At 69.0% G+C, this 55725-nt stretch carries 54 protein-coding genes (2 of these 54 only partly in view); 18 read left to right on the top strand and 36 right to left on the bottom strand.

Translation table 11 applies throughout. The features are described from left to right. The 3 genes from CS1GBM4_RS19695 to CS1GBM4_RS19685 form a co-directional block, all read left to right on the top strand. The coding region annotated (locus tag CS1GBM4_RS19695; protein WP_186420447.1) for a tetratricopeptide repeat protein crosses the window boundary (this coding region is incomplete at its 5' end): on the top strand, positions 1-261 show 261 of its 1316 nt. Its footprint begins 1055 nt before the window's first position. A gap of 234 nt (positions 262-495) precedes the next feature. Continuing rightward, positions 496-1428 carry a sulfite exporter TauE/SafE family protein gene (locus CS1GBM4_RS19690; RefSeq protein ID WP_186420446.1) on the top strand — a complete coding sequence of 311 codons (933 nt, stop codon included), beginning with the start codon at positions 496-498 and terminating at the stop codon, positions 1426-1428. Then, a complete protein-coding gene (locus tag CS1GBM4_RS19685; RefSeq protein WP_186420445.1) occupies positions 1425-2195 on the top strand; it encodes a TIGR02186 family protein in 771 nt (256 codons plus the stop codon). The genes CS1GBM4_RS19690 and CS1GBM4_RS19685 overlap by 4 nt, the downstream gene beginning before the upstream one ends. Before the next feature lie 3 nt (positions 2196-2198). Here CS1GBM4_RS19685 and glp read toward each other — a convergent pair whose 3' ends face one another. The 12 genes from glp to CS1GBM4_RS19625 form a co-directional block, all read right to left on the bottom strand. Continuing rightward, on the bottom strand, positions 2199-3452 hold the full coding sequence (gene glp / locus CS1GBM4_RS19680; protein WP_186420444.1) for a gephyrin-like molybdotransferase Glp: 1254 nt from the start codon (positions 3450-3452) through the stop codon (positions 2199-2201). A gap of 1 nt (position 3453) precedes the next feature. After that, positions 3454-3984: a molybdopterin-guanine dinucleotide biosynthesis protein B gene (mobB, locus tag CS1GBM4_RS19675; protein ID WP_186420443.1), complete on the bottom strand. Its 531-nt coding sequence runs from the start codon at positions 3982-3984 to the stop codon at positions 3454-3456. Between the two features lie 177 nt (positions 3985-4161). Beyond that, a complete protein-coding gene (locus CS1GBM4_RS19670) occupies positions 4162-5166 on the bottom strand; it encodes a formate dehydrogenase subunit gamma (RefSeq protein ID WP_186420442.1) in 1005 nt (334 codons plus the stop codon). 85 nt (positions 5167-5251) lie between these two features. Then, positions 5252-5848 carry a formate dehydrogenase FDH3 subunit beta gene (fdh3B, locus tag CS1GBM4_RS19665; RefSeq protein ID WP_186420441.1) on the bottom strand — a complete coding sequence of 199 codons (597 nt, stop codon included), beginning with the start codon at positions 5846-5848 and terminating at the stop codon, positions 5252-5254. 14 nt (positions 5849-5862) lie between these two features. Continuing rightward, positions 5863-8841, bottom strand: coding sequence for a formate dehydrogenase subunit alpha (locus tag CS1GBM4_RS19660; RefSeq protein ID WP_186420440.1), 2979 nt, complete (start codon positions 8839-8841; stop codon positions 5863-5865). Between the two features lie 13 nt (positions 8842-8854). Further along, a complete protein-coding gene (locus CS1GBM4_RS19655; RefSeq protein WP_186420439.1) occupies positions 8855-9049 on the bottom strand; it encodes a formate dehydrogenase in 195 nt (64 codons plus the stop codon). 23 nt (positions 9050-9072) lie between these two features. Further along, positions 9073-9867, bottom strand: a complete 795-nt coding sequence (locus CS1GBM4_RS19650) for a Cro/CI family transcriptional regulator (RefSeq protein WP_186420438.1) — start codon at positions 9865-9867, stop codon at positions 9073-9075. Between the two features lie 106 nt (positions 9868-9973). Continuing rightward, positions 9974-10771, bottom strand: a complete 798-nt coding sequence (locus tag CS1GBM4_RS19645; RefSeq protein ID WP_186420437.1) for a DUF3306 domain-containing protein — start codon at positions 10769-10771, stop codon at positions 9974-9976. After that, the gene (locus CS1GBM4_RS19640; protein WP_186420436.1) at positions 10771-11280 is read right to left on the bottom strand and encodes a DUF3305 domain-containing protein; all 510 of its coding nucleotides are present in this window, start codon (positions 11278-11280) and stop codon (positions 10771-10773) included. Before CS1GBM4_RS19640 ends, CS1GBM4_RS19645 begins: the two co-directional genes overlap by 1 nt. 11 nt (positions 11281-11291) lie before the next feature. Then, positions 11292-12302, bottom strand: coding sequence for a DUF6352 family protein (locus CS1GBM4_RS19635; protein ID WP_186420435.1), 1011 nt, complete (start codon positions 12300-12302; stop codon positions 11292-11294). After that, a complete protein-coding gene (locus CS1GBM4_RS19630; RefSeq protein WP_186420434.1) occupies positions 12299-12850 on the bottom strand; it encodes a DUF6505 family protein in 552 nt (183 codons plus the stop codon). The genes CS1GBM4_RS19635 and CS1GBM4_RS19630 overlap by 4 nt, the downstream gene beginning before the upstream one ends. A 118-nt stretch (positions 12851-12968) precedes the next feature. After that, complete coding sequence (locus CS1GBM4_RS19625; protein ID WP_186420433.1) at positions 12969-13712, bottom strand: biotin/lipoate--protein ligase family protein; 744 nt, start codon at positions 13710-13712, stop codon at positions 12969-12971. A 143-nt stretch (positions 13713-13855) separates the two neighbouring features. Here CS1GBM4_RS19625 and CS1GBM4_RS19620 point away from each other — a divergent pair, with 143 nt between their 5' ends. Beyond that, positions 13856-15895: a 4Fe-4S binding protein gene (locus CS1GBM4_RS19620; protein ID WP_186420432.1), complete on the top strand. Its 2040-nt coding sequence runs from the start codon at positions 13856-13858 to the stop codon at positions 15893-15895. A gap of 111 nt (positions 15896-16006) precedes the next feature. Here the strand turns inward: CS1GBM4_RS19620 and CS1GBM4_RS19615 are convergent, their stop codons facing one another. Beyond that, positions 16007-17275, bottom strand: a complete 1269-nt coding sequence (locus CS1GBM4_RS19615; protein ID WP_244607311.1) for a c-type cytochrome — start codon at positions 17273-17275, stop codon at positions 16007-16009. Positions 17276-17379: 104 nt separating this feature from the next. On the opposite strand from CS1GBM4_RS19615, the gene CS1GBM4_RS19610 reads away from it, so the two are divergent. Further along, entirely contained in the window at positions 17380-17610 is a 231-nt protein-coding gene (locus tag CS1GBM4_RS19610) for a sulfurtransferase TusA family protein (protein ID WP_244607310.1), read from the top strand. Between the two features lie 24 nt (positions 17611-17634). Then, complete coding sequence (locus tag CS1GBM4_RS19605; protein ID WP_186420429.1) at positions 17635-18762, top strand: Mrp/NBP35 family ATP-binding protein; 1128 nt, start codon at positions 17635-17637, stop codon at positions 18760-18762. Between the two features lie 14 nt (positions 18763-18776). On the opposite strand, the gene CS1GBM4_RS19600 is transcribed toward CS1GBM4_RS19605, so the two are convergent. Then, positions 18777-19265 carry a VOC family protein gene (locus CS1GBM4_RS19600; RefSeq protein WP_186420428.1) on the bottom strand — a complete coding sequence of 163 codons (489 nt, stop codon included), beginning with the start codon at positions 19263-19265 and terminating at the stop codon, positions 18777-18779. A gap of 163 nt (positions 19266-19428) precedes the next feature. Here CS1GBM4_RS19600 and CS1GBM4_RS19595 point away from each other — a divergent pair, with 163 nt between their 5' ends. Next, positions 19429-19839 (top strand): SRPBCC family protein, encoded by a 411-nt coding sequence (locus CS1GBM4_RS19595; RefSeq protein ID WP_186420427.1) that lies wholly within the window; start codon positions 19429-19431, stop codon positions 19837-19839. A 146-nt stretch (positions 19840-19985) separates the two neighbouring features. Here CS1GBM4_RS19595 and CS1GBM4_RS24795 read toward each other — a convergent pair whose 3' ends face one another. The 4 genes from CS1GBM4_RS24795 to CS1GBM4_RS19580 form a co-directional block, all read right to left on the bottom strand. Beyond that, positions 19986-20108: a hypothetical protein gene (locus tag CS1GBM4_RS24795; RefSeq protein ID WP_280177737.1), complete on the bottom strand. Its 123-nt coding sequence runs from the start codon at positions 20106-20108 to the stop codon at positions 19986-19988. Between the two features lie 67 nt (positions 20109-20175). Continuing rightward, on the bottom strand, positions 20176-20808 hold the full coding sequence (gene mobA / locus CS1GBM4_RS19590; protein WP_186420426.1) for a molybdenum cofactor guanylyltransferase MobA: 633 nt from the start codon (positions 20806-20808) through the stop codon (positions 20176-20178). Beyond that, a complete protein-coding gene (locus tag CS1GBM4_RS19585; RefSeq protein WP_186420425.1) occupies positions 20801-21694 on the bottom strand; it encodes a formate dehydrogenase accessory sulfurtransferase FdhD in 894 nt (297 codons plus the stop codon). Before CS1GBM4_RS19585 ends, mobA begins: the two co-directional genes overlap by 8 nt. Positions 21695-21714: 20 nt before the next feature. After that, positions 21715-22233, bottom strand: coding sequence for a DUF2478 domain-containing protein (locus tag CS1GBM4_RS19580; RefSeq protein WP_186420424.1), 519 nt, complete (start codon positions 22231-22233; stop codon positions 21715-21717). A 290-nt stretch (positions 22234-22523) separates the two neighbouring features. Here CS1GBM4_RS19580 and CS1GBM4_RS19575 point away from each other — a divergent pair, with 290 nt between their 5' ends. Both CS1GBM4_RS19575 and CS1GBM4_RS19570 read left to right on the top strand, forming a co-directional pair. Next, positions 22524-23777: a peptide ABC transporter permease gene (locus CS1GBM4_RS19575; protein WP_186420423.1), complete on the top strand. Its 1254-nt coding sequence runs from the start codon at positions 22524-22526 to the stop codon at positions 23775-23777. 108 nt (positions 23778-23885) lie between these two features. Further along, positions 23886-24125, top strand: a complete 240-nt coding sequence (locus CS1GBM4_RS19570; RefSeq protein ID WP_186420422.1) for a hypothetical protein — start codon at positions 23886-23888, stop codon at positions 24123-24125. A 176-nt stretch (positions 24126-24301) separates the two neighbouring features. Here CS1GBM4_RS19570 and CS1GBM4_RS19565 read toward each other — a convergent pair whose 3' ends face one another. The 6 genes from CS1GBM4_RS19565 to argE form a co-directional block, all read right to left on the bottom strand. Continuing rightward, the gene (locus tag CS1GBM4_RS19565) at positions 24302-25294 is read right to left on the bottom strand and encodes an oligopeptide/dipeptide ABC transporter ATP-binding protein (RefSeq protein ID WP_186420421.1); all 993 of its coding nucleotides are present in this window, start codon (positions 25292-25294) and stop codon (positions 24302-24304) included. After that, positions 25291-26292, bottom strand: coding sequence for an ABC transporter ATP-binding protein (locus CS1GBM4_RS19560; protein WP_186420420.1), 1002 nt, complete (start codon positions 26290-26292; stop codon positions 25291-25293). The genes CS1GBM4_RS19565 and CS1GBM4_RS19560 overlap by 4 nt, the downstream gene beginning before the upstream one ends. Before the next feature lie 4 nt (positions 26293-26296). Then, the gene (locus CS1GBM4_RS19555) at positions 26297-27244 is read right to left on the bottom strand and encodes an ABC transporter permease (protein WP_186420419.1); all 948 of its coding nucleotides are present in this window, start codon (positions 27242-27244) and stop codon (positions 26297-26299) included. A gap of 7 nt (positions 27245-27251) precedes the next feature. Then, the gene (locus CS1GBM4_RS19550) at positions 27252-28232 is read right to left on the bottom strand and encodes an ABC transporter permease (protein ID WP_186420418.1); all 981 of its coding nucleotides are present in this window, start codon (positions 28230-28232) and stop codon (positions 27252-27254) included. Positions 28233-28422: 190 nt separating this feature from the next. After that, positions 28423-29964, bottom strand: coding sequence for an ABC transporter substrate-binding protein (locus CS1GBM4_RS19545; protein WP_244607315.1), 1542 nt, complete (start codon positions 29962-29964; stop codon positions 28423-28425). Positions 29965-30249: 285 nt separating this feature from the next. Next, complete coding sequence (gene argE / locus CS1GBM4_RS19540) at positions 30250-31398, bottom strand: acetylornithine deacetylase (protein ID WP_244607309.1); 1149 nt, start codon at positions 31396-31398, stop codon at positions 30250-30252. A gap of 365 nt (positions 31399-31763) precedes the next feature. Here argE and CS1GBM4_RS19535 point away from each other — a divergent pair, with 365 nt between their 5' ends. Next, positions 31764-32732, top strand: a complete 969-nt coding sequence (locus CS1GBM4_RS19535; protein ID WP_186420416.1) for a pyridoxal-phosphate dependent enzyme — start codon at positions 31764-31766, stop codon at positions 32730-32732. 165 nt (positions 32733-32897) lie between these two features. On the opposite strand, the gene CS1GBM4_RS19530 is transcribed toward CS1GBM4_RS19535, so the two are convergent. Together CS1GBM4_RS19530 and CS1GBM4_RS19525 are read right to left on the bottom strand one after the other, a co-directional pair. Further along, complete coding sequence (locus CS1GBM4_RS19530) at positions 32898-33491, bottom strand: hypothetical protein (protein ID WP_186420415.1); 594 nt, start codon at positions 33489-33491, stop codon at positions 32898-32900. A gap of 86 nt (positions 33492-33577) precedes the next feature. After that, complete coding sequence (locus CS1GBM4_RS19525) at positions 33578-34474, bottom strand: LysR family transcriptional regulator (protein WP_186420414.1); 897 nt, start codon at positions 34472-34474, stop codon at positions 33578-33580. An 81-nt stretch (positions 34475-34555) separates the two neighbouring features. On the opposite strand from CS1GBM4_RS19525, the gene CS1GBM4_RS19520 reads away from it, so the two are divergent. Genes CS1GBM4_RS19520 through CS1GBM4_RS19510 form a run of 3 tightly spaced genes read left to right on the top strand, consistent with a single transcriptional unit; the run spans position 34556 to position 37229 of the window. Next, positions 34556-35899: an acyclic terpene utilization AtuA family protein gene (locus CS1GBM4_RS19520; RefSeq protein WP_186420413.1), complete on the top strand. Its 1344-nt coding sequence runs from the start codon at positions 34556-34558 to the stop codon at positions 35897-35899. A 1-nt stretch (position 35900) separates the two neighbouring features. Further along, on the top strand, positions 35901-36209 hold the full coding sequence (locus CS1GBM4_RS19515) for a hypothetical protein (protein ID WP_186420412.1): 309 nt from the start codon (positions 35901-35903) through the stop codon (positions 36207-36209). 51 nt (positions 36210-36260) lie between these two features. Further along, positions 36261-37229, top strand: a complete 969-nt coding sequence (locus CS1GBM4_RS19510; protein WP_210201602.1) for a tripartite tricarboxylate transporter substrate binding protein — start codon at positions 36261-36263, stop codon at positions 37227-37229. Between the two features lie 16 nt (positions 37230-37245). On the opposite strand, the gene CS1GBM4_RS19505 is transcribed toward CS1GBM4_RS19510, so the two are convergent. After that, positions 37246-38196 (bottom strand): phosphoribosylaminoimidazolesuccinocarboxamide synthase, encoded by a 951-nt coding sequence (locus CS1GBM4_RS19505; RefSeq protein ID WP_186420410.1) that lies wholly within the window; start codon positions 38194-38196, stop codon positions 37246-37248. A 210-nt stretch (positions 38197-38406) separates the two neighbouring features. On the opposite strand from CS1GBM4_RS19505, the gene CS1GBM4_RS19500 reads away from it, so the two are divergent. Together CS1GBM4_RS19500 and CS1GBM4_RS19495 are read left to right on the top strand one after the other, a co-directional pair. Beyond that, a complete protein-coding gene (locus tag CS1GBM4_RS19500; RefSeq protein WP_186420409.1) occupies positions 38407-39582 on the top strand; it encodes a M20 aminoacylase family protein in 1176 nt (391 codons plus the stop codon). Next, on the top strand, positions 39579-40685 hold the full coding sequence (locus tag CS1GBM4_RS19495; RefSeq protein WP_186420408.1) for an NAD(P)/FAD-dependent oxidoreductase: 1107 nt from the start codon (positions 39579-39581) through the stop codon (positions 40683-40685). The genes CS1GBM4_RS19500 and CS1GBM4_RS19495 overlap by 4 nt, the downstream gene beginning before the upstream one ends. 71 nt (positions 40686-40756) lie before the next feature. Here the strand turns inward: CS1GBM4_RS19495 and CS1GBM4_RS19490 are convergent, their stop codons facing one another. Continuing rightward, positions 40757-41092 (bottom strand): GIY-YIG nuclease family protein, encoded by a 336-nt coding sequence (locus tag CS1GBM4_RS19490; protein WP_186420407.1) that lies wholly within the window; start codon positions 41090-41092, stop codon positions 40757-40759. 99 nt (positions 41093-41191) lie between these two features. Between CS1GBM4_RS19490 and CS1GBM4_RS19485 the strand changes: the two genes are divergently transcribed. Continuing rightward, complete coding sequence (locus CS1GBM4_RS19485) at positions 41192-41755, top strand: DUF2239 family protein (protein ID WP_186420406.1); 564 nt, start codon at positions 41192-41194, stop codon at positions 41753-41755. 159 nt (positions 41756-41914) lie between these two features. On the opposite strand, the gene eda is transcribed toward CS1GBM4_RS19485, so the two are convergent. From eda to CS1GBM4_RS19445, 8 genes are all read right to left on the bottom strand, one after another. Further along, positions 41915-42559 carry a bifunctional 4-hydroxy-2-oxoglutarate aldolase/2-dehydro-3-deoxy-phosphogluconate aldolase gene (gene eda, locus CS1GBM4_RS19480; protein ID WP_186420405.1) on the bottom strand — a complete coding sequence of 215 codons (645 nt, stop codon included), beginning with the start codon at positions 42557-42559 and terminating at the stop codon, positions 41915-41917. A 189-nt stretch (positions 42560-42748) separates the two neighbouring features. Continuing rightward, entirely contained in the window at positions 42749-43438 is a 690-nt protein-coding gene (gene pgl / locus CS1GBM4_RS19475) for a 6-phosphogluconolactonase (RefSeq protein ID WP_186420404.1), read from the bottom strand. Then, positions 43435-44943 (bottom strand): glucose-6-phosphate dehydrogenase, encoded by a 1509-nt coding sequence (zwf, locus tag CS1GBM4_RS19470; protein WP_186420403.1) that lies wholly within the window; start codon positions 44941-44943, stop codon positions 43435-43437. The genes pgl and zwf overlap by 4 nt, the downstream gene beginning before the upstream one ends. Before the next feature lie 216 nt (positions 44944-45159). Further along, positions 45160-45915, bottom strand: coding sequence for an ABC transporter ATP-binding protein (locus tag CS1GBM4_RS19465; protein ID WP_186420402.1), 756 nt, complete (start codon positions 45913-45915; stop codon positions 45160-45162). Positions 45916-46081: 166 nt separating this feature from the next. Beyond that, the gene (locus CS1GBM4_RS19460; RefSeq protein ID WP_186420401.1) at positions 46082-46921 is read right to left on the bottom strand and encodes an ABC transporter ATP-binding protein; all 840 of its coding nucleotides are present in this window, start codon (positions 46919-46921) and stop codon (positions 46082-46084) included. Between the two features lie 5 nt (positions 46922-46926). After that, positions 46927-47841, bottom strand: a complete 915-nt coding sequence (gene nikC, locus CS1GBM4_RS19455) for a nickel transporter permease (RefSeq protein ID WP_186420400.1) — start codon at positions 47839-47841, stop codon at positions 46927-46929. Positions 47842-47852: 11 nt separating this feature from the next. Then, on the bottom strand, positions 47853-48920 hold the full coding sequence (locus tag CS1GBM4_RS19450) for an ABC transporter permease (protein ID WP_186420399.1): 1068 nt from the start codon (positions 48918-48920) through the stop codon (positions 47853-47855). A 226-nt stretch (positions 48921-49146) separates the two neighbouring features. After that, a complete protein-coding gene (locus tag CS1GBM4_RS19445) occupies positions 49147-50736 on the bottom strand; it encodes an ABC transporter substrate-binding protein (RefSeq protein WP_186420398.1) in 1590 nt (529 codons plus the stop codon). Between the two features lie 281 nt (positions 50737-51017). Between CS1GBM4_RS19445 and CS1GBM4_RS19440 the strand changes: the two genes are divergently transcribed. Both CS1GBM4_RS19440 and CS1GBM4_RS19435 read left to right on the top strand, forming a co-directional pair. Continuing rightward, positions 51018-54401 (top strand): transglutaminase family protein, encoded by a 3384-nt coding sequence (locus tag CS1GBM4_RS19440; RefSeq protein ID WP_186420397.1) that lies wholly within the window; start codon positions 51018-51020, stop codon positions 54399-54401. Positions 54402-54409: 8 nt separating this feature from the next. After that, positions 54410-55725, top strand: the 5' portion of a protein-coding gene (locus CS1GBM4_RS19435) for a circularly permuted type 2 ATP-grasp protein (protein ID WP_186420396.1). It continues 1204 nt past the right edge of the window; 1316 of the gene's 2520 nt are visible here — the first part of the coding sequence; the start codon lies at positions 54410-54412; the stop codon falls past the right edge of the window.

Raw genomic sequence — 55725 nt, 5'->3', positions numbered from 1 at the left:
CTCGGCGCGCCGGCCGATCTCGGCCAGTCCTATCGCTGGTTCGCCGTCGCCGCCGCCCAGGGCGACGACGATGCCGCGCGCAAGCGCGACGAGGTGGCGGGCCGGCTCTCGGCCAGCGATCTCGCCGCCGCCAAGGCTGCCGCCGAGAGCTGGAAGCCGAAGCCGCTGGAGGCCAACGCCAACGAGGTCACGCCCCCGGCGAAAGGCTGGGACGAGGCACCCGTCGCCGCCAAGAAGCCGGCGAAGCCCGGCCGTGGCTGAGCTCCCGGGGACGCGCCGAAAGCGGTTCAGAGCGGCACAAATTGAAAAGGTTTCGGCCGTAGTGTCTGCGCTTCGACGCTACGGAGCGCCTTCCGTTTCGCTGGAACCGGCTGAACGACAGGGATTCGCGACGGTCCGACATTCCAGGCATGTTCTCGTCGCAAAAGTGCTATTCACTTCTGCGGATCATGCCAGGCGTGGGACGGCGCCGACGACCGGCGAGGTTTTGGAAGGGTGCAGATCTATCTCCCGATCGCGGAACTGCCGATCAGCATTTTCCTCGTCCTTGGTCTGAGCGGCGCGGTCGGCTTCATCTCGGGTCTGTTCGGCGTCGGCGGCGGCTTCCTGCTGACGCCCCTGCTGATCTTCCTCGACATCCCGCCTGCCGTCGCCGTCGCGACCGTCGCCGCCCAGGTCGCCGGCTCGTCGATGACCGGGGTGCTGACCTATTGGCGGCGCAACGCACTCGACTTCAAGCTCGGCGGCATCCTGGTCGGGGGCGGCATCGTCGGCACGATCATGGGCGTGCTGTTCTTCAACTCGATGCGGCGCCTCGGCCAGCTCGAGCTGGTGATCACCCTGTCCTATGTCACGCTCTTCACCTGCATCGGCGGGCTGATGCTGTTCGACGCGGTGCGCGCCGCGATGCGCGACCGGGCGGGCAAGCCGGTCCGCCTGCGCCGCGAGGCCGGCTCGCACCCGGCCTGGATGGGCCTGCCGCTTCGCATGCGCTTCCCGCGCTCGCAGCTCTACGCCAGCGTGATCCCGATCGCGGGGCTCGCCGTCATCATCGGCTTCATCGGCGCCGTGCTCGGCGTCGGCGGCGGCTTCATGCTCGTGCCGGCGCTGATCTATTTCTTCCGGATTCCGCCGGCGGTCGTGGTCGGCACGTCACTGTTCCAGATCCTCGTCACCATGACCGGTGCCACCGTGCTGCACGCCGTCACCAACCAGTCGGTCGACATCATCCTCGCGATGCTGTTGCTGGTCGGCGGCGTCATCGGCGCGCAATTCGGCGGCCGGGCGGCGCGCAACCTCAATGTCTCGTCGTTCCGGCTGCTGCTGGCGCTGCTGATCCTCTCGGTCGGCCTGCGCTTCGCGGTCGAGCTCTTCCTGCCACCGAGCGAGCCCTATTCGGTGATCGTGCCGGAGGGGGTGCAGCGATGAGGCGCGGCATCCGCCTCCTGCTCGCCGCCCTGCTCTCGGCGGTCCCCCTCGCCCCCGCGGGAGCGGAGACGCTGATCGCCGCGCTCTCGACGCACCGGATCGCGATCGCCTCCAACTACACCGGCGACCAGCTCACCGTGTTCGGGTTGGTCGAGCGCGACGGCCGCTCGGTGGCGCGCGGCGACCCCTACGCCATCGTCGTGACCGTGCGCGGCCCGCAACGCATGCTGATCGTGCGCGAGAAGGAGCGCGTCGGCCCGATCTGGATCAACCGCAGCCAGCGCCGCTTCCCCGACCGCTCGGTCTATCTCTCGGTCTCGACCAGCCGGCCGATCAACGAGATCCTCTCGGAGGTCGCCGCCCGGCGCGACCGTATCGGCCTCGCCAACGCACAGCGCTCGCAGGCCGGCTTCGATTTCGACTTCGACCTCGGCCGCTACCGCGAAGCCCTGATCCGGATCCTGGAGGGCAAGCAGCTCTATTCGCTCGATGAGCGCGGCGTCACCTTCCTCTCGCCCGCCCTGTTCAGCGCCCCGATCAAGGTCCCCGCCACCGCCCCCACCGGGCCCTACGAGGTCGAGATCCTGTTGTATTCGGGCGGCGTCGTGCTGGCGCGCCAGACCACCAATTTCGAGGTTGTGAAGACCGGAATCGAGCAGAGCCTGGCCTCCGCCGCGCATGACCGGCCATTCGTCTACGGGCTGGCGACGGCAGCGCTGGCGCTGCTGTTCGGCTGGCTGGCGACAGTGATCTTCCGGCGCGATTGAGACTCAGCCCGTCAGCATCTCATAGGCGAGGAAGGGCGCGATCGAGCCCTCGGTAACGCTCGTCAGCTCGTCCGCGAGCTCGACGAGACCATCGGTCTCGGTCAGCGAGCTGAGCACGCCGGCGCCGTCGCGCGGATGCTTGCGGGCAATGGCGATGCCGTCGGCTCCCGGCGCCAGCGCGACCCTGACATATTCACGCCGCCCGGCCTTCTTCTTGTAGGAAAAGCCGAGCCGCACCGGCAGGGCGCGCGGACGCGCCGGCTGCGTGCCCGCGAGCAGCGCGATCACCGTGCGGGCGACGAAGGCGAAGGTGACGAAGACCGCGACGGGGTTGCCCGGCAGGCCGATGAACGGCTTGCCGGCGACGAGCCCCATCGCCACCGGCCGGCCGGGCTTGATCGCCACGCGCCAGAAGGCGAGCTCGCCGACCTGCTCCACCGCCGCCTTGACGTGGTCCTCCTCGCCGGTCGACACCCCGCCGGAGGTGAGGATGAGGTCGCAGTCCTCCGCCGCCTGACGGAGCCGTCTGGCGAGGCTCGCCGGCTCGTCGCGCAGGATGCCGAGATCGACGACCTCCGCCCCGGCGCGGGCGACGAGCGCCCGCAGCAAGCTGCGATTGGCATCGTAGATGCCGGCGGGCGGCAGGCTGGTGCCGGGCTCGTTGAGCTCGTCGCCGGTCGAGAAGAGCGCGACCCGAACACGGCGGCGCACCGCGACCTCGGTCAGGCCGAGCGCGGCGAGCAGCGCCAGGTCCTGCGGGCGTAGCCGGCGGCCGGCGGCGAGCGCCGGGGCGCCGCGCGCAAGGTCCTCGCCGGCCGGGCGGGCATTGGCTCCCGGCTTCAGCCCGGGCGGCAGAACGACCGCGCCATCCTCCAGCGCGACATCCTCCTGCATGAAGACCGTCTCCGCGCCGGGCGGCAGCGGCGCGCCGGTGAAGACCCGGACCGCGACCCGCTCCGTCGCGACGCCGGCGGCGTCGGCACCGGCGGCGACCCGGCCGGCGAGCGGCAGCCGCGTCACCGTCGCCGCCGCGAGGTCGGCGAAGCGGACCGCGTAGCCGTCGACCGCCGAATTGGCGAAGGGCGGCAGATCGACCGCCGCGACGACCTCATGCGCGAGCACACGCCCGTCCGCCGCGGCGAGCGGGACGGTCTCGACGCCCGCGACCGTCGTGATCCGGCCGGTCGCACGCTCGGCGGCCTGCTCGACCGTCAGCATCGGCCCGAAGGCGTCGGCATCCGCGCTGAGCTGCGCCATCTCAGACCTCTCCCCTCGCCCGCGCCAGCACCTGGTCCAGGGGCTGCGCCTCGGCGAGGAGACAATCGGCGATGGCCGGCAGTTCGTCGAGCCCGATCACCGGGCGGCCGGCGCCCGGAAAGGCGGTATCGCTGGCGATCGCGACGATGCTGGCATCGCCGGGATGCAGGGGCGGCTTGCCGTTGGCGGCACGATAGACCTCAAGCTTGGCATGTGGATCGCGCTTGAAGCCCTCGACGATGACGAGATCGACGGGAGACAGCCTGGACAGCAGCTCCGGGAGCGCGGGTTCCGGCTCGTCGCGCAATTCGTGCAGCAGCGCCCAGCGCTTCGCCGACGAGATCAGCACCTCGGCCGCACCAGCCTGACGGTGGGCCCATGAATCCTTGCCGGACGTATCGAGGTCGAAGGCGTGATGCGCGTGCTTGATCGTCGAGACCCGGATGCCCCGCCGCTCGAATTCCGGGATCAGCCCGGTCAGCAAGGTCGTCTTGCCGGCTCCGCTCCAACCGGCCAGCCCGATCACGCGCATCGACAAGGGCATCCCTCAAGAAACGAAGCCGGGCGCGAAGAGCGCCCGGCTGTCATCGTGCAAATGACCTCGGCGGGTCAAGGGTCGCCGCCGTTGCGAGCAGTGGCGACGAAGCGTTCCCGGAGCGGGCGAATTTCCGCCCGGACTGCTTCGCCGCGCCGGCGGCGAAGTATCGCTCTACTCCGCCGGCTGCAGCTTGCCGCCGTGGACGTCGCCCTTGCGCATCTCGTCGGCGACCCAGAGCGAGTGATGCGCCTTGGCCCAGTTTAGATCGACCTCTCCCGACCCCATCGCGTCGAAGGCTCCCTCCATGCCGATCGTGCCGATATAGATGTGGCCGAGGATGGTGGCGACCATCAGCACGCCGACGATGCCGTGGAGCATGTTCCAGAATTGCAGGTTGAGCACGCCGCCGGCCTCGGCGGGGAAGAGCAGGTTGATGCCCGAGACGGCGAGCGCGGCGCCGCCGACCACGACGATCCAGAAGAGCGCCTTCTGGCCGCCATTGAAACGCTTCGCCGCCGGATGGCCCTTGCCGACGATGCCGCCGCCGGCCAGGAACCAGCGGATGTCGACCATGCCGGGGATGTTGTCCTTGATCCAGACGAGGAACATCAGCGCGACGCCGAGCATGAACGGCCAGGCGAGATAGTTGTGAGCCCATTTCGCCACGGTGGAGACGGCGGTGAAGGCCTCGGGCCCGACCAGCGGCAGCAGCAGCGACTTGCCGAAGGTGACGTTGAGCCCCGACAGCGCGAGCACGATGAAGCAGGCGGCGGTGAGCCAGTGGACGAAGCGCTCGAAACCGTTGAAGCGCGTCAGCCTCTGCCCGGACGGGCCGCTCTCGAGCCGGATGCGCCCGCGGAAGAGGTAGAAGGCGACGACCGCGATCAGCGTGCCGAGCACGGCGACCGCACCGACCTTGGTCATCGTGCCCTGATGGAAGGCACGCCATTCGCGTCCCGCCGGCCGCTCCAGCGTCGCCGACTTGGCGTCGGGGATCGTGACCCTGCCCCTGAGCTCGGCCGAAGGGTTGGCCTTCAGAGCGTCGAGGAACTGCTGCTCCTTGACCGAATCCGCGGTCGGATTGACCTGCTGGGCCTCCCCCGGCTGGGCGAAGCCGACCGCGACGGCCAGCAGCAGCGCCGTGACGAGGAAGCGGAGATGAGCGCCGAGCGACATTGCGGCATCCTTTCGCGAAGGCGGGGTCGACCTGGGGAGGAACGCACCCGGCCTTTCCGGCCGTGATGCGCCCCCCTCCCCCAGCTCAGATTGCGATGGTTTCCCGGTAGGCCGTCTGCCAGCCCCAGGCGCCGGAGCCGTAGCCGCGCTTGACCACGCGCTCCTTGTAGATCTGCGCGATCATCTCGCCGTCGCCGGCGAGCAGCGACTTGGTCGAGCACATCTCGGCGCAGAGCGGCAGCTTGCCCTCTGCGAGGCGGTTCGATCCGTATTTCTGGAATTCGGCGGGCGAGAGGTCGGCCTCCGGGCCGCCGGAGCAGTAGGTGCACTTGTCCATCTTGCCGCGCGAGCCGAAATTGCTGACCTTCGGATATTGCGGGGCGCCGAACGGGCAGGCGTAGAAGCAATAGCCGCAGCCGATGCAGAGATCCTTGTTGTGCAGCACGACGGCATCGGCCGTGGTGTAGAAGCAGTCGACCGGGCAGACGGCGGCACAGGGCGCGTCGGTGCAGTGCATGCAGGCCATTGAGACCGAGCGCTCGCCCGGCTTGCCGTCATTGATGGTGACGACGCGCCGGCGGTTGATGCCCCAGGGCACGTCGTTCTCGTTCTTGCAGGCGGTGACGCAGGCGTTGCACTCGATGCAGCGATCGGCGTCGCAGAGGAATTTCATCCGGGCCATGGTTCAGTTCCTCCTCACGCCGCCGCGATCTGGCACAGCGTGACCTTGCCTTCGTGCATGGCGGTCACGGGGTCGTAGCCATAGGTGGTGACGGTGTTCACGGATTCGCCGAGCACGATTGGGTCGGCGCCCTTCGGGTAGTTGCCGCGCTGATCGACGCCCTGGAAGAAGCCGCCGAAATGGAAGGGCATGAAGGCCGCGCCCTTGCCGACGCGCTCGGTGACCAGCGCCTTGACCCTGGCCTTGGAGTTGTTCTCCGGCCCGGTCACCCAGACGAAGGCGCCGTCCCTGATGCCGCGCTCGGCCGCGTCCGCCGGATTGATCTCGACGAACATGTCCTGCTGCAGCTCGGCCAGCCATTTGTTCGAGCGCGTCTCCTCGCCGCCGCCTTCGTATTCGACGAGGCGGCCGGAGGTCAGCACGATCGGGAAGGATTTCGCGATGCCCTTCTCGACGGCCGCCTTCTGCACCGAGGTGTGCAGGTTGGGGATGCGCAGCGTGCGCTCGTCCGGCCGCGCCGGCCACTTCGCCACGAGGTCGACGCGCGGCGAATAGATCGGCTCGCGATGGACCGGCACCGGATCAGGCAGGTTCCAGGCATTGGCCCTGGCCTTGCCGTTGCCATAGGGCACGCAGCCATGCTCCAGCGCGACACGCTGGATGCCGCCGGAAAGGTCGGTGGTCCAGGAGACGGCGTCGATGTTGTTGCCGCCGATCCAGGCGATGGTGGCGGCCTCCGCCGGCGTCAGGTCCTTGTCCCAGCCGAGCTTCTTCAGCACGCCCATGGTGAACTCGGGATAGCCGTCCTTGATCTCCGAGTTCAGCGAGTAGGAGCCGCCCTCGGCGAGCAGCGTGTCGTTGACCTTGCTGCCGTCGGCGAGCGTGCGCTCGCGGGTGAGCCCGAAGCGCGGACGGAAGGTGCCGCCGCCATTCTTGGCCTCGAGCGAGGTGTTGTAGAGGATATGGGTGCCCGGATGCTTGTATTCGGGCGTGCCCCAGCACGGCCAGGGCAGGCCGTAGAAATCGTTCTCGACCGGCGAGCCCTTGGCACCGCGCAACGTCACCACGTCGAACTTGTCCTGGTTCGCCATGTGCAGCTTCAGGCGCTCCGGGGACTGGCCGGTGTAGCCGGTCGACCAGCCGCCGCGGTTGATCTCCTTAAGGATCGATTCCGCCGTCGGCTCCAGGCCGATCTTGCCCTGGACCATCTGGTAGTTCTTGAACATCGGCGCGGCGAAGCCGAGCTTCTGCGAGAGCTTGTAGATGACGGCGTAGTCGCTGGCGGATTCGAAGATCGGCTCGACGACCTTCTCGCCCCATTGCACCGAGCGGTTCGAGCAGGTGCGCGAACCCGAGGTCTCGAACTGCGTGCAGATCGGGAGGAGATAGGTGCCGTTCTTGCGGCCGCCCAGCGAGACGAAATTGGTCGGATGCGGGTCGCAGACGACGAGCAGGTCGAGCTTCTCGAGCCCCTTCACCGCGTCGGGCATGCGCGGGATGGTGTTGCCGCCATGGCCCATGACGAACATGGCCTTGAGGTTGTCTTTCTGGTCGACCTGCTCGGCCGGCAGGTTCGCGGCGTCGAACCAGCGGGTCGAGGTGTGGCCCGAGGTCTCCATGTTCTGCTTGCGGGTGCGGGCCGGGCGGCCGCCCTTGGCCGGAACCTCGTCGAAGCGCGAGACGAAGTAGTCGTAGTCGACGCCCCAGACGCGGGCCCAGTGGCGCCAGGCGCCCTCGACCAGGCCGTAGTAGCAAGGCAGGTTCGAGATATCGAGGCCGAAATCGGTCGCGCCCTGGACGTTGCAGTGGCCGCGGAAGATGTTGGCGCCGGTGCCGGTCGAGCCGACATTGCCGGTCGCCAGCAGCAGCGTGCAGATGGCGCGGACATTCGCCGTTCCGACCGAATGCTGCGTCACGCCCATGCACCAGATGAAGGTCGCCGGCTTCACCGTGGCGAAGGTCTGGGCGACACGCTTCATCTGCTCGCCGGGAACGCCGGTGATGTCCTCCACCGTCTTGGGATCGTATTTCTCGACCTCCTTGCGGACGTCGTCCATGCCGTGGACGCGCGCGGCGATGAAGGCCTTGTCCTCCCAGCCGTTCTGGAAGATGTGCCACAGCAGGCCCCAGATCACCGCGATGTCGGTACCGGAGCGGAAGCGGACATAGTCGGTGGCGTGCGCCGCCGTGCGGGTGAGGCGCGGATCGAAGACGATGACGTTGGCGCGCTGCGTCTCCTTGCCGGTCAGGATGTGCTGCATCGCCACCGGATGCGCCTCGGCCGCGTTCGAGCCCATGAACAGCACGGTCTTCGAATTGCGGATGTCGTTATAGGAATTGGTCATGGCGCCGTAGCCCCAGACGTTCGCGACGCCCGCGACCGTGGTCGAGTGGCAGATGCGCGCCTGGTGGTCGACATTGTTGGTGCCCCAGAAGGCCGCGAACTTGCGGAACAGATAGGAGCCTTCGTTGGAGAACTTGGCCGAGCCGAGCAGATAGACGGAGTCGGCGCCGGACTTGGCCCGGATCTCCATCATCTTGTCGCCGATCTCGCTGACCGCCTGGTCCCAGGACAGGCGCTGCCACTGCCCGTCGACGAGCTTCATCGGATACTTGATGCGGCGGTCGCCATGGACCAGCTCGCGCACCGAGGCGCCCTTGGCGCAATGGCTGCCGCGATTGATCGGGCTTTCCCAGGCCGGCTCCTGACCGACCCAGACGCCGTTGGCGACCTCGGCCTTGACCGTACAGCCGACCGAGCAATGCGTGCAGATGTTCTTGACGACCTTGGTGCCGGTCGCCGGGCCGTAGCCGGCGGCCTCCGCCTTGCGGACGGCGCCGATCTGCAGCGCCGAGGCAGCGGCGACGCCGCCGGCGACGAGACCGGAGCGGCGCAGGAAGGAACGGCGGTCCATCACGCCGGAAGCGAGGCCCCCGAGGGCGCTCTGCAGGCGGCCGCGCTGGACGTCGGCGGATTTGCGCTTGATCAGCATGACGCCGGCCTCCTCAGTAGCGATTGACGCGGTAGAAGTCTTTGACGTGATCGCTCTCGCGATAGCGCGCCTTCGTCTCGTCCTTGCCGGGGTCGACGGCGGCGGCGGGCGTCACCGCGACGGGCGCGACGGCCACGGTCGCGCCGGCGCCGAGCGCCTTGAAGAAGTTGCGGCGGTCGAGCCGCGCGTCCTTGTTGTCCTGCGACATCGTCGTTCCCTCCGTGCCGGGCATCATGCGGGCAGGCCCGCAGCCTGCGTCTCGATCGATAGGTAGAGGCTGCCGACCCGGCCGACGGCGCGATAGAAGCGCGCCGCCTCGGCGGTCTCGAGATCGGCGAAGAAGCGGTCGGCCCAGGGCCGGATATGGCGGGCGAAGAAGCCGCCCTCGTCGACGCCTTCCCCGGAGACCTCGCCGCGGATCAGCCTGGCTTGGATGTCCATCAGCACGGCGATGTGGTCTTCCGGCTCGCTGACGCGCTCGGCCCGGGCGAGGCCGAGCTTGCCCATGTCCTCGCGCACCTGGGCGAGCGGGCGCTCGTGCAGGAAGCCGGTCAGGTAATAGGAGGCGTAGGGCAGGAGCTCGCCGCGACCGACGCCGATGAAGAGCCGAAAGAACTCGTCCCGCACCTGGTCGGGCGTCGCTTCGGCCGCCGCCTCGGCCAGCGCCAGATGGGCCATGCCCAGCGGCGAGGCGTCGCCGCGCAGGCTTTCCAGGGCAGAGAGTGTTTCGACCGTCGGCGCGCGCCAGAGCAGCGCGCCGATCAGCTCGAACTCGTCAGCGCGGGCGGCGTCGAGCTCGTCCGTCCCGGACGCGGCGGCTGGCGGCAGGACGATGGATTCGGCCGGGTAGAGGTCGGGGCGCAGTTCACTGCGCGGAATGCCGGTCGAGGCCTCGACGGAGAGCACGCGATCGGCCGGGACGCGCTTCCAGCTCGAGATCGCCGGCTGCGAGACGCCGACCGCCCGAGCCAGCGCACGCACGCCGCCGGCCGCTCCGATCGCCCGTTCCAGAGCCTGGTCACGCATAGACTGACGTCGTCTCCCAATCCGCCGCGGCACTCTCGGACGTGCCGGAACGCGCGGTGATAATGAGACCTTATCGCCCTAGATTGCAATTGTTCTCAACTGAAGCTCAGAGCGGAGTGGCGCCGCCGCCGCGCCGCCTCTGACGCGGCAGGGCCGACCCGGTTCCGGCCGGATTTTGCGGCGCAACAGATTCGCCGCTTGGCAGAGATTCGAATTTCGCCGGGTTTTCGCCGGTATTTCGAGATTCCCTTGCGCCCTCGATCAGGGGCGATTCCGCCGCCTCGTCAGGCGCACCCGGCTTATGTTGCAACGCAACAGAATCGACTGTCTCGGGCTCATTAGACGAAGGTCGAATATCTGCGGCATCGTTACGCACCGCCTCGCCCGCCGAAGCGGGCTCGGCCTTCGGGTTTTCGGCCGGCTTGCCGAAGATGTTGGCCAGCATCTCCTCGACATTGTCCGACTCGCTGAGCGGCCCGTAGCCCGGCGCGCCGCCCGGTATGTTCCAGTCGAGCGCATAATCGCGCGCCGGATCCTGATAGCCCGCGATCGCGGGATCGCTCTCCCAGGCGCGGCGCAGCGCCTTGAGCTTCCAGTCCTCCGGCACGTTCTGCTTCAGCCAGTGCGCGAGGTCGAAATCCTTGTCGACGAGATCGAGCGAAGGCGGCTCGACCATCTCGGGTTCGGGGTCGGCGTGGGAGCCCTCCTCCCTTGTGAGGGAGGGGTGCGAGGGAGGTATCGCGGACAGTTCGGCCGAGCCAGGGTGGACATTCGTCGAGGGCGGCATACCCCCCTCCCCCCACAAGGGGGGAGAGGGCTGGTCGCGATTCTGCGCCTCGCGCTTGCGGCGCGCCCAGCGGCCGAGGAAGCCTTCGTCCCGCTTGTCGTCATCCCCCCGCGCCATCAGTCGCCCCCGCGATCGATGCCCGGACGCGGCCGTGGCCCGCCCTTGCGCGGGTCGTGCTCGGTGCGCTGGCGCTTGACGAATTCGCGCTCGACATGGTGCGCCCCGAAGAAGGCGAGCACGGCCTCGGCGATCGCGGCCGGCATCGGCACGGCCTCGACGATGTCGTCGACATTCTCGAGGAAGACCTCGCCCTCGGACGGGTCGGCAGTGACCCCGACCAGTTCCAGCGCCGGCTCGATCCCGGTCGGGCGGACCGAGACCCAGAGCCTGGCCTGGCCCGTCGCAAAATTCTCGCGGAAATGGGCGGTGTCGACCGAATGCAGCGTCAGCACGGTGGAGCCGAGATAGAATTGCGCCCGCTCGTCGTCGCCGGCGAGCCGGCTCCAGGGCGCCAGCGGTGGCGGCTCCGGCAGCACCGCGATCGGCGTCCAGGCATGGTCGGCCCAGGGCGAGTCGAGCTTGCGCCGCTCGACCACCACGCCGACCTCGTGATGCTGCTGGGCCATGCGGACCTCCTTCAGTTCGCCATCTCGTGCGCGGCGAGCGGCAGGCCCGTCACCAGGTTCTGCGGCTTCATCCTGACGATCCGGTCGCCGTCCATCGCCAGCATGAGATAGATAGGGGCTCCCTTGGCCGCCGGCAGCACCGGCACCTCCCGCGGCAGGGTCAGCCGGTAGAGCGCGATCAGGCGCGAGGCCTGGTCCGCGTCGAGCGTCTCGCCGCGCCAGAGCGCGTTGCCGAGCGCGGTCGCCTGCGCATCGAGGCCGACGAACCAGCGCCAGTCGGCGTCGCGCACATTCTCGACGGCTTCGATCTCGGCGGAGATGCCGTGGATCTGCCGGATCCAATGCGCGATCGCCCTGCCGAGCGCCGCCCGCCCCGAGGGCTTGCCGCCGAGGTCGAGCACCATGTCGAAAGCGTCGGAGCGCTGCCAGTAGCGCTCGGCATCGGCCGGCTTGAGGATGTCGAGCGACGTCACCGCCGGGCCGCCCAGCATGGCGAGCAGGGGCGAAGCGTGCCGGTCGGCCTCGTGGCCTTCGATCATCTCGGCGTCGGCGAGCAGGATCGTGTTGTCATGGAGGGTGGCGCGCTGCGGCCGGAACAGGCATTCGGCGGCGCGGACCACGAAGGGGTCGCTCTCCTCGTCGAGCGCAGCACGCAGGATGACGTGGACGAGCTGGTCGAGGAAGACCGGCGGGATGCCGGCCGCGCCGCCGCGGACGATGCCGGCATAGGCGCCCTGCAGGGTCGGCGCCGCCAGCAGCCGCTCACGCCAGCCGAGCAGGAAGCGCCAGTTCTCGCGGGCATCGGCGTCGGCGATGGCGGCGATCTCGCGCTCGGCGACTTCGGCCTGCGGCTCCGCCATCAGCCTGGCATGCAGCGCCCGCTCGGCCGGACAGGCCTCCTCCGGCGGCAGCAGCTCCGGCCGCGCCAGATAGGCCTTGAGGAACTCGTCGGTGACGACGAGGCCGCCGCCCGGCTCGCGATCGAGCAGGAGATGGCCGGAACTCGCCCAGAAATGGGTCATCGCGGCGCGCTCCTCATCAGTTGCATCAGATCGACATGCTCGTGCGGCTCGTCTTCGCCCTCGACCTCGAGGAAGTCGAAGGCGCGGAAAGCATCCGGGGGCTGCTCGCCGCGCGGCATCAGAGTCCGGAAGCGCTCGCGGATCTCACCCTCTTCGACCGTGCGGTGCAAAGCGAGCAGGGTCTGCGGCGGATGATCGCAGAGCGAGGCGGCGAAGGCGATCTCCTCCTGCGCGGCGGCATGGGCGGCAGCGCGATCGGGCGCGCCGAGCTTCGCGAGGAATTGCGTCGCCAGTTGCTCCACCGCCTGCTCGCGCTCCTCCGCAGTGGCTTCGGTGACGACCGCGAGCGTGCTCCAGCCGAAGCTCGCGACGCCGAGGAAACCGGAGCGGAAGGCGACGCGCCCCTTGGGGTCGAGTTCGGCGACGCGCTCCGGAGGGAACAGGAAGGAGCCGGGGACGAGCCATTCGCCGGGCTCCGCCGCCCTGCGGAACACGAAAGTGTCCGACGGGTCGAGCCGAATGGCGCGCGGGAGCTTGAGGGTGCTCATGCAACAGCACCTCCGCATTGCCCGTCATTGCGAGCGCAGCGAAGCGATCCAGGGGGACGTAGAGCGCTGCCGCCTCTGGATTGCTTCGTCGCTTCACCCCTCGCAATGACGATGGCGCTCACAGCTTCGGCGCTCCGCTGTCGCGGTCTAGCCAGTCGACCCTGGCCAGCGCCTCGACCAGGCCCCGGCGCTCGGTTCCGTGCTGCGAGGTCGCGACCAGATCGCCGTTCGGCTCGATGCCGTGGCGCACGCCCACGACCTTCTCGAGCCGGTCGAGCCAGCGCCGCACAGCCGCGCGGGCGCCCTCCTCCTGCCAGCGGCTGACGCCCAGCATGAGATGGCGGCAGAAGGCCTCGATCAGGTCGACGGCGTCGACCTCCTCGAACCCTTCCTCCGCCATGCCGACGCCGGTCTGGCCGAGCTCGAACGGCGACATCGTCGTCGCCCGCACCATCGCGCCGAAGACGAGCCAGTCGGGCACCTGGTTCTCCGGACATCCCGCCGGCCATGCGAGGCGGCCGCCGCCGATCAGACCGAGATCGTAGGTCAGCGCATCCGGCCAGCGGAACAGCACCGGGCGCTCCGGCGGCGAGTGGACCGCGAGCGCATCCGCCAGCGCGTTCATGGCGAGGTAATGGGCGAGTCTCGCCTCGGCGAGGATGGCGTCCGGCTCGAGCACCACCGCGAACTCGACGATGTCGAAACGTCGCACCCAGACCAGGGTCGCCGCGCCGGCTTGCGCCGCGATCGCCTGCGCATGGGCGAAGGCATCGCCGGATTCGCGCAGGGTGACGAGCGAAAACCCGGGCGGCAGCACCGGCCCGCGCCTGAGATCGTCCCGACCGACCGGTCCTGCCGTCATCATCCGCGCCCGCCGTCTCATTCCAAGGGAGAGGCTTGCCAAGGGAGAGGCTTGCTTCCTTGGAGCCATTCCAATTCCATATAAGAAGGAAGTATCGCAAGCGCGATGAGAGACGCTGCGGCGATCGTTAGGACGGATGCAAGATGACCGATGTCGCCCGCACGCTGATGATCTGCTCGTGCGAGGACACGATGCCGCTGGACGGCTCGGCGATCCGGCGCGGCTGCGGCGGTGCCGAGGTCAGTGAGCATCGACATCTCTGCCGCAGCCAGATCGACCGCTTCCGCGCCATGCTCGGCCAGAGCGAGGCCATCACCGTCGCCTGCACGCAGGAAGCGCCGCTCTTTGAAGAGATTGCTGCAGACCTCGATTACGCCGGCGATCTCAGCTTCGCGAACATCCGCGAACATGCCGGCTGGTCGGACGAGGCGCGGGCGGCCGGGCCGAAGATGGCGGCCCTGCTCGCCGCCGCGAGCGAGCCGATGCCGCCGGCCTCCTTCACCACCCTGGCGAGCAAGGGCGTCGCGCTGATCTATGGCCGTGACGAGGTCGCGATTTCCCTCGCCCGGCGCCTCGCCGACCATCTCGACGTCACCGTGCTGCTGTCGCGGCCGGACGAGATCGCGCCGCCGCGTACCGACGACTTCCCGGTGCTGAAGGGCACGGTCGCGCAGGCGAGCGGCTGGCTCGGCGCCTTCGAGCTCACCGTCAACGACTATGCCGCCCCGAGCCCTTCCTCGCGCGGCAAGCTCGCCTTCGAGGCGCCGCGCGACGGCGCGGTCTCGCAATGCGACCTCGTCATCGACGTCTCCGGCGGCACCCCGCTCTTCCCGGCGGGCGAGCTGCGCGCCGGCTATCTGCGCGCCGATCCGCGCGATCCGGCCGCGATCGAGCGGCTCGCCTTCCAGGCGAGCGGGCTGGTCGGGGAGTTCGACAAACCGGCCTATGTCGCCCTGAACGAAGGGCTCTGCGCCCATGCGCGCTCGCAGAAGACGGGCTGCACACGCTGCCTCGAGCTCTGCCCCACCGGCGCGATCACCCCGGCGGGTGACCATGTCGCGATCTCGGCCGAGGTCTGCGCCGGCTGCGGCGCCTGCGCCGCCGTCTGCCCGACCGGCGCGGTCACCTATGCGCTGCCGTCGGCCGACGCTCTGCTGCGCAAGCTGCGGACGCTGCTCGTGACCTATGCCGAGGCAGGCGGGCGCGAGGCTGTCTTGCTGCTGCATGACGGCGACCATGGCGAGCCGCTGATCGACGCGCTCGCCCGCCACGGCGCCGGCCTGCCGGCGCGCGTCCTGCCCCTGCGCGTCAACGAGATCACGCAGCTCGGTCTGGAGAGCTTCGCCGCGGCGCTCGCCTTCGGCGCCTCCGCCATCCGTGTGCTCGGCCGGGCGAAGCCGAAGCACGACCTGTCCGGCCTGCAGCGCAATCTCGACTATGCCAATGCGCTGGCCGGCGCGCTCGGTTTCGGCGAAGCCCGCGCCGCCTTGATCGAAACCGACGATCCCGACCTGCTGGCCGCCGCCCTCGCGAAGGTCTCACCCGGGGCGAGCGCCATGCGGCCCGCCCGCTTCCGGCCGATGGGAACGGGACGGCCGCTGCTGCGCCAGACCATCGCCGAACTGCACGCCGCCGCCCCGGCGCCGGTCGCGAGCATGGCTATGCCGCCGCGGGCGCCGTTCGGCACGGTCCATGTCGACACGGAGGGCTGCACGCTCTGCCTCGCCTGCGTCTCGGCCTGCCCGGTGAGCGCGCTCGGCGACGATCCGGAGCGCCCGACGCTGAGCTTCCAGGAGGATCTCTGCGTGCAATGTGGGCTCTGCGCCGCGACCTGCCCGGAGAAGGTGATCACGCTGGAGCCGCGCGTCGATTTCGACGCCTGGAAAGGCGGCCGCCGGATCGTCAAGCAGGAGGAGCCGTTCCACTGCATCGCCTGCGCCAGGCCCTTCGGCGTCCGCAGCACGATCGAGAAGATCGCGGCCAGGCTCGAGAACAAGCACTGGATGTTCGCCGGCGAAGGGGCGAAGCGGGCATCGATCCTGCGCATGTGCGAGGATTGCCGCGTCGAGGCCGTGGTCAATGAGAGCTTCGACCCGCATCTCTCGCCGCAGCGCCCGCCGGTGCGCACCACCGAGGACTATCTGCGCGAGCGGGCGGAGCGGGGCGAGGACCCGCTGGGATAAGCGTCGCCCCGTCATGCCTTGTGGCGGGCATCCGCCTCTTGAACAGCGCGAGCGACGAGCAAAGGCGTGGATGGTCGGGACAAGCCCGACCATGACGGAAAGGGCTGCCCTCTACCGCGTCACCTTCTCCAGCCAGTCGACCAGCGCCTGTCGGTCCTCGGCCGAGCCGATCGTCTGCTCCGGCATCCTGGTGCCGGGGGTGTAGGCGCTCGGGCCGATCTCGAACAGCTTCGCGACCGTGTCCTTGCTCCAGACGAGGTCCATGCCCTTGAGCGCCTCGGAATAGGCATAGCCCGGCGCCGTGGCGATGCGGCGGCCGAAGAGGCCGTGCAGGGTCGGGCCGGCGCGGTTGCCATCCGCCGGCGTCAGCGTGTGGCAGGCCGCGCAGGCGCGGAAGACCTGCGCCCCGCGCTCGCCCTGGAAGGCCGCGAGCGCATCCTCGCCGGCACGCGGCACCACAGCTCCGACATGCTCCCCGGTGACAGCGTTCCAGCGCCGGACCAGCCGGTCGGCTCCGCCGGAGAGCAATTGCCTGCCATCCGGCAGGAAGGCGAGCGACCAGACCGGCAGCCCCGGCCCGACCAGGGTGGCGCGGATGGTGCGTGTCCTGCGGTCGATCAGCGCGACCTGGCCACGCAGGCCGCCGGCTGCGATGGTCGCGCCGTCGGGCGAGATGGCGAGCGCGATCAGCGGCGTCTCGCCGATCGCGATCTCGGCGCGCTGGCTTCCATCCGGCCCGAACAGGCGCAGGCGCCCATCGGCGGCGGCGACCGCGATCTCCCCATCGGGCGCGGCGACGACGCCGTTGAGCGGTGCAGGTGTGCTGACGATCAATGGCGCGCCGCCATCGGCCGGCCAGAACCGCAAGGTCGCGTCATAGCCTGAAGAGACGACCGCGCCGCCCGGCACGAAGGCGACGCCGTTGACCGGGCCGTGATGGCCCTCGAGCACGCGCGCCGTGCCGTCAGCCAGCGCGGTGACGCGCACGGTCCCGTCCCAGGAGGCGGAAGCGAGATGGCCGCCCTCGGGCGAGACTGCCAGCGCCGCGACCGGCCCCTTGTGGCCATCGACAACCTTCGGCGGCTCAGTGGCATCGCCGCGCCAGAGCGCGATCCGGCCATCCTCGCCGCCGGTGGCGAAGCCGATGCCGTTGACCGCGACAGCGGCGTTGACCGCGCCCTGGTGGACGCGCAGCACCCTGATCGCGCTGCCGCGGGAAAGGTCCCAGAGGATCGCCGACTGGTCGAAGGAACCGGTCAGCGCCGTCGCGCCATCGGCCGAGACAGCCGCTGCCCGCACCGGTCCGCCATGGCCGCGCAATTCCTGGGCGGAGGCGCCGCTCACGGCGAGCACCAGCAGGGCAAGGACGATCCTGATCATGCGCCGATCATGTCCCAGCATGCGGCCTTGGCAAGGCAAGCCTCTGTTGCTCCGCCGAGAAAAGCCATCATATGAAGCGCAACATTGTTCGATCGGCTTCGCTCATGACGTCCACCCCGCTCAATCTGCGCGGCCTGAAATGCCCCCTCCCGGCCCTGCGCGTGCGCAAGGCGCTCAGAGGGGCGGAGCCGGGCGCGCTGTTCGTGGTCGAATGCACCGACCCGATGGCGGCGATCGACATCCCGAACCTGATGCGCGAGACCGGCGACGCCATCGAAGCGAGCCGCAGCGAGGGCGAGCTGCTGGTCTTCCACATCCGCAAGGCCGCGGCCTAGCGCCGCAACAACCGGAGCCCCATCGTGGCCCTATCGCAAAACGACATCCTGCGCGCGCTCGAACTGGTGAAGCTGCCGGCGAGCGGGCAATCGCTCGCCGCCTCCGGCCGCGTCGGCGACATCCTGATCGACGGCGGCAAGGTGATCTTCGCGATCGCGATCGACGCGACCGAGGCCGGTGCGATGGAGCCGGTGCGCAAGGCGGCCGAGAGCGCGGTCGGCGGAATTCCCGGCGTGACGCAGGTGCTGGTCGGCCTCACCGGCGAAAGGGCGCCCTCGCGCGCCGCCGCCCCCTCCCCGGCCATGCAGGCGCGCCAGCAGGCGCACGGCCCCGGCGGCGCCGTGCCGAAGCCGGCCGGCATCCCCGGCGTGAAGCAGATCATCGCGGTGGCGAGCGGCAAGGGCGGCGTCGGCAAGTCGACGACCACGGCCAACCTCGCCGTCGGCCTGGCGACGCTCGGCCTCAAGGTCGGCGTGCTCGACGCCGACATCTATGGACCGTCTGTCCCGAAGATCTTCGGCGTCACCGGAAAGCCGCGGCTGGTCTCGGGCCGAACGCTGGCGCCGATGGAGGCATACGGCCTCAAGATCATGTCGATCGGCTTCCTGATCGACGAAGAGACGCCGATGATCTGGCGCGGGCCGATGGTGATCTCGGCGATCACCCAGATGCTGCGCGAGGTCGCCTGGGGCGAGCTCGACGTACTGGTCGTCGACATGCCGCCCGGCACGGGCGACGCCCAGCTCACGATGGCGCAGCAGACGCCGCTCGCCGGCGCGGTGATCGTCTCGACGCCGCAGGACCTCGCCTTGCTCGATGCCCGCCGCGGCGTCGCCATGTTCAGACGAGTCGAGGTGCCGATCCTCGGCATCGTCGAGAACATGAGCTATTTCGTCTGCCCGGCCTGCGGCCACCGCTCCGACATCTTCGCCCATGGCGGGGCGCGGCACGAGGCGGAGCGGCTCGGCGTGCCCTTCCTCGGCGAGATCCCGCTCGCGATGCCGATTCGCGAGACGTCGGATGGCGGCCGCCCGATCGTGGCGAGCGACCCGGACAGCGCCCATGCCAAGGCCTATGTCGCGCTGGCGCGGCAGGTGAAGGCCGGCCTTTCCGGGCCGGCCCGGGCAGCGCCGCGGATCGTGATCGAATAAGAGCAAGGCATGCTTCAGGCCTGCAGGTCGAGGCCACTCGGGCGGTCAGCCTGCAGCACAAGCCGATCCGAGCCGACGCCGGCGATCTCCGCCTGCCGCTCGATCAACACCCAGATGTGCCCGAACGGGTCGAACAGCGAGGCGACGCGCCGACCCTCGACATCCGTCTGGACCCGGTCGCGCAGCGTGGCGCCGGCGACGATCGCATGGGCGAAGCAGGCCTCGATGTCCGGCACCGTCAGCTGGATGATCATGCTGACCGCTCCGGCCGCCCTGGGGAAGAATGGGCCGCCATAGGCCGGCTCCTCCTCGCGCCGCGGATTCGCCCCGGCCACGGAGAGGCGCGTTCCACCGATGAGCATCTCCACTCCGGCGAGCTCGCCGTCGACCCTGTACGCCTTGAGCTGCCGCGCTTCGAACGCCTCGCTGTAGAAATCCGCGGCCTCCTGCTCGCGGCCGTGCTGAACCAGGATCGTCAGGCCGACGCCGATACTGTGCTCCATCGCGAATCTCCTCTTCCGTCGCCGCCGCGAAAAAGGCTGCCGAAGCCGGCGGATTCTTGGTCGATCCGCGGCGAGCTCGGGCATGCCGTCACCGAAACGCGATGACAGATGATTTTGTTCATGTTATGTTCCAACATCCGAGTGTCACCATGGAGACGCGCTCATGCCAGTCCTGCCGACGCGCCATCTCAGCATCGCGATCGACCGGCCGATCGAGGAGGTCTACGGCTTCCTCGCCGAGCCCATGAACTTCCCGAAATGGGCGGACGGGCTCGGCGACGAACTCCACCATGTCGAAGGAATGACCTATCGCGCCAGGACGCCGATGGGCCCGATGCGCGTGATGTTCAGCGAGCCCAATCGCTACGGCGTCCTCGACCATGCCGTCCTGCCCGACAGCGGCGCACCGATGCACAATCCGATGCGTGCATTCGCCAATGGCAGCGGCAGCGAGGTGGTGTTCACGCTGCTCAGGCGCCCCGAGATGTCGGATGACGAGTTCGCCCGCGACGCCGAATGGGTCGCGGCCGATCTGGCACGGCTGAAGAAACTGCTGGAGGCCAGAGCGCGCTGACTTCACATCGACTCGCCCTCGTCATCCCGGGCGAGCGAAGCCCGGAGCCGTCGCAGAGCTTCGGAGGCTTGCGACGGTCTGGAATCTACGCGGCTTCGCCGTTTGTCCAGGATGACGGAGTGGTTCCGCGCGAAGATCCGCGCGCCTCAGAGCCGCACGCTATTGGTCGTGTAGGCGACGTCGACGGGCCGCTGATAGGTCGCCAGCACCAAGCTGGCGCCATAGGCGGCAATGGCGGCAAAGGCGACGGCGATGATGAAAGGCTTCATGCGGATTCCCCCAGATGGCGAATAAGCTTCGCTCATGGGTTGAATCTAGGGGCCGTATTTGCGGCGATCAAGCATCACCAAGCGCGGCATGGAGCCGCTCGCCCTCGGCGAGATCGTCGGGCCGGTTGGCGTTGAAGAACGGATCGACCGGCGCCGCCGGCCATTCGACCGCGACGACGCCATGACGCGCCGTCCAGCGGTCGATCTTGCGTTCATCCTCGACGATGAGCGCGTGTCGCAACGCCTCGCGCAGCGCGACCGGCCAGAGCCCGATCACCGGATGGGTCCAGCCGCCCGAGGCGGCGCAGGCGAGCGGGACGCCGGCGGCTTCGCGCGCCGCATGCAGCCGCGCCACCAGATCGCGCGGGATGAAGGGCGTGTCGGCGGCGACGCTGACCAGCCATTGCGTGTCGGGCCGGTTCGCGGCGAGCCAGTCGAGACCGGCGAGGACGCCGGCGAGCGGCCCGGCGAAATCCGGCACGCTGTCGGCGGCCACCGGCAGGCCATACTCAGCGAAACGCGCGGGGTCGCCGTTGGCATTGAGCAGGAGCCCGCCGCATTGCGGACCGAGCCGCGCGACGACATGGGCGAGGATGGGGCGGCCGGCGATGGTGCGCAGCGGCTTGTCGCCGCCGCCCATGCGCCGGGCGAGCCCGCCGGCGAGCAGGAGACCGAGGGTCGCGGGCGCGGTATCAGTCATCGCCGCCCGCCCCCTTGCGGCGATGCTTCCCGCCTTCCTCCTCGACGCTGTCGGGATCCTGGTCGAAGACGATGCGGTCCTCGCCGGCGAGCGCGAGGAAGCGCTTGCCGCGGGCGCGGCCGATCAGGGTCAGGCCGGCCTTGCGGGCGAGCTCGACGCCCCATTCGGTGAAGCCTGAGCGCGAGACCAGGATGGGAATGCCCATACGCACGGTCTTGATCACCATCTCCGAGGTCAGCCGGCCGGTGGTGTAGAAGATCATCCGGCCAGGATCGACATCGTGGCGAAAGAGCCAGCCGGCGACCTTGTCGACGGCGTTGTGGCGGCCGACATCCTCCATGTAGACCAGCGGCCGGTCGCGCTCGCAGAGCACGCAGCCATGGATCGCGCCGGCCTCCAGATAGAGCGAGGGCGTGGTGTTGATCTTGCGGGTCAGCGCATAGAGCCAGCTCGTGCGCAATTCCGCCTTGGGCAGGACGATCTCGTCGATCGCCTCCATCAGGTCGCCGAAGGCAGTGCCCTGCGCGCAGCCCGAGGTCAGCGTCTTCTTCTTCAGCTTCTGCTCGAAATCGGTACGCTGCGGCGTGCGCACCACGACGACCTCGAGCTCCTCGTCGTAATCGACCGCCTCGACGCGGTCGCCACGCTTCAGCATGTTCTGGTTGAGCAGATAGCCGAGCGCCAGATACTCGGGATGATCGCCGATCGTCATCATCGTGACGATCTCCTGGCTGTTCAGATAGAGCGTCAGCGCCCGCTCGGTCACGACGCGGGTCTCGACGCGGGCGCCGGTATGGTCGATGCCGGCGACGTCCGCACCCAGCCGCGCGGCCGAAGGGTCGGGCCTGATCAGATAATCGTCGAGAAAATCGCTGCCGAGCGGCACGGAATGCTTCCTTGCGGGCTTCAGGCCGGCAGGCGCAACGCTGCCGTCGCCCAGTCCGTCACCGCGGCCGGCTCGGACGGCAGGCGCTGCCAATCCTCGCCGGCGAAGTCGGACCAGGCGGCGAGCATGTCGTCCCGCACCGCCGTCAGCAAAGGCAGGCCGGCGAGAACACCGGCGGCGATCTCGGCCCGCAGGCCCTGGCCGAGCACCTCCTGCTTGCCGAACTTGTTGACGATGACGAGGTCGACCGGGCCGGAGAGCGCGTCCGAGACGGCGGCGCCGGCGGCGGCGAGGCCGGCCGCGTCGAGCCGGCAGCCGGTCGAGCCCGCGCCGCGATCCTCGCTGATCGGAAAGCGACGGCCGGAGGCGAGATCCTCGAGCGCCATGCTGGCACAGCCGCTGGCGCAGTCGCCGCTGTTGTGCTGGACGACGCCACCGAGCCGCACGCCCGCGCGCCTGAGGGCGTCGGCGACCTCCGCCATCAACTCGTCGATGGCGAAGCCGGCGGAGTAGACGATCGCGGCGAGTGGAGCAGTCATCGTCCTCCTTCATCCCACGGAACGGCCGGCGCAGCTAGAGCCCGTTCCGATCAGCCTGCACTGAAGCCGATCGGAAAACGGGCCTCGCGCCAAGGGTGAGAGGCGGATTCGATCAGGTTCTTCCAACCCCATCGGATCCGGCTCTCGCGAACTTCCGGTGTCCGCCGGACACGAGAATGCCGGCGCAGTGTTGCAGCGCACCTACAGTCGAAGGCGCGTGCGGGCGCTAGGGTGAGCCGGGCTGATCCCGGCATTCCGATCGGGCGCGGCTCGCCGAGTACCGCTGGCCCATGATCCGCCCGAACGCCCAGACGCCTCTCGACCCTGCCGCCGACGCCGCGCTGCTGCTGCGCCGTATCGGTTTCGCGACGCTGGCGCTCGCCCTGCCGCTGGCGTCGCTGGTCTCGCGTCGCGCCGCCGTCGTGCTGGTGCCGATCGGGGTGATCTTGCTGGCCATAGCCGCGTTGATCGAGGCGCCGCGCTGGTTCGCCGGCAATATCAGGGCGTCGATCTTCAGCCGCGCCGGCTTGACATTGTGGGCGCTGGTCGGCTGGGCCGTGCTCTCGCTGGTCTGGAGTCCCTATACCGGCTCGGCCACCGAGAAGGCGGCCAATCTCTTCCTCGCCGTGGCGCTCGGCTTCGCCGGCGCGGCCGCGCTGCCGGAGCGCATGCGCGCCTCGAACCTCAACCTCGCGGCGCTCGGCGCCGGCACGGCGGCGATCTTCGCGCTCGGCCTGTTGCTGACCGAGGCGCTGAGTCCGATCGACTCGCGCGCGGCCAATGCCGCCGGCAGCGTCGAGCGCGGCGTCAGCGTCGTGCTGATCATGGCCTGGCCGGCGCTCGCCTGGCTGCTGTCGCGCGAGCGCGGGCTGACGGCGCTCGGGCTGGCGCTGGTCGTCGGACTGCTCGCCCTGTCGCGCATCGAGGATGGCGAGGCGATGGCGATGCTGTGCGGCGCGGTCGCGTTCGGCGCAGTCAGCGCCGACCGCATCGTCGGCGCTAGGCTGATGGGCGCGGTCATGGCCGGGCTGATGCTGCTGGCCCCGCTCCTCCCCTTCCTGCTGCTGCCGTTCTTCCGCCTTTCTCCGGCGGTGTTCAGCACGGTCGGCACCAGCCTCGACATCTGGGCCGACATCATCTCGAGCCGCCCGGTGCAGCTCATCACCGGCCATGGCCTGGACACGGTGCTGCGCGGGCGCACCACCGGAGCGCTGCCGCTCGAAGTCCCGACGACGATCCTGTTCGAGACCTGGTACGAGCTCGGCCTGGTCGGCGCGGCGACGGGAGCGCTCTGCCTGTATTTCGCGGTCAGCGCCGCAGGGCGCATGCCCGGCGCGCTCGCGGCCGGCGGTGTCGCGGCCTATGTCACGGCCTTCGCGCTGGCGGCGCTCGGCTTCGCCTCGTTCCAGACCTGGTGGCTGATGACGCTGACCGCCGTCGCGCTGCTGTTCACCGCGATCGCGCGCGGCCAATACCGCACCGAGCGGCCGGTGGCGCCGCTCGGCCGGCGGCCGAAGGCGCCGGTTGTGCCGTCGGACACCTGACGAGACCAGGCGGTGCGCGACGGGGGCAGCGGCCCGCCGCAGGCAAGGATTTCCTCCGGCGCGGGCCGGCTCTATCATCCTCCTGCCTCAGTTTGCGGGAGGGAACGCATGCCCGACCATGACGACCCGCTGGTCCTCGACCTCGTCGAATGGGTTTCTCGTGGCCCCCGAAGCCATGCCGAGGTGATCGAAACCTGGCGGACGTCCTGCCCGCGCCTGACGATATGGGAGGATGCCGTCGATCGCGGCTATCTGGCGCGCGGAGACGGCAACCTGGTCTCGATCACGTCGGAAGGCCGCGACCTGCTCGCCGCGCATGGCAGGCTGCCGCAGCCGGCAGGCGGTTAGAGCAGTTCCGCCAGAACCGCGCCGTCATTCCGACAGCGCAGCAGCGCGCCCGGATTTCGTGAACACCGGCCTTCCCAGACCGAGCGCTGCCTACGCGGGAGCGTGCTCCAACCGCGTCGTGTTCATGGGTTCCGGGCTCAGGCCTTCGGCCTGCCCCGGAATGACGAGGCAGGCGCTCAAGCCGCCTCGCGGCCCGCATTCACCGCATGGCAGGCGACGCCGTCGATCACCGGCGGATTCTCGACGCGGCAGCGGTCGAAGACCAGCGGGCAGCGCGGATGGAAGGTGCAGCCGGAAGGCGGGTTGATCGGATTCGGAATCTCGCCCTTCACGCCCTCGCGCGGCTTGCCGACCATGGCGAGGTCCGGCACGGCGTCAAGCAGCATCCTGGTGTAGGGATGGCGCGGGGCGGCGAAAAGCTGCCTGCCGTCGGAGACCTCGACGAGGCGGCCGAGATACATCACGCCGATACGGGTCGCCATATGGCGGACGACCGCGAGATTGTGGCTGATGAAGAGATAGGTCAGCCCGAACTTCTCCTGCAGATCGCGCATCAGGTTGAGGATCTGCGCCTGAACGGAGACGTCGAGCGCCGAGGTTGGCTCGTCACAGACGATGAACTCGGCATTGGAGGCGAGCGCGCGGGCGATGGCGATGCGCTGGCGCTGGCCGCCGGAGAACTCGTGCGGGAACTTCTTGCCGTCGTCGGGATGCAGCCCGACCAGCGAGAGCAGTTCGCCGACGCGCGCCTCGATCGCGGCCTCACCCTGGAGCAGGTCGAAGGCGCGGATCGGCTCGGCGATGATCCGGCCCACGCGCCAGCGCGGATTGAGCGAGGCGTAGGGATCCTGGAAGATCATCTGGATGCGCCGGCGCAGGCGCTGGCGCTCCTGCGCGGCCCTGGCGTCGAACATCGAGACGCCGTCGATCGCGACGGTGCCGCCCGAGGGCTGCAGCAGGCCGACGACCATGCGGGCCACGGTCGACTTGCCCGAGCCGGATTCGCCGACGAGCGCGAAGGTCTCGCCCTTGCGGATGTCGAAGGAGACGCCGTCGACCGCCTTGAGATACTGCCTGGGCGCATTTTCCAGCACCCGGTTGAGCCAGGGCTTGGAGACGTCGAAGACGCGCCTGAGGTCACGGACCTGGACGAAGGCTCTGTCGCTCACGCCGCGATCTCCGTCTTGCCGGCGGGCGCCTTCGCCGGATCATAGAGGTGGCAGGCGACCTGGTGTCCGCCGACATCGATCAGCTCCGGCCGGTCGATCCGGCAGCGGTCGAACACCCTGGAGCAACGCGGGTTGAAAGGGCAGCCCGCCGGAATGGCGGAGAGGCGCGGCATGGCGCCGGGAATCTGCACGAGCCGCTCGGCGTCGCCCTCGATCGAGGGGATCGCGCCCATCAACCCCTGCGTATAGGGGTGGAGCGGCTGCTTGATCACCTCGCGCACCGGCCCGATCTCGGCGACGCGCCCGGCATACATCACCGCGACCCGGTCGGCCGTCTCGGCGATGACGCCCATATCGTGGGTGACAAGCATCACCGAGGTGCCGCGTTCCTTGCAGAGTCGCTTGATCAGGCTGATGATCTGCGCCTGCACGGAGACATCGAGTGCCGTGGTCGGCTCGTCGGCGATAATGAATTCCGGCTTGGCGCAGAGCGCGAGCGCGATGACGACGCGCTGGCGCATGCCGCCGGAGAATTCGTGCGGGTAGCCGTCGATGCGCTTGTCGGGCGCGGGGATGCCGACCTCGTCGAGCAGGGCGATGGCGCGCTTGCGGGCCTCCGCCGCGTTGAGATCGGTATGGGTGCGGATCGTCTCGATCAGCTGCTCGCCGACCCGGTAGAGCGGGTTCAGGCTGGTCAGCGGGTCCTGGAAGATCATGCCGATGCGCTTGCCGCGGACGCGGCGCATCTGCTCCGACGGCAGATGGTCGACGCGCTCGCCGGAGAGCACGACCTTGCCGCCGGCGATCCGGCCGGGCGGATCGATCAGGCCGATGATGGCGGAGCCGGTGACCGACTTGCCGGCGCCGGATTCGCCGACCACGCCGAGCACCTCGCCGCGGGCGATGTCGAAGGAGACCTTGTCGAGCGCGCGCAGCGTGCCGCGGCGGGTGACGAACTCGACGGTGAGGTCCTGGACGGAGAGGACGGTCTCGGTCATCGGCTCACCTCAACCGCGGGTTCAGGGCATCGCGCAGCCAGTCGCCGAGCAGATTCACCGCCAGCACCAGCACGGCGAGGGTCACGCCCGGGAAGGTCACGATCCACCAGTCGCCGGAGAACAGATAGCGGTTGCCGATCGAGATCAGCGTGCCGAGCGAGGGCTGCGTCGGCGGCAGTCCGACGCCGAGGAAGGAGAGCGTCGCCTCGGTGATGACGGCGAGCGCGAGGTTGATGGTCAGGATGACCAGCACCGGGCCGATCACGTTGGGCAGGACATGGCGCAGCATGATCAGCGGCGCCGGCAGGCCGACGAGCCTGGCGGCCTGGACATAGTCCTTGTTGCGCTCGACCAGGGTGGAGCCGCGGATGGTGCGGGCATACTGCACCCAGAAGGACAGGCCGATCGAGATCACCAGCACGTAGAGCGCGGTGTCCTCGCGGCTGGCGCTCTTGAACAGGCCGCGCACGACGCCGTCGATCAGCAGCGCGATCAGGATGGCCGGAAAGGTCAACTGCACGTCGGCGATGCGCATGATCAGCGAGTCGACGCGGCCGCCGAGATAGCCGGCGAGCAGGCCGAGCGTGATGCCGATCGTCGCCGCCAGCAGCACGCCGAGCACGCCGACGATCAGCGAGACGCGCAGCCCGTAGAGGATCGCCGAATAGAGATCGCGGCCCTGATCGTCGGTGCCGAGGATGAACTTGGGATCGCCGCCCTGCTGCCAGGCCGGCGGGATATTGGCGTCGGAGAGGAAGACGGTCGCCGGATCGAAGGGATTGGTCGGCGCGATCCAGGGCGAGAAGGCCGCGCCGATGAACATCACCAGGACGATCACGGCTGCGACCATCGTCACCTTGGAGCGGAGGAAGCTCGCCAGAATGTCGCTGTCGAGAATCCGGGCCCAGAGCGAGGGCGGCTGTTTCGCCGAGGAAGCAGGTTGCGCGCTCATGCGGGCCTCAATGCGCCCCGACCGTCGCGCGCAGGCGCGGATCGACCAGCGCATAGAGCAGGTCGACGATCAGGTTGATGCTGACGAACAGGAAGGAGATCAGGATGAGATAGGCCGCCATGATCGGGATATCGACCTGCTGCACCGCCTTGAGGAAGAGCAGGCCCATGCCCGGCCACTGGAACACCGTCTCGGTGATGATCGCGAAGGCGATGATCGAGCCGAGCTGCAGGCCGGCGATGGTGATGACCGGCACCAGCGTGTTCTTCAGCGCATGGCCGAAATGGATCGCGCGCGTCCTGAGGCCGCGGGCGCGAGCGAACTTGATGTAGTCGGTGCGCAGCACCTCGAGCATCTCGGCCCGGACGAGGCGCATGATCAGCGTCATCTGGAACAGGCCGAGCGTGATCGAGGGCAGGATCAGCGCCTTCCAGCCCGAGGCGGTCAGAAGCCCCGTGGTCCACCAATTGCCGATCTTGACCACCTCGCCGCGCCCGAAGGACGGCAGCCAGCCGAGGGTGACGGAGAACAGGTAGATCAGGAGGATGCCGATCAGGAAGGTCGGCAGGCTGATGCCGACGAGGGAGATCGTCTGGAACAGCTTGGCGAGGATGCTGTCGCGGCGCAGCGCCGTGTAGACGCCCATCGGGATGCCGACCAGGAGCGAGAACAGCGCCGACATGAAGGCGAGCTCCAGCGTCGCCGGCGCGCGCTCGCCGAGCAGCGAGATCACCGGCAGGCGGAACTGGTAGGAGACACCGAATTCGAGCCGCGCGGCGTTGTAGATATAGCGCGCGAACTGGACGACCACCGGCTCGTCGAGGCCGAGCGTCCGGCGCAGTTGCGCCACCTGCTCCTGCGGCGTGTCGACGCCGACCATCTGGTTCACCGGGTCGCCGACGAAGCGGAACATGGTGAAGGCGATCAGCGCGACCGCGAGCATCACGATCAGTGACTGGAACAGCCGGCGCAGGACAAATGCGAGCATGTCGGCCTCAAGCCCCCGGTCTACCGAGGTTGGGAAACGCGCGGTCATCCCGGCTGGAGCGAAGCGGAGAGCCGGGATCCATCGTAGAGCTCAGTGCCTTACGATGGATCCCGGATCTGCGCGGCTGAAGCCGCTTGTCCGGGATGACGAGGAGATTGGCATCGCGGGGCGGTCAGGCCCCGCGCCGCCCTCACTGCTCCTTGGTGGCGTAATACAGCAGCACCGAATTGTCGGCGCGCTGGGCGAGCTTCACCTTCTTGGACACGCCCCAGGCCAGCGCCTGCTGGTGCAGCGGGATATAGGCGAACTCGTCGACGGTGATCTTGAAGGCTTCCTTGATCATCTCGTTGCGCTTGGCCGTGTCGGACTCGACCAGGATCTTGTCGGTGAGCTCGTCGACCTTCTTGTTGCAGTAATTGCCGAGGTTCGATTCGCCGCGCGACGAGCCGGCGACGTCGCGGCAGCCGAGAATGTCGTAGAGCACATTGTGGCTGTCGAAGGTGCCCGGCGTCCAGCCGAGCAGGTAGAACGAGGTCTTGTAGCCGCCCGGCTTCAGCACCTTGGCGAAGTACTGCGCCTTGGGCTGGGCGTTGAGGTTCACCTTGACGCCGATGCGCGCGAGCATGCCGACCACGGCCTGGCAGATCTGGCCGTCATTGACGTAGCGATCGTTCGGGCAATCCATGCCGAGCTCGAAGCCGTTCGGATAGCCGGCCTCGGCGAGCAGCTTCTTGGCGCCCTCGGTGTCGAACTTGGCGCGGGTGAAGCCGGCATGCGGGAACAGCTCCGGCGCGATCATCAGCGGCGACGGGGTCGAGAGCCCGCGCATGACGCGGCTCTTGATCGTCTCGATATCGATCGCCTGGAAGAAGGCCTGGCGGACCTTCGGATCCTTGAACGGATTCTTGCCCTTGACGCTCGATTCGAGCAGCTCGTCCCGGGTCTGGTCGAAGCCGATGAAGATGGTGCGCAGCTCCGGCCCGGTCAGAACCTGGGCGTTGCCGGAGGCGTTGACGCGCTGGATATCCTGGATCGGAACCGGCTCGATGACGTCGACCTCGCCGGAGAGCAGCGCGGCGACGCGGGTCGCGTCCGAGGAGATCGGCGTGAAGACGATCTCCTTGATGTTGCCTTCGATCTTCTTCCAGTAGTTCTCGTTGAGCTTGAAGACGGTCTTCACGCCCGGCTGGTGGCTCTCGATCTTGTAGGGGCCGGTGCCGTTGGCGTTGAGCGAGGCGTAGCTCGGGGTGGTCGCGGCCGCCGGCGTCGGGGCGACGGCGTTGTTCGCCTCCGCCCACTTCTTCGACATGATGTACCAGGTATCCCACTGCGCGTTCAGGATCGGGTTCGGCGTGGTCAGGATCACGTCGACCGTGTGGTCGTCGACCTTGACGAACTTGGCGCTGGTCGGGATGCGGGTGGTGAAGTTCGAGCCCTGGGCGCGAACGCGCTCGGCCGAGAAGATCACGTCATCGGCGGTGAAGTCCGAGCCGTCATGGAACTTGACGCCCTTGCGCAGGAAGAACCGCCATTTCAGGCCGTCGGGCGAGATCTCCCATTTCTCGGCGAGCGCCGGCTCGATCTTCAGGTCCTTCCCGCGGGCGGTCAGCCCCTCATAGGGATGCCCGAGATGGGCGTTCGTCGTGGTCTCGTTGACGGTATAGGGATCGAGCGACTTCAGCTCGCCCTGGTTGGCGTAACGCAGCGTCTGGGCCTGCGCAGCCCCGCACATCAAGGCCAGCGCCGCCACGGCTGCCAAGCAATGGGTCTTGAACGACATGGTGAGACTGCTCCAGTTGGTTGAAACCACTCCTCCCCAGGAGCGGTGCCGGCCGCCTGCTCGTTCCGGCGGCAGGCCGACGAAGGCGGCAGATTAATGACGGTTCGAAGCCCGCGTCCAGTGCGGCCGGTGGACTTCGCTGCACATCGAATTTTATTGCACGCCTCCGTCCGGGCACGCACGAAGCTGCGGGCTCCCGGACGAAGGCTTGCAAGGAACCATCCCGGCCGCGAGCGCTCAGCGGGTCAGATCCGCGATCAGCGCACGCACGAAGGCGGTGCCGGCCTCGAGCTGGGCCAGCGTGATGAACTCGTCCGGCTGATGCGCCTGGGCGATATCGCCGGGCCCGCAGACCACGGTCGACCAGCCCGCGGCCTGGAACAGGCCGCCCTCGGTGCCATAGGCGACGACATGGCCGGCATTGTCGCCGGTGAGGCGGCGGGACAGCGTCTCGGCGGCGCCGTCCTTTTCCGGCGCCAGCGGCGGCGTCTGTGAGGTGATTTCCAGGGTGATGCCGGTCTCGGGCGCGATCGCCTTCATCGGCGCCTCCAGCTCGGCGATCCTGGCCCGGTAGCGCGCGACATAGTCGGCACCGTCGCCCGGGACGACGCGAACCTCGTGGCTGAAGGCGCAATGCTCCGCCGTGATGTTGACCGCGGTGCCGCCCTCGACGACGCCGACATGCAGCGTCGAATAGGGCGGCTCGAACGGGTTGCCGGCTTCGGCCTTCGCCTTGTTCTCCTGCATGACGTCGTCGTGCCAGGCGATCAGCTTGCCGGCGACCATCACGGCCGGCACGCCGATATCGACGCGGCTCGAATGCACGGCATGGCCGCGCACCGTCGTCCTCATCCGGGTGCCGCCCTTGTGGCCGGTGACGACCTGCATCATCGAGGGCTCGCCGACGATCACAGCCGACGGCTTCAGCCCGGCCCTGGCCATGGCCTCGATCATGATGCGGGCGCCGACGCAGCCGATCTCCTCGTCATAGGAGAGCGCGATGTGGACGGGGCGCTTCAGCCCGGCCGCCAGCATCTCCGGCACCAAAGCGAGGGCGATCGCGTCGAAGCCCTTCATGTCGCAGGAGCCGCGGCCGTAGAGCTTGCCGTCGCGCTCGGTCAGCGTCCACGGATCGGAGCTCCAGGCCTGCCCCTCGACGGGGACCACGTCGGTATGGCCGGAGAGCACGACGCCGCCATCGACCTTCGGCCCGACCGTGGCGTAGAGATTGGCCTTCTCCCCGTCGGGACTCGGCACGATCGTGCTCTCGACGCCGTGCGCGGCGAGGTAGTCGCGGCAGAAATGGATCAGCTCGAGATTGCTGCGCCAGGATTCGGTGTTGAACGACACCAGCTTGGCCAGCATCTCCTTGGGAGTATAACGCACGGGCAGAAGTCTCCAGAAACCGGCCGACAGGCATGAACCGTGCCGGCAGGCTACGCTGGCGCAATGCAGGGTCAATCGCTATCGACGCCGCAGCAACGCATGTGCCGACGCATGACAATCGGGGCTCCGCCCTCCCCCGCTTGCGGAGGGTTGGGTGGGGGGCAGGTCCGCTCGGCGCCGGACTGAAAGAATGAATCGCTCTGTTTTCCGGCCCCCCACCCCTATTCCCTTCCCCACCGCAAGCGGGGGAAGGGAAAAGTGGTGCCGCTCCGATCGTTCGTCGAACATGCGCGCAGCCCGCTTGACCGGGCTGCACCGGGCGCGCTGTTGTGCCGGCCAACCGAATTCCCCCGCGTGAGTCCGCCATGTCCTTCGACGTCACCCTCGCCGACATCCAGGCCGCAGCCGTCCGCATCGCCGGCAAGGTCCGGCGCACGCCGACCTTCCTCAGCGCCGGGCTTTCGGCGCGTCTCGGCGTCGAGACCGTGGTCAAGGTCGAGAGCCTGCAGCTGGCGGGCTCGTTCAAGGTGCGCGGCTGCTACAACAAGCTGCTCGGACTTTCCGATGCCGAAAGGGCGCGCGGCGTCGTCACCGTCTCCGGCGGCAACCACGCCATCGCCGTCTCGCTGGTCGCCAGCATGCTCGGCATCCGGGCGCTGGTGCTGATGCCGAAAAATGTCGCGCCGCTCAACATCCGCCTGACCCAGGAAGCGGGCGGCGAGGTCGAGCTCTGCGAGGATGCGCTCGCCGCCTTCTCCAAGGCAGAGGAATACGAGGGCAAGGGCATGACCCATGTCCATTCCTATGACGACCCGGCGATCATCGCCGGCCACGGCACGGTCGGCCTCGAGCTCGCGGCCGATGCCGGCGGGCGGATCGATCACGTCTTCATCTCGATCGGCGGCGGCGGCTTCTCCGCCGGCGTCGGCGCGGCGCTGAAGGGGCTCGACCCGGCCGTGCGCATCCACGGCGTCGAGACCGAGGGCGCGACGACGATGACGCAGGCGCTCGCAGCCGGGAAGCCCGTGCCGATCCGCCCGACCTCGATCGCACGCACGCTGGGGGCTCCCTTCGCGACCGAGCGCACCATGGCGGCGGCGCACCAGTTCCTCGAGGAGATCGTCGTCGTCCCGGATGCGGAAGCGGTGCGCGAGCTGGTCTGGGTGCTGCAGAACGGCCGGGTGCTGCTCGAGCCGGCGGCATCCTGCACCGTCGCCGCGGCGCTGGCGCGCCGGGATCAGTTCAAGCCGGGCGAACGCATCGCGCTGGTGCTGTGCGGCTCGAACGTCGCGCTCGACGATATCGAGCGCTGGCGTGGGGAATTCGGGATCTGAGAACCGGCACGGGGTGCGCGACCCACGCCCCTCCGCTTCAGCCGCTCGGTCTAGAGCCCGTTCCGATCAGCTCGCACCGCAAACTGGTCGGCAAAAACGGTCTCTAAACTATAGGCGAGAGGCGGATTCACCGGTCAGATTGATTCAATCCGATCGGATCCGTCTCTACGGGACCACGACGCCCCGTGCCCGCCCGCCCGCGACCCGGCAGGAACAGCCGCCGCCGAGCCCCGAGGGGTTGATCAGCCGGCAGGTCCGCACCGGGGTCTGGCAATACTCGCCGATGCCGGCCGGCACCACCGGGGCGGCATAATAGGGCCGGCGGTAGTAATAGTAGGCCGGCTCCTCGTAATAGGGCGCGCCATAGTAGTAATAGGGATAGGCTGCGGCGCTTCCGAGAATGGCGCCGGCCGCCAAAGCACCGGCGCCCCAGCCCCAATTGTCGTAATAGCCGCGCCGCCAGTAGCCGCGCCCGTAATAGCCTCCGCCATACCAGCGATTGGGCCGATAGCCCCAGCCGGCGCCGCGATAGACACCGCCCCCATAGATGCCGCCGCGATAGCCGCCCGACCCCAGGCGATAGCCGCCGCCGAAGCCGCCGGTGGAAAGCGCCCGGTTCCCCCCGCCGCTGAGCGCGCCGCCCATGCGGACGCCGCCGCCGAGAGGGGGACCGCCGCTCAGGGCCTGAGCCGAGGCGTCATGAACGGTGAAGGCCAGCAAGGGGGCAAGCGAGGCGGCGAGAACGATCAGGCGGCGCATGAGGGCCTCCCATTCGACAGGGACAAATCACTATAACACATCAAGGCCCCGGCTGCTCCAGCCTGACGCCGCTCGCCCGCCCGAGCTCACGGAGCGGCTGCGAGGATCCGGGCGAGCTCGGCCAGGAAACGCTCGCTCGCCGGCGGCAGCGCCCGCCTCCGGCGCTTCACCACTGCGATCGGCCGGACGAAGCCGTCGCCCTCGATCTGCTGCGAGCGCAGGCTGTGCTCGGCCCGGACCTCCATCGCCGAGCCGGGCAGGATTGCGACGCCGAGGCCGGCGCGCACCATGCCGACGGCGCTCGCCATATAGGTGACCTCGGCGCCGATGCACGGCGACAGTCCGGCATCGGCGAAGGCCCGGTCGACCACCTGCCTAACGCTGGTCGCTGTATCCATGAGCACCAGCGGATAGCTTGCCAGATCGGCGATGCCGATCGTCGCCAATCCGGCGAGCGGATGGCCCTCCGGATAGACGGCGTGCATGCGGTCGCTGCCGCGCAGCAGGATCTCGAGATCGGCGTGCGGGACCGCGCCGCCGGTCAGGCCCAGATCGGCCGCGCCGCCGGCGACGAGCTCTGCGACTTCGCTCGCGATGACGTCGCGAATGACGAAGCCGACGCCGGGATGGGCCGCCCGGAAACCGGCGATCGCCTCCGGCAGCACACCCGAGGCGAAGGAGGGCAGCAGGGCGAGCCGGACGATGCCACGCTCGATGGTGGAGAGCTGGCGCGTCTCCGCGAGAACGCCGTCGAGCTCACGCAGGATGCGGCCCAGCCCCGGCAGCAATTCGGCGCCGTTGCGCGTCAATGCGACCATGCGGGTATTGCGGTCGAACAGGCGCAGGCCGAGCACGTCCTCGAGTTTGCGGATCTGCACGGTCAGCGCCGGCTGCGACAGATGCAGGCTCGCGGCGGCGCGGGTGAAGCTGCCGCATTCGGCCACCGTCACGAAGGCGCGCAACTGCCGGACATCGAGGTTCATACAAAACTTCTATTACTGTGATCCAATCATTTCAATTGTTAGATCAATCGCTTCATGGCTTCCTGCCGCCATGGAGGAGCGATGAGGACGGTCCGGATCGGGGCAGGTGCCGGCTATTCCGGCGACAGGATCGAGCCGGCGGTCGAACTCGCCGAAAAGGGCGCGCTCGACTATCTCGTCTTCGAATGCCTCGCCGAGCGCACCATCGCGCTGGCGCAGCAGGCTCGCCGGGCCGATCCGGAGGCCGGCTTCGATCCCCTGCTCGGCGAGCGGCTTCGGGTCGTGCTGGCGCCATGCCGGCACAGCGGCACGCGGATCGTCACCAATATGGGCGCTGCCAATCCGCTGGCGGCAGCGCGCCATGCCGCCGACCTCGCCCGCCGGCTCGGCTTCGCCGGTCTCAGGATCGCCGCCATCGCCGGCGACGACGTCGTCGACGCCATGGCCGGAAGCGATTGCCGGATCGAGGAGACCGGAGCACCGGTCTCCGCGCTCGCCGAGGCGCTGGTCTCCGCCAACGCCTATATCGGCGCGGCGCCGATCGCCGAGGCGCTGGCCGCCGGCGCGGACCTCGTCATCACCGGCCGCGCCGCCGACCCGTCGCTCTTCGTCGGGCCGCTCGCGCATGCCTTCGGCTGGTCCTTCGACGACTGGCACCGGCTCGGCCAGGCGACGCTGGCCGGCCATCTGCTCGAATGCGCGGGCCAGGTGACCGGCGGCTATTTCGCCGATCCCGGCTACAAGGATGTCGCCGGCCTCGCCCGGCTCGGCTTCCCGATCGGCGAGGTGTCGGAGGATGGCAGCATCGTCGTCACCAAGGTCGCGGGCTCGGGCGGACAGGTCACGCCGGCGACCTGCAAGGAGCAGATCCTCTACGAACTGCACGATCCGGCCCGTTATCTCACGCCCGACGTCAGCGCCGATTTTTCGCAGGTCCGCGTGACGCAGCTCGGCCCCGACCGGGTCCGCGTCGACGGCGCGACGGGGCGGGCGCGGCCGGAGCAGCTCAAGGTTTCGCTCGGCGTGGCCGAGGGCTTCGTCGGCGAGGGCCAGATCTCCTATGCCGGGCCGGGCGCCAGGGCACGCGGCGAGCTCGCGCTCGCCATCGTGCGCAAGCGGCTGGCGCTGACCGGCGCGGCGGCGAGCGAGCTGCGTTTCGACCTGATCGGCATCGACGCGCTGCACGGGGCGGCACTCTCCGCCATCGGCGGCCACGAGCCTTACGAGGTCCGCGTCCGCGTCGCCGGGCGTGCGGCGAGCCGGGCCGAAGCGGCGCGGATCGGACGCGAGGTCGAGACGCTCTACACCAACGGCCCGGCCGGCGGCGGCGGCGTCACCACCGCGATCCGCGAGGTGCTCGGCGTGCTCTCGACCTATCTGCCGCGCGCACGGGTCAGGCCCACCATGCACATGCTGGAGAGCTGAGATGAAGCTGCGCCAGATCGCCCATGCCCGCACCGGCGACAAGGGCGACACCTCCAGCATCGCGCTGATCGCCTTCGATCCGGCCGACTATCCGAGACTCGTCCGGGAGGTCACGGCGGCCCGCGTCAAGGCGCATTTCGGCGGGCTCGTCGCCGGAGACGTCACTCGCTACGAGGTGCCGAGCCTCGGCGCGCTGAACTTCGTCATGCGCCAGGCGCTCGGCGGCGGCGTCACCCGCTCGCTCGCGCTCGACACGCACGGCAAGAGCCTGAGCTCGGCCCTGCTCGATCTCGACATTCCCGACGAATGAAAGCCGCCCGCGCGCAAGCGGGCGACAACCGAAACCATGGAGGAGACGACGATGCAGACGAGACGATGGATGCTCTCCACGGCGGCCGCGGCCGCGGCCGGGCTGGCACTGCCGGCGACGGCTCAGGATTTCCCGAGCAGGTCGATCAAGTTCGTCGTGCCGTTCGCGGCCGGCAGCGCCACCGACGCGCTGGCGCGCATCCTCGGAGAGAGTCTGTCGAAGAGCCTCGGCAAGCCGGTCGTGATCGAGAATCTCGCCGGCGCCAGCGGCATCCTGGCCGCGCAGAACGTCGCCCGCGCCGATGCCGACGGCCATACGCTGCTGATCACCACCAACACGACGCACGGCGCCAACCAGAGCCTGCTCAAGAGCGTGCCCTATGACGCGGTCAAGGATTTCGAGCCGGTCGGCAAGCTCGGCACGATCACCTTGGCGCTGGCGACGCATCAGTCCGTCCCGGCCAGGACGGTGCAAGACCTCGTCGCCTACGCCAAGGCCAATCCGGGCAAGCTCACCTTCGGAGCCGGCTCGAGCTCGTCGCGCATCGCCGGCGAGATGCTGAAGTCGCTCGCCGGGCTCGATCTGACCTATGTGCCCTATCGCAGCAATCCGCAGGCGATCACCGACCTGCTCGGCGGCCAGATCTCGCTCGTCTTCGCCGACATCTCGACGACCCTGCCGCAGATCAAGGCCGGCAAGGTCAACGGGCTCGCCGTCTCGACCGCCAGGCGCAGCGCGCTCGCGCCGGACCTGCCGACGATGGCGGAAGCCGGCGTCGCAGGCTACGACCTCGCCGCCTGGTTCGCCGCCTTCGCTCCGGCCAGGACACCGCAACCGGTCGTCGCCAGGCTCAACCAGGCGTTCGTCGCCGCGCTCAACGACAAGGCGACCCAGGAGCGCCTGCTCGCCGCCGGCATCGAGCCGGAGGCCGGCACGCCGGCCGAACTGCGGGCGTTCGTGCCGGTCGAGATCAGGAAATGGGCCGATATCGTCAAGGCGGCCGGCATCCAGCCGGAGTGAGCGCCGTGGGCGCGCCTCAGAAATAGCGCGCGAGGTTCTGCCGGATCCGCTCCAGCGGCGGAATATCGGCCGGAGGCGGCTCGAAGGCCTTGCCCGTGATCGTCTCGAACGCCCTGATGTAGACCTGCGAGGTCTGTTCGATCAGTTCGTCCGGGATCGGCGGGATCGGCTCCCTGTAGGGGTCGCAGCGCGCGGCGACCCAGTTGCGCACGAAATCCTTGTCGAAGCTCTCCGGCTTCTCGCCGCGGGCGAAACGCTCGGCATAGCTGCCGGCGAACCAGTAGCGGCTCGAATCGGGCGTATGGATCTCGTCGGCCAGAATGATCCTGCCCTCGGAATCGGTGCCGAACTCGTATTTGGTGTCGGCGAGGATGAGGCCGCGCTCGGCCGCGAGTTGCTGGCCCCGGGCGAACAGCGCCAGCGCGTAGCTGGACACGATCTCCCATTGCGCCTCGGTCAGCAGCCCCTGCTCCAGGATCTGTGCCGGCGAGAGCGGCTCGTCATGGCCCCCGTCGAAGGCCTTGCTGGTCGGGGTGATGATCGCCTGCGGCAGCGCCTCGTTGTCGCGCAGGCCATCGGGGAAGCGCTGGCCGTACATCTCGCGCGCGCCCTGCTTGTACATGGTCAGGATCGAGGTGCCGGTGGTGCCGGCGAGATAGCCGCGCGCCACGATCTCGACCGGCAGGATGTCGAGGCGCCTGCCGACGACGACATTGGGATCGGGATAGTCGAGCACGTGATTGGGGCAGATGTCCGCCGTCTCCTCGAACCAGAAGCGCGCCGTCTGGGTCAGCACCTGGCCCTTGAACGGGATGCAGGCGATGGCGCGGTCGAAGGCGCTGAGGCGATCGGTGGCGATGATGATCCGGCGCCCGTCCGGCAGGTCGTAATTCTCGCGGACCTTGCCGCGGTAATGGTTGGGCAGCTCCGGGATCGTGACATCGCGGATCGTCTGGGCCTCGGACATGGCAGCACTCGTCAGGTCGGGATCGCCCGGAGCGAGACTCTCCGGACGTTTCGCTCTTAACCCTTTCGCAGCGATGTGGACAGGAGGCGCGACGCATTCGCCGGCCTCCGCCCCCTCATGCCGCATTCGGCTTGGACGGACGCGCCCCGCCGGGCTAGCGTGCGCGCCCACAACCCGTTTTCTGCCAAGCCGCGACCTGTCGAGGACACGATGCCCAAATCCGATCTCATCGCCGCGATCGAACCGGAGATCAGCGCGATCCGCCGCGACTTCCACCGCCATCCCGAACTGCTCTTCGATGTGCACCGCACGGCCGGCATCGTCGCCGACAAGCTCAAGGAGTGGGGCGTCGACGAGGTGGTGACCGGGATCGGGCGCACCGGCGTCGTCGGCGTGATCCGCGGCAAGGGTCAGGATTCCGGCAAGGTCATCGGCCTGCGCGCCGACATGGACGCGCTGCCGATCCACGAGGAGACCAATCTCGAGCATCGCTCGACCGTGCCCGGCACGATGCACGCCTGCGGCCATGACGGGCACACCGCCATGCTGCTCGGCGCGGCCAAGTACCTGGCTCAGACCCGCGACTTCGACGGAACCGCGATCGTGATCTTCCAGCCGGCCGAGGAAGGCGGCGGTGGCGGCCGGGAGATGTGCAAGGATGGGCTGATGGAGCGCTTCGGCGTGCAGGAGGTCTACGGCCTGCACAACATGCCGGGCCTGCCGGTCGGCCAGTTCGCCATCCGCAAGGGGCCGATGATGGCGGCGGCCGACCGCTTTCTGGTCAGGCTCGAAGGCCGCGGTGGCCACGCCGCCAAGCCGAACGAGACGATCGACCCGCTGGTCGCCGCCTGCCAGCTCGTCTCCTCGCTGCAGACCATCGCCTCGCGCAATGCCGATCCGCTCGATTCCGTCGTCGTCTCGGTGACGGCGCTGCAGGCCGGCCAGGCCTTCAACGTCATCCCGCAGCATGCCGAGATCAAGGGCACGGTGCGCTCACTCTCCCCGGAGATGCGCGACCTCGCCGAGAAGCGCTTCCGCGAGATCGTCGCCGGCACCTGCCAGGCCTTCGGCCTCAGCGTCACGATCGAATACGAGCGCGGCTACCCGGTCACCTTCAACCATGCCGGACAGACCGACTTCGTCACCAGCGCGACGAAGAGCGCCTTCGGCAAGGAGGCGATCGACACCGGGGTGCCGCCGACCATGGGTTCGGAGGACTTCTCCTTCATGCTCGAGGAGCGGCCGGGCGCCTACATCTTCATGGGCAACGGCGATTCGGCCGGGCTGCACCACCCCGCCTACGAGTTCAACGACAAGGCGATCCCGGTGGGCATGACCTATTGGGCGAGCCTGGTCGAAATGGCGATGCCGCAGCGCGTGGCATGAGCGACATCGACTGCCTGGTGATCGGGGCCGGCGTCGTCGGCCTCGCGACGGCGCGCGCGCTCGCGCTCGCCGGCCGCGAGGTCGTGATCGCCGAGGCCGCCGACGGGATCGGCACCCAGACCTCGGCGCGCAACAGCGAGGTCATCCACGCGGGCATCTATTATCCGCCGGGCTCGCTGAAGGCGCGCGTCTGCGTCGAGGGGCGTTCGCTGCTCTATGCCTATCTTCGCGAGCGCGGCCTGCCGCACAAGGCCTGCGGCAAACTGATCGTCGGCACCCATGCCGGCCAGCGTCCGGCGCTGGAGACGATCGCGGCCCGCGCCGCCGCCTCGGGCGTGACCTCCCTGCGCTGGCTCGACGGTGCGCAGGCGAAGGCGCTGGAGCCGGAGGTGACCTGCGAGATCGCCCTGCTCTCGCCCGAGACCGGCGTGGTCGACAGCCATGCCCTGATGCTGTCGCTGCTCGGCGATTGCGAGGCAGCCGGTGGCTCGCTCGCGCTGAATACGCCGATCCTGGGCTGGCGGCGCGAGGGCAGCGGCTTCAGCGTCGATTTCGGCGGGGCGGACCCCGCGACCTATACCGCCGGCACCGTGGTGAATTCGGCCGGCCACGGCGCGCCGCGCCTTCTCGGCAAGCTCGACGGCTTCCCGGGGACGCATGTGCCGAGACAATCCTTCGCCAAGGGCAATTATTTCTCGCTGCTGGGCAGGCAGCCCTTCAACCATCTGATCTATCCGATCCCGGAGGCGGCCGGCCTCGGTATCCACGCCACCATCGACATGGCCGGCCGCGTCAAGTTCGGCCCCGATGTCGAATGGGTCGAGCACGATCAGGATCTCGTGGTCGATCCCGGCCGCGCCGGGACGTTCTATGCCGCGATCAGGACCTACTGGCCGGCCCTGCCCGACGGCGCGCTCGTCGCCGACTATGCCGGCATCCGGCCCAAGCTGCACGGGCCGGCCGAGCCGATGCCGGATTTCCGCATCGACGGGCCGGCGGAGCATGGCTTGCCCGGGCTGGTCAACCTACTCGGCATCGAGAGCCCCGGCCTGACGAGCTCGCTCGCGATCGCGGACATCGTGGTGGAGCGGCTGGCGGCCTGACGCCGCTTCCCGTCACGGCCGGGCTCGTCCCGGCCATCCACGTCTTCTTTCTGGCATGACGGCGCGTCGCCTCACACCGCCTCCGCCCCCAATTCCACGCACCAATGCGCCAGCCGCGCCTTCATGACGCGCTCGCGGCCGGCCTCCAGCGCCTTCTCGTCGAGACGTTCGAGCTCCTCGAAGGCGAAGGCGCTCTCGCCATGCGCGTTCCAGGCGGCCTGCAGCTTTCGCCCGCGATGGCTGCCATGGCGCAGCGTGAACCAGACCCGGTTCCGGATGGTCGAGAGGTCCGGCGCCTGCCCGGCCCAGCGCTCGCCGCTCGCGAGGCAGCGCACCAGATAGATGCCGGCTGCGACCTTGCGCTCTCGATAGGCCGCAATGGCCGCCTTCCTGTCCTCGCGACGCATTGCGCCCTCCTTCAATGAGGGCACGGCAATTATCATCCGGGCAATATTGACTCAAGTATTTTTATCCGGGTATTTTATCGCCCCACTCAGGAACCGACCATGCCCGACGCCGATCGTCTTTCCACTGCCTTCGACGGCAGCAGCATCCTCGCCCGAGGCCGCCTGGCCGAAGTTGCCGTCGCCGTGCGGAAACGACTGGACGAGAGCCCCGAAGCAACGCCACTGACCTTCGACGACGCGACCGGCCGGGTGATCGATCTCGACCTGCGCGGCACCCCGGCGGAGATCGTCGCCAGACTGGGCGACGAGCCGCGCGGACGCGGACGGCCGAAGCTCGGCGTGGTCGCGCGCGAGGTGACGCTGCTGCCACGGCATTGGGAATGGCTCGCGGCGCAGCCAGGCGGCGCCTCGCAGGCGCTCAGGCGCCTGATCGACGAAGCCCGGCGCGGCGATCGTGGCGAGACGCAAGGACGGATCGCCCGCGAGGCGGCCTATCGCGTCATGCACGCGCTCGCCGGCGACCTGCCGGGCTTCGAGGAGGCGACGCGCGCGCTCTTCGCCAATGACGAGGTCGGCTTCTTCCGGCAGGCATCGGGCTGGCCGGCCGACATCCGCACCTATGCCCAGGAACTGGCCTGGAGCGCGGTCCGGGACGAGGATTGAGGCGCACACGGTCATTCCGGGGCTTCGCGCCAGCGAAGAGCCCGGAATCCAGAACCGCTGCGCCCGGTCGCGAAGGCGCCTGATCGAAAAGTCCCCTTGGAATCGGCATCGGTTCTGGATTCCGGGCTCAGGCCTTTGGCCTGCCCCGGAAAGACGGCATCAGCCGCGCAATTCCGCGACCCTCGCGCGCGCTTCCCTGGAGAGTCTCGTCACCTGCGCCCAGGCGCGGTCCTTCACCGCATCGGCCGGGACGAGCCAGGAGCCGCCGACGCAGATCACCTGCGGCAGCGCGAGATAATTGCCGAGATTGGCGAGCGAAACGCCGCCGGTCGGGCAGAACCGGAGCTGCGGGAACGGGCCCGAGAGCGCCTTGAGCGCGCCGACCCCGCCGGCCTGCTCGGCCGGGAAGAACTTGCACGTGGCGCGCCCCGCCCCGACGGCGCGCATGCAGTCGGAGGCGGTGGCGACGCCGGGCAGCCAGGGCAGTCCTGTCCTGCGCATCGCCTCGTCGACGCTTTCGGTGAAGCCGGGGCTGACCACGGCGCGGGCGCCGGCATCGTGAACCGCGGCCGCCTGGGCCGGCGTCACCACCGTTCCGGCCACGGGAAGGATGCCCGGAACCCTCTTCGCCACGATCTCGAGCGCCGCCATCGCCGCCGGGCGGCGCAAGGTGATCTCGATCACGTCGATGCCGCCGGCGAGCAGGGCTTCCGCCAGCGGCACGGCGATCTCGGCGTCGTCGATGACGACGACGGGGACGACGCCACAGGCCTCGAGGCGGGTGATTTCGGGGGCGACCGACATGACGCTGTTCCTCTTACGCGGCGCGGCTGACGCCTTGTCTCGACTCTTCATATCCGCCGTCACTCCGGACGCTGCGAAGCGGAGCGCCGGAATCCATACGGAGCGCAACGCCCTTCAATGGATTCCGGCGCTCCGCTTACGCGGCTTGTCCGGAACGACGGAGAGGTTTCAAAGGCATCCCCGAAGCCTCTACGTCTTGGCCCAGTAGACGTCGAGCCCTTCCCGGCGCTGGAGCAGCAGGCCGACGGGGAAACCGCCCGGCAGCTCGGCGGCCGAGGCCAGCACCTGGTCCTTCTCCGCCCCCGAGATCAGCAGGGCGGCATAGCCGGCGCCGTGCAGCCGCGCCGGCGAGAGCGAGAGCCGCGGCGGCAGGTCGGGGGGGCTCGCCGCGACCGCATGCACGGAGGCCGGGGCGGAGAGCGCCGCCGTCTCGCCGGGGAAGAGCGAAGCGACATGCCCGTCCGCGCCCATGCCGCTGACGACGATGTCGAGCGGCGGCAGCCCTCTCAGGACGCGATCGAGGCTGGCCGCCGCCGCGGCGAGGTCGTCGCCGGCATTGTGGAAGGAGACGAAAGGCGTGCGCCCCTCGCGCAGCGGCGCGAAGGCGGCGCGGATCATGCGCTCGTTCGAGGCCTGGTCGCCGGGCGCGACGAAGCGTTCGTCGGTCGGCATCAGCGTGACGTTCTCCCAAGGCAGCTCATGCGCCCCGAGGGCCGTGAGGAAACGCGCCGGCGTGGTGCCGCCCGGTACGGCGACGAGCGCGCTGCCCTGCTCCCGCAGGAGCGTGCCCAACCTGACGGCGATCGCCTCGGCCAGGGCCTCGGAGGCGTCGGCCAGGGTCTCGAAACGGTGACGGACCAGCGGACCCGCGGCGGTCATTCGACCAGTTCCGGATCGGCCCAGGAGCGGCCTTCGCGCTCGATCAGGCCGATCGCCTGCGATGGCCCCCAGGAGCCGGCGGCATAGCGATGCGGCAGCGGGTAGTAGTCCTGCCAGCCGGCGAGGATCGGATCGATCCAGCCCCAGGCCTGCTCGACCTCGTCGCGGCGCATGAACAGGGTCTGGTCGCCGCGGATCACGTCGGTCAGCAGCCGCTCATAGGCGTCGGGCGTGCGCACGTCGAAAGCGGTCTCGTAGCGCAGGTCGAGCTGGCGCGGCACGACCTTGAGCTTGCCGGAGCCGGGCACCTTCATCATCAGCTGGAGCTGGACGCCGTCATTGGGCTGGAGCCGGATGACCAGCCGGTTGGCGTAGAGCTCCTCGCAGCCCGGGGCGCGGCCGAAGATCGGATGGGGCACCGGCTTGAAGGTGACGGCGATCTCGGAATAGCGCTGCGCCATGCGCTTTCCAGTGCGCAGATAGATCGGCACGCCGGCCCAGCGCCAGGTGTCGAGCTCGCAGCGGATCGCGGCGAAGGTCTCGGTCGCGCTGGCATGGCCGAGCTCCTCGGCATAGCCCTTGACCCGCTGGCCGTCGATCGCGCCCGGCCCGTACTGGCCGCGCACGGTCATGCGCTGCACATCCGGCCCGACGATCGGCCTCAGCGCCTTGAGCACGCGCACCTTCTCGTCGCGCACGGCATCGGCTTCGAGCTGGTTCGGCGGCTCGATCGCGAACAGGCAGAGCAATTGCAGCACATGGTTCTGGACCATGTCGCGCAGATGGCCGGCCTTGTCGTAATAGCCGGCGCGCTGCTCCAGCCCGACCGTTTCGGCCACCGTGATCTGGATATTGTCGATGTCGCGGCTCGACCAGGAGCGCTCGAACAGGGTGTTGGCGAAGCGCAGGACCAGGAGGTTCTGCACCGTCTCCTTGCCGAGATAATGGTCGATCCGGTAGGTGCGGCTCTCCGGCAGGATGCGGGCGACGGCGTCGTTGATCTCGCGGGCCGAGGCGAGATCGCGGCCGAGCGGCTTCTCCAGGATGACGCGCGAGGTCGGCGTCAGGATGCCGGCCCTGGCCAGGTTCTCGCAGATCGGGATGAACAGGTCGGGCGGCGTCGAGAGGTAGAAGGAGCGGACGCGCTGGGAGTCGCCGAGCGCGTCCTTGAGAGCGCCATAGGTCGCCGGCTTCACCGCGTCGAGCAGCACCATGGTCAGCCTTTGACGGAAAGCAGCGATGCGGTCCGGCGGCAGGCCGGCGGCCGCGAGCTTGGCGGCGATCTGGTTGGGGACGCCCTCGACATCCTCCTGCTTGCGGACGATGCCGAGGACGCGGCTCTCCTGCGGCAGCACGCCCTCCTCGTTGCGCTGTGCCAGCGCCGGAAAGAGCTTGCGCAGCGCGAGGTCGCCGCCCGCGCCGAAGATCACGAGGTCGAAGGGCGGGACCGGCGTGCGCTCGGGCGCAGCTTCCGGCCTGAGCAGGCGCTCGGTGATGGCGTCCATGGCTTACTCCTGATCGGGCCAGTCGAGCCGACTCCCGCGATGACAATGCGACCACGGGCGCAGCTTGCCAAACGCTTTGGGCAACAGGGCCGCTATGCCGTCATTCTCGGGCGGAGCGTAGCGCAGACCCGAGAATCTCAGGACCAGCGGGCGCCAAGCCAGAACTCTTCCGGCCTGAGATGCTCGGGTCAAGCCCGAGCATGACGCGCTGTCACACTACCCCGCCCTCCTAAATCCCTCGCTTGCAGTCAGCAATTGCTGGGCGTAGGCCGTCTGCGGGGCGCGGGCGGCGAGCGTCGCGGCGGTCATCTCCTCGACGCCGCGGCCGAACTGCATGACCAGCAAACGCTCGCACATGTGGCCGACGACGGCGAGATCGTGACTGACGAGGATGTAGGTGAGCTTGCGCTCATGGCGCAGCGCCTGCAGCAGGTTCAGCACCTCGGCCTGGATCGAGACGTCGAGCGCCGAGGTCGGCTCGTCGAGCAGCAGGATGGTCGGCTCCAGCACGAGGGCGCGGGCGATGGCGACGCGCTGGCGCTGGCCGCCGGAGAGCTGGTGCGGATAGCGGAAGCGGAAGGAGGTCGGCAGGCCGACATCCTGCATGGCGCGGCTGATCTTCGCCTCGGCGTCGCGGATGCCGTGAATGGCGAGCGGCTCGGCCAGCGTGTCGTCGACGGTCTTCTTCGGATGCAGGGAGCCGTAAGGGTCCTGGAAGACCATCTGGACGGCGCGATAGAAGGCCTTGTCGCGGAGCTTGGGCTGGCGCTTGCCGAGGATGTCGACTTCGCCGCTCCAGTCGCGGTTGAGACCGGCGAGCACGCGCAGCACGGTCGACTTGCCGGAGCCGGATTCGCCGACGATGCCATAGCTCTCCCCCGGAGCGACGGCGAAGGAGAGGTCCTTCACGACATGCGAGTCGCCGAAGGAGACGTTGAGCCTGTCGACGTTGATCGCGGAGGTCGTGGTCATGCCAGCGCCTCTGCGTCTTTCCGGGGCGGCCCGCAGGGCCGAGCCCGGAATCCATGAACACCGGCTTCGAAAGACCGGTGGCCCCGGTCGCGCATCATTCTGCCATCGCAGTGGTTATGGATTCCGGGCTCGTCGCTACGCGACGCCCCGGAAAGACGGTGGAGGTTCATGCCAGCCATGCCGGGTCGCGGGTGAGGGTTGCGAGCGTTTCGCGCGGATGGTCGAGATCGGGCAGGCAGCCGAGCAGGCCGCGCGTATAGGGGTGCCGGGCGCGGTCGAGCTCGCCGGCCGGCAGTGTCTCCATCGCCTTGCCGCCATACATGACGATGACGCGGTCGCAGAACGATTTCACCAGATGCAGATCGTGGCTGATGAAGATCAGCCCCATGCCGCGGCTGGTGACGAGGTCGTCGAGGATCTTCAGCACCTGCAGCTGCACGGTGACGTCGAGCGCCGAGGTCGGCTCGTCGGCGATCAGGATCTCCGGCTCGGCGATCAGCATCATCGCGATCATCACGCGCTGGCCCATGCCGCCGGAGACCTCGTGCGGGTAGAGGTCGTAGACCCGCCCCGGCTCCCTGATCTGCACCGCCTCCAGCATGGCGAGGCTGCGCTCCTTCGCCTCGCGCGCGCTCGCCTTGTGGTGAACGCGATAGGCCTCGGCGATCTGGTCACCGACCGTCTGGACCGGGTTCAGCGAGAATTTCGGGTCCTGCATCACCATGGAGATATGGCGGCCGCGCAGCTTGCGCCGGCTGCGCTTGTCCATCGCCATCAGATCCTGGCCGCGGAATTCCATGCGCTTCGCCGTGACCACGCCTGGATGCGGGATCAGGTCGAGGATGGCACGGCCGGTCATCGACTTGCCGGAGCCGGATTCCCCGACGATGCCGAGCCGCTCGCGGCCGAGGGTGAACGACAGCCCGCGCACCGCGTTGACGATGCCGGTCGGGGTGTGGAAGTCGACGCGCAGGTCGTCGAGCCTCAGCAGAGCTGCGTCAGCCATGGGGCTCACCTCGCATCCAGCACGTCGCGCAGCCCGTCGCCGAGCAGGTTGAAGCCGAGCGCGACGACGCAGATGGCGATGCCGGGGAAGGTCGCGACCCACCATTGATCGAAGATCTGCTCGCGGCCCGTCGAGATCATCGCGCCCCATTCCGGGATCGGCGGCTGGGCACCGAGACCAAGGAAGCCGAGGCCGGCGGCGATGATGATGATGCCGGCCATGTCGTAGGTGGTGCGCACGATCAGCGAAGGCACGCACATCGGCACGACATGCTTCAGCACGATCCGCATCTGGCTCGCCCCCTGCAGGCGCATCGCCGAGATGTAGTCGGCATTGCGGATGATCATCGTCTCGGCGCGGGCGACGCGGGCATAGGGCGGCCAGGCCGTGCAGGCGATGGCGATGACCGCGTTCTCGAGGCCAGGGCCGAGCGCCGCGACGAAGGCGAGCGCCAGGACCAGGCGCGGGAAGGCGAGGAAGACGTCGGTGATGCGCATCAGCACGGTGTCGACCCAGCCACCGAAATAGCCGGCAGCGCAGCCGATCAGGAGACCGAGCGGCCCGACGGTGACGACGACGAGCATCACGATCACCAGCGTGACGCGGGTGCCGTAGACGACGCGGCTGAAGATGTCGCGGCCGAGCGCGTCGGTGCCGAACAGATTGCGGGCGGACGGCGCGAGCAGGCGCTGGTCGAGCGCCTGGGCGAGCGGGTCGTGCGGTGCGATCAGCGGCGCGAAGGCCGCGAGCAGCAGCAGCGCGACGACGATCAGCAGGCCCGCGACGGCGGCCGGATTCTTCCGGAAGGCGAGCCATTGCCGGTAGAGCTGGCCGAGCCTGGCCTGCCGGCGCGATTCCGGCGAGGTCGTGGTCAGCCAGGCATGCCAGGTGACGGGGGCGGAGGAAGCGTGGTCTGCCATGGCCATCCTCCTCAGCGCGCCCGCGGGTCGGCCAGCCGGCCGAGAATGTCGGAGAACAGGTTGACCGCGATGAAGACGGCGCCGACCACCAGCGTGCCGCCGAGCACCGCGTTCATGTCGGCGTTGAGCAGCGCGTTGGTGAGGTAGCGGCCGAGGCCCGGCCAGGCGAAGATGGTCTCGGTCAGCACCGAGCCTTCGAGCAGGTGCATGTAGGAGAGCGCGATCACGGTGACGAGCGGTACGACGGCGTTGCGCAGCGCATGGCCGCAGACGACGCGCCATTCCGACAGGCCCTTCACCCGCGCCGCGACGACATATTGCTGCTGCAGCTCGGCGATCATGAAGCTGCGGGTCATGCGGCTGATATAGGCGACCGACAGCAGTCCGAGCACCGACGCCGGCAGGATCAGGTGCCAGAAGGCGTCCCAGCACGCCTCCCATTCGCCCTGCATGGCGGCATCGAGCATGACGAGGCCCGTCACCGGCGTGACGAAATCCTGGTAGGCGATCGAGAGGCGGCCGGGCCCGGCCACCCAGCCGAGCTTGGCGTAGAACAGCAGCAGCCCCATCAGCCCGAGCCAGAAGACCGGGATGGAATAGCCGACCAGCCCGATGACGCGGGCGATCTGGTCGACCCAGCGGCCCTGGTTGACGGCGGCGAGGATGCCGAGCGGCACCCCGAGGGCCGCGCCGATCAGCGTGCCGAGGGTCGCCAGCTCCAGCGTCGCCGGGAACACCGTCTTGATGTCGTCGGTGACCTTCTGGGCCGTCAGCACGGAGGTTCCGAGATCGCCCGTGAAGACCTTGCCGATATAGATGGCGAATTGCTGCCAATACGGCTTGTCGAGGCCGAGCGCGAGCCGCGCCTTCTCGTAGACGTCGGCCGGAGCCCGGTCGCCGACCACGGCGAGGACCGGGTCGATCGGCATGACGCGGGCGATCAGGAAGGTGACCAGCAGCAGGCCGAAGATGGTGATCGCGACCGTGGTCAGTTCGCGGCCGAGGATCTTGGCCCAGCGGGCGGCGCGGCCCCTGGCGCGCGGCGGGGCGGGTGGAGTCGGTGCACTGATGGCGACCATCGTCGGCTCCGTCCTTTCTTGTTCTTGGAGGCATCGCCCGCCCTCGCGGGGCGGGGCCACGTCGGTTTCTCCGGGGCAGGCCGAAGGCCTGGGCCCGGAATCCATGAAAGCGCGATTAGCGAGCTGTCACGGCGCTGGCCACTCTCGCCCAGGGGCCGTGTTCATGGTTTCCGGGGCTCGCCGCTGGCGCTGCCCCGGAATGACGGTAGCGGCTCGACGAAACGCCTCAGTTCTTGGTGATCGGAGCGTAGAAATTGGTGTCGGAGCTCGGTCCGATCACCCAGTTGTCGACGCCCTTGCGCTGCGCCGAGACTTCGATCTGCTGGAACATGATGACGAAGGGCGAGACCTTCTGATGCTGGCGCTGAAGGTCGCCATAGACGGCGGCGCGCTTGGCCGCGTCGGTCTCGAGCACGTTGGCCTGGGTGATCTTGGTCATCTCCGGGATGTCCCAGGCATTGCGCCAGGCGAGCGTCTTCGACTTGGCGTCCTCGCCATTGTCCTCGTTGATGGCGAAGGTCTCGGCATTGGTGTGCGGGTCGAGATAGTCCGGACCCCACTGGCCGATATAGATGTCATGGGTGCGGGCGCGGTACTTGGTCAGCGTCTGCTTGCCGTCGCCGGGGATGATCTCGAGCTTGATGCCGGCCTGGGCCCAGGTCGACTGGATCGCCTGGGCGATGTCGGTGATCGGCGAGACCGAGCGCGTGTCCATGGTGACGGTGAAGCCGTTCGACAGGCCGGCCTTGGCGAGCAGCTCCTTGGCCTTGGCGACGTCGAGCTTGTAGGGCTTGTCGTCGATGGCGCCGAGGAAGCCCTTGGGCAGGAAGGCCTCGTGGCCCTTGTAGGTGCCCTCGACGATGTTGCGTTCGATCGACTCGTAGTCGACCAGCCATTTCAGTGCCTCGCGGACCTCGGGCTTGGCGAGGTTCGGATTCTTCTGGTTCAGGCCGAGATAGAGGATGTAGCCCTTGTCGCCCTGGACGATCTTGACGTTGGCGTTGCTCTTGACCGCGGCGAGCTGGTCCTTGGAGAGGTTGCGCGCGATGTCGATGTCGCCCTTCTCCAGCAGCAGGCGCTGCGAGGCCGGCTCGGCGACGTGGCGGACGATGACGCGCTTGGTCTTGGGCGCACCCTTGTACCAGCTCTCGTTGGCGTCGAGCGCGTATTGCTCGTTCGGGCGATAGGCGCGGACCTTGTAGGCGCCGGAGCCGGCCGAGTTCAGCTTGAGCCAGGCATTGCCCCAGTCGCCATCCTTCTCGTTGGCCTTGACGAGCTTGGAATCGACGATGCCGGCGACGCCCGAGGTCAGGCAGTTGAGGAAGAAGCTCGGCGCGAAGGGCTTGGAGACCGTGACCGACACGGTCTGGTCGTCGACGGCCTTCACCTTGTCGAGCACCGTATCCTTGTTCAGGCCGAACTGGGTGAGGATGAAGCCCGGCGACTTGTTCAGCGTCACCGCGCGCTGGAAGGAATAGACCACGTCGGCGGCGGTGAGCGGATTGCCGGAGTGGAACTTGACCCCGGGCCGGAGCTTGAAGGTGTAGGTCAGGTTGTCGGGGCTGACCGTCCAGCTCTGGGCGAGCTCGCCGACGAGGGCGTTGTTGTTCTTGAGATCGACGCCGATCAGCTTGTCGTAGACGTTGGCGCCGACCTCGACGCCCGAGAACTCGAAGGCCTCGGCCGGATCGAGCGTGATGATGTCGTCGATCTGCTTGGCCATGACGATGGTGTCTTTGGGCGTCTGGGCCTGGGCGGTCGTCGCCAGCAGAGCGGCGAAGGCGGAGGCCGCCATCAGTTTCACAACATGACGCATGGAATTCCCCGTTGTGCTGTCCGCGGGCACTCCCGGGTGCCCGTTGGCGCGCACTCTGTGGCCAGATCGTGTCCGATGTCCAGCGGGTGCCGAACGACTTTCCGGCAAACCGGGCGCGCTTGCACGCTTGTTGCGCAACAGCCTGAATTGCCGGCGCATTTCTGCTCAGCAAGCGGCTTGCCCCGCTCTTCTCTGCCGCTATCGTGGCGGAATCGGCCGGCCGGGCCGTTCGGGAGCCTGCACGTGCGGAGCAGCGCGCCAGGCAAAGCAGGGGTGAGCTCTTGGCCATCATCGCCGCACTGCACCACCTCACCCATTACCGCTACGACCGCCCGGTCACGCTCGGCCCCCAGATCATCCGGCTGCGGCCGGCGCCGCATTGCCGCTCGGCGGTGAAGAGCTATTCGCTCAAGGTCACGCCGGCGCAGCATTTCGTGAACTGGCAGCAGGACCCGAACGGCAACTGGCTGGCGCGCTACGTCTTCCCCGAACCCGTGACCGAGTTCCGTATCGAGGTCGACCTCGTCACGGAGCTCGCGGTGGTCAACCCGTTCGACTTCTTCGTGGCGAGCGAGGCCGAGGACTTCCCCTTCGCCTATCCCGAGGAGTTGCATGACGAGCTCGCGCCCTACCTCGTCAGGGAGGAGGCCGGGCCGCTCTTCGCCGATTTCCTGGCCTCGATCCCGCGCGACAAGACCAACACCGTCAACTTCATCGTCGACCTCAATGCCCGGCTGCAGCGCCTGATCGCCTACGGCATCCGGTTGGAGCCGGGCGTGCAGGAGCCCGAGCAGACGCTCGGGCTCAAATCCGGCTCCTGCCGCGACACCTCCTGGCTGCTCGTCCAGATCCTGCGCCATCTCGGCCTCGCCGCCCGCTTCGTCTCCGGCTACCTGATCCAGATGAAGGCGGACATCGATCCGCTGGAAGGGCCGCGTGGCACCGACAAGGATTTCACCGACCTGCACGCCTGGGCCGAGGTCTACATTCCCGGTGCCGGCTGGATCGGGCTCGACCCGACCTCGGGGCTGCTCACCGGCGAGGGTCACCTGCCGCTGGCGGCGACGCCGCATTACCGCTCGGCCGCGCCGGTCAGCGGCGTAGCGAGCTATGCCGAGACGCAGTTCGGCTTCGAGATGAGCGTCGCGCGCGTGCACGAGGTGCCGCGCATCACCCTGCCCTTCTCCGACGGATCCTGGGCCGAGCTCGACGCACTCGGCGAAAAGGTCGAGGCCGACCTGCAGGCGCAGGACGTCCGGCTGACCATGGGCGGCGAGCCGACCTTCGTCTCGGTCGACGACCAGACCGGCGAGGAATGGAACACCGCCGCCGTCGGCCCGACCAAGCGCGAACGCGCCGATGTCCTGATCCGCCGTCTGCGCGAGCGGTTCGCCCCGGGCGGCATGCTGCATTACGGCCAGGGCAAATGGTATCCGGGCGAGAGCCTGCCGCGCTGGGCCTTCGCGCTCTACTGGCGCCAGGACGGCGAGCCGATCTGGCGCAACGCCGCACTGATCGCGCGCGAGCCCGGCGCCGGGACCGGCGACGACCGCGAGCGCGAGGCTGCACCGACGCCGGCCGCGGTCGAGACGCTCGCCGCAAATCTGTCCGAGCGGCTCGGCCTCGGCGCCGAGTATGTGCTGCCCGCCTATGAGGACACCGGCCACTGGCTGCTGAAGGAAGGCCAGCTGCCGGACAATGTCGATCCGCTCGATCCGAAGCTCTCCGACCCGGAGGAGCGCGCGCGCATGGTGCGCGTGTTCGAGCGCGGCCTCGGCAGGCCGAGCGGCTATGTCATCCCGGTACAGCGCTGGCAGGCGGCGGCGGGCGACCGGCGCTGGCGTTCGGAGAAGTGGACGCTGCGGCGCGGCAAGCTGTTCCTGGTGCCGGGCGACTCGCCGGTCGGCTTCCGTCTGCCCCTCGGCTCGCTGCCGCATGTGCCGGCGAGTGCCTATCCGCATGTCCACCCGCAGGACCCGATGGAGCCGCGCGGGCCGCTGCCGCCCGCCGCGGCCGCTTCGCCCGGAGCGCCGCTCGCCGCCGACCCGCCGCCGGTCTTCGACGGGCCGGTGCAGCCGACCCGCCCGGCCGCGAGCGCCGCGCCGCAAGCGCCGCGCCAGGAGATCGTCGAGCAGGAGCTCGGCGCCGCGGCGGTGCGCACCGCGCTCAGCCTGGAAGTTCGCGACGGCGTGCTCTGCGTCTTCCTGCCGCCGGTCGAGCGGCTGGAGGACTATCTCGACCTGATCGCCAGCATCGAGGCGGCGGCGGAAGCGCACGGCCAGCCCGTCCATATCGAGGGCTATGCGCCGCCGCACGACCCTCGCCTCAACATCATCAAGGTCACGCCCGACCCCGGCGTGATCGAGGTCAACATCCATCCCGCGAGGACCTGGGCCGAGGCCGTCGCGATCACCCGGGGCGTCTACGAGGAAGCGCGCCAGTCGCGGCTCGGCGCCGAGAAGTTCATGGTCGATGGCCGCCATACCGGCACGGGCGGCGGCAACCATGTCGTGCTCGGCGGCGTGACGCCGGCCGACAGCCCGTTCCTGCGCAGGCCCGACCTGCTCAAGAGCATCGTTGTCTACTGGCAGCGCCACCCCGCGCTGTCCTACCTGTTCTCCGGCCTGTTCATCGGCCCGACCAGCCAGGCGCCGCGCATCGACGAGGCCCGGCACGACCAGCTCTACGAGCTCGAGATCGCGCTGGCGCAGACGCCGGAGCCGGGCGAGCCCGGGATTCCGCTCTGGCTTGTCGACCGGCTCTACCGCAACCTGCTGATCGACGTCTCCGGCAACACCCACCGCACCGAGATCTGCATCGACAAGCTCTATTCGCCGGACGGGCCGACGGGACGGCTCGGGCTGATCGAGTTCCGCTCCTTCGAGATGCCGCCGGATGCGCGCATGTCGCTGGCGCAGCAAGTGCTGATCCGGGCGCTGATCGCCTGGTTCTGGCGGGAGCCGCAAGCCGGCAGGCTGGTGCGCTGGGGCACCAGCCTGCACGATCGTTTCATGCTGCCGGAGATCGTCTGGCAGGATTTCCGCGACGTGCTCGCCGATCTCGAACGGGCCGGCTACCGGCTCGACCCGAGCTGGTTCGCGGCGCAGCACGAATTCCGCTTCCCCTTCTACGGCAAGGTCAACCATGGCGGGGTCGAGCTCGAACTGCGCCAGGCGCTCGAGCCCTGGCACGTGATGGGCGAGGAGGGCGCGATCGGCGGCACGGTGCGCTATGTCGACAGCTCGGTGGAGCGGCTGCAGGTCAAGGCGAGCGGGCTGACGCCCGGCCGGCATGTGATCGCCTGCAACGGGCGGGCGCTGCCGATGACCGAGGTCGCCGCCGGGATCAGCATCGCCGGGCTGCGCTTCAAGGCCTGGCAGCCGGCCTCCGGGCTCCACCCGACGATTGCGGTGCATGCGCCCCTGACCTTCGACATCGTCGATAGCTGGGCGGGGCGCTCGCTCGGCGGCTGCGTCTATCACGTCGCCCATCCGGGCGGTCGCAATTACGAGACGCCGCCTGTGAATTCCTACGAGGCGGAAGCCAGGAGGCTGGCCCGCTTCGAGGCGATCGGCCATAGTCCCGGGCTGCTGGCGATTCCCGCGGAAGAGCGTAGTCCGGAGTTCCCGATGACCCTCGACCTGCGCCGCCCGATCGGGATTTGAGGTCAAGCATGGCTCTGCAGGGCCGTTCCAGTTCGACGCGGGCGCGCAGCGAGCGCCGCAACGCCCTGCTCTCGGGCTATCGGCCCCTGCCCGGCGCCTATGACGAGCTGATGGCGCCGGACGGCGCGGTCCGGCCGCAATGGGAGCCTTTCCTGGCGGAATGGGCGGCACTGTCCGGCGAGGAGCTGCAGCGCCGCTTCGGCCTGGCCGACCGGCATGTGCGCGACACCGGCGTCTCCTACCGCGTGCATGGCGATCTCGAGAGCGATCCGCTCGCCGGCGAGCGCGCCTGGCCGCTCAACCATGCCCCACTCGTGCTGACCGGACAGGAGTGGCAGGTGATCGCCGCCGGCGTCGCCCAGCGCGCCAAGCTGCTCGATGCCGTCCTCTCCGACATCTACGGGCCCGGCAAGCTGGTCAGCGAGGGCGCGCTGCCGGCCGCCGCCATCGCCGGCAGCCCCGATTATCTGCGCCCCCTGCACGGCACGGCCGGCGCCGGGCAGCTCCAGATCTATGCCGCCGATCTCGGCCGCGGCCCCGATGGGCGCTGGTGGGTGCTGAGCGACCGTACCCAGGCGCCCTCCGGCGCCGGATACGCGCTGGAAAACCGGCTCGCCATCGGCCGCGCCTTCCCGGACCTGTTCCGGACGATGAATGTCGAGCGGCTCGCCGCCTTCTTCCAGGGCTTCCGGGCCGGGCTCGTGTCACGGGCCCGGAGGATCGAGCCGCGGATCTGCCTGCTGACGCCCGGCCAGCTCAACGAGAGCTATTTCGAGCAGGCCTATCTTGCCCGCTATCTCGGCTTCCTGCTGGTCGAGGGCGGCGATCTCGTGATGCGCGACGGGCTGGTGCATGTGCGCACCATCGCCGGATTCAAGCGCGCCGACGTGATCTGGCGGCGCATCGACGGCGACTTCGCCGACCCGCTTGAGCTCAACGCCGCCTCGGCGCTGGGGGTACCGGGGCTGGTCGAGGCGGTGCGGGCCGAGAACGTCGTCGTCGCCAACGGGCTCGGCTCGGGCGTGATCGAGGCGCGGACGCTGATGGGCTTCATGCCGCGCCTGGCACGCGCGGTGCTCGGCGAGGAGCTGATCCTGCCGAACATCGCGACCTGGTGGTGCGGGCAGCCGCGCGAGCGCCAGGTCGTGCTCAACCGGCTCGACGAGATGAGCATCGCGCCGGCCTTCCGCGCGCCCGGCGAGGGACTCGACGCCGGCACGGTGCTGGTCGCCGAGCTCGGCGCGGCGGAGCGCGAGGCGCTGCGCGCCCGCATCGCGCAGCGCGGGCTCGACTTCGTCGGCCAGGAGGTGGTGCGACTCTCGAC

Source organism: Allobosea sp. CS1GBMeth4, from assembly GCF_900185715.1.
In the GTDB taxonomy this organism is placed as follows: domain Bacteria; phylum Pseudomonadota; class Alphaproteobacteria; order Rhizobiales; family Beijerinckiaceae; genus Allobosea.
The sequence above is the reverse complement of the archived record's forward strand: the minus strand, read 5'-3'. Positions and strand labels throughout refer to the sequence as shown.

Coding starts and splice junctions, on each gene's coding strand:
- CS1GBM4_RS19685 (WP_186420445.1), top strand. CDS start 1,425: ATGAGGCGCGGCATCCGCCTCCTGCTCGCCGCCCTGCTCTCGGCGGTC.
- glp (WP_186420444.1), bottom strand. CDS start 3,452: ATGGCGCAGCTCAGCGCGGATGCCGACGCCTTCGGGCCGATGCTGACG.
- mobB (WP_186420443.1), bottom strand. CDS start 3,984: ATGCGCGTGATCGGGCTGGCCGGTTGGAGCGGAGCCGGCAAGACGACC.
- CS1GBM4_RS19670 (WP_186420442.1), bottom strand. CDS start 5,166: ATGTCGCTCGGCGCTCATCTCCGCTTCCTCGTCACGGCGCTGCTGCTG.
- fdh3B (WP_186420441.1), bottom strand. CDS start 5,848: ATGGCCCGGATGAAATTCCTCTGCGACGCCGATCGCTGCATCGAGTGC.
- CS1GBM4_RS19660 (WP_186420440.1), bottom strand. CDS start 8,841: ATGCTGATCAAGCGCAAATCCGCCGACGTCCAGCGCGGCCGCCTGCAG.
- CS1GBM4_RS19655 (WP_186420439.1), bottom strand. CDS start 9,049: ATGTCGCAGGACAACAAGGACGCGCGGCTCGACCGCCGCAACTTCTTC.
- CS1GBM4_RS19650 (WP_186420438.1), bottom strand. CDS start 9,867: ATGCGTGACCAGGCTCTGGAACGGGCGATCGGAGCGGCCGGCGGCGTG.
- CS1GBM4_RS19645 (WP_186420437.1), bottom strand. CDS start 10,771: ATGGCGCGGGGGGATGACGACAAGCGGGACGAAGGCTTCCTCGGCCGC.
- CS1GBM4_RS19640 (WP_186420436.1), bottom strand. CDS start 11,280: ATGGCCCAGCAGCATCACGAGGTCGGCGTGGTGGTCGAGCGGCGCAAG.
- CS1GBM4_RS19635 (WP_186420435.1), bottom strand. CDS start 12,302: ATGACCCATTTCTGGGCGAGTTCCGGCCATCTCCTGCTCGATCGCGAG.
- CS1GBM4_RS19630 (WP_186420434.1), bottom strand. CDS start 12,850: ATGAGCACCCTCAAGCTCCCGCGCGCCATTCGGCTCGACCCGTCGGAC.
- CS1GBM4_RS19625 (WP_186420433.1), bottom strand. CDS start 13,712: ATGACGGCAGGACCGGTCGGTCGGGACGATCTCAGGCGCGGGCCGGTG.
- CS1GBM4_RS19620 (WP_186420432.1), top strand. CDS start 13,856: ATGACCGATGTCGCCCGCACGCTGATGATCTGCTCGTGCGAGGACACG.
- CS1GBM4_RS19615 (WP_244607311.1), bottom strand. CDS start 17,275: ATGATCAGGATCGTCCTTGCCCTGCTGGTGCTCGCCGTGAGCGGCGCC.
- CS1GBM4_RS19610 (WP_244607310.1), top strand. CDS start 17,380: ATGACGTCCACCCCGCTCAATCTGCGCGGCCTGAAATGCCCCCTCCCG.
- CS1GBM4_RS19600 (WP_186420428.1), bottom strand. CDS start 19,265: ATGGAGCACAGTATCGGCGTCGGCCTGACGATCCTGGTTCAGCACGGC.
- CS1GBM4_RS19595 (WP_186420427.1), top strand. CDS start 19,429: ATGCCAGTCCTGCCGACGCGCCATCTCAGCATCGCGATCGACCGGCCG.
- CS1GBM4_RS24795 (WP_280177737.1), bottom strand. CDS start 20,108: ATGAAGCCTTTCATCATCGCCGTCGCCTTTGCCGCCATTGCCGCCTAT.
- mobA (WP_186420426.1), bottom strand. CDS start 20,808: ATGACTGATACCGCGCCCGCGACCCTCGGTCTCCTGCTCGCCGGCGGG.
- CS1GBM4_RS19580 (WP_186420424.1), bottom strand. CDS start 22,233: ATGACTGCTCCACTCGCCGCGATCGTCTACTCCGCCGGCTTCGCCATC.
- CS1GBM4_RS19575 (WP_186420423.1), top strand. CDS start 22,524: ATGATCCGCCCGAACGCCCAGACGCCTCTCGACCCTGCCGCCGACGCC.
- CS1GBM4_RS19570 (WP_186420422.1), top strand. CDS start 23,886: ATGCCCGACCATGACGACCCGCTGGTCCTCGACCTCGTCGAATGGGTT.
- CS1GBM4_RS19560 (WP_186420420.1), bottom strand. CDS start 26,292: ATGACCGAGACCGTCCTCTCCGTCCAGGACCTCACCGTCGAGTTCGTC.
- CS1GBM4_RS19555 (WP_186420419.1), bottom strand. CDS start 27,244: ATGAGCGCGCAACCTGCTTCCTCGGCGAAACAGCCGCCCTCGCTCTGG.
- CS1GBM4_RS19550 (WP_186420418.1), bottom strand. CDS start 28,232: ATGCTCGCATTTGTCCTGCGCCGGCTGTTCCAGTCACTGATCGTGATG.
- CS1GBM4_RS19545 (WP_244607315.1), bottom strand. CDS start 29,964: ATGTGCGGGGCTGCGCAGGCCCAGACGCTGCGTTACGCCAACCAGGGC.
- CS1GBM4_RS19535 (WP_186420416.1), top strand. CDS start 31,764: ATGTCCTTCGACGTCACCCTCGCCGACATCCAGGCCGCAGCCGTCCGC.
- CS1GBM4_RS19530 (WP_186420415.1), bottom strand. CDS start 33,491: ATGCGCCGCCTGATCGTTCTCGCCGCCTCGCTTGCCCCCTTGCTGGCC.
- CS1GBM4_RS19525 (WP_186420414.1), bottom strand. CDS start 34,474: ATGAACCTCGATGTCCGGCAGTTGCGCGCCTTCGTGACGGTGGCCGAA.
- CS1GBM4_RS19520 (WP_186420413.1), top strand. CDS start 34,556: ATGAGGACGGTCCGGATCGGGGCAGGTGCCGGCTATTCCGGCGACAGG.
- CS1GBM4_RS19515 (WP_186420412.1), top strand. CDS start 35,901: ATGAAGCTGCGCCAGATCGCCCATGCCCGCACCGGCGACAAGGGCGAC.
- CS1GBM4_RS19510 (WP_210201602.1), top strand. CDS start 36,261: ATGCAGACGAGACGATGGATGCTCTCCACGGCGGCCGCGGCCGCGGCC.
- CS1GBM4_RS19505 (WP_186420410.1), bottom strand. CDS start 38,196: ATGTCCGAGGCCCAGACGATCCGCGATGTCACGATCCCGGAGCTGCCC.
- CS1GBM4_RS19500 (WP_186420409.1), top strand. CDS start 38,407: ATGCCCAAATCCGATCTCATCGCCGCGATCGAACCGGAGATCAGCGCG.
- CS1GBM4_RS19495 (WP_186420408.1), top strand. CDS start 39,579: ATGAGCGACATCGACTGCCTGGTGATCGGGGCCGGCGTCGTCGGCCTC.
- CS1GBM4_RS19490 (WP_186420407.1), bottom strand. CDS start 41,092: ATGCGTCGCGAGGACAGGAAGGCGGCCATTGCGGCCTATCGAGAGCGC.
- CS1GBM4_RS19485 (WP_186420406.1), top strand. CDS start 41,192: ATGCCCGACGCCGATCGTCTTTCCACTGCCTTCGACGGCAGCAGCATC.
- eda (WP_186420405.1), bottom strand. CDS start 42,559: ATGTCGGTCGCCCCCGAAATCACCCGCCTCGAGGCCTGTGGCGTCGTC.
- pgl (WP_186420404.1), bottom strand. CDS start 43,438: ATGACCGCCGCGGGTCCGCTGGTCCGTCACCGTTTCGAGACCCTGGCC.
- zwf (WP_186420403.1), bottom strand. CDS start 44,943: ATGGACGCCATCACCGAGCGCCTGCTCAGGCCGGAAGCTGCGCCCGAG.
- CS1GBM4_RS19465 (WP_186420402.1), bottom strand. CDS start 45,915: ATGACCACGACCTCCGCGATCAACGTCGACAGGCTCAACGTCTCCTTC.
- CS1GBM4_RS19460 (WP_186420401.1), bottom strand. CDS start 46,921: ATGGCTGACGCAGCTCTGCTGAGGCTCGACGACCTGCGCGTCGACTTC.
- nikC (WP_186420400.1), bottom strand. CDS start 47,841: ATGGCAGACCACGCTTCCTCCGCCCCCGTCACCTGGCATGCCTGGCTG.
- CS1GBM4_RS19450 (WP_186420399.1), bottom strand. CDS start 48,920: ATGGTCGCCATCAGTGCACCGACTCCACCCGCCCCGCCGCGCGCCAGG.
- CS1GBM4_RS19445 (WP_186420398.1), bottom strand. CDS start 50,736: ATGCGTCATGTTGTGAAACTGATGGCGGCCTCCGCCTTCGCCGCTCTG.